Source organism: Paenibacillus paridis, assembly GCF_006345825.1.
GTDB classification, from domain to species: Bacteria; Bacillota; Bacilli; order Paenibacillales; family Paenibacillaceae; genus Pristimantibacillus; species Pristimantibacillus paridis.
Window position 1 is genome coordinate 115,343 of the sequence record NZ_VCIX01000080.1, and the last position, 56,320, is coordinate 171,662.

The following is a 56,320-nucleotide window of genomic DNA, read 5'->3' on the forward strand; positions in this document are numbered from 1 at the left end:
AGCGTATCCGGCAGATTTATGATTGTCGCACCTTCCGCAATGACAGCCTCAACCAGCTGAATGACAAAATCCCTGCCCGAGCGTGTTGAGTCCATCGCGGAAAATTCAATTTCATCCACAAACTGCTTGCCGTAAGCGACCATCTCGCGGGCAATCTGTACGACCTCATCCCGCGACTTTCTCAGCTGATGATTCAGATGGATGTCCGAGGAGGATATAAAAAGGTGAAGCCGTCTGCGGGCCGCATCCTGCGTAGCCCTAACAGCCGCATCAATATCCACTTTCACGGCACGGGCAAAGCCGGCAATCTCCACATGCTGAAGCTCACGGGAAATTTGCTGCACCGCGGCGAATTCGCCAGGGCTCGAGACGGGAAAGCCCGGCTCAATGACGTCGATGCCAAGCTTGCCCAGCTGGCGGGCAATAATGATTTTGCGTTCAGGATCAATGGAAGCACCTGGCGACTGCTCGCCGTCCCGCAGCGTCGTATCAAAAATCTGTATTTTTTTCATTTCGTTTGTCATTGTCATTTCCTCCTAGTGTTAGATGGTCGTTTATACATTTCGAATATTAACCGTATGAGTAGCCTGCTGCTTCTCGATTCCTTTGCGCCGAGGTGAAACGGCTGTTGCCGTCCTTTAGACGCTGAGGTAGCTTTAACAGTGAAATATAAGCCTTTTATAAGCTAACAAACTTATAAATTCTTATATTAAAAAAAAGCACGTCGTCTCCTTGTAAGAGACGACGTGCTTTCGCTGCCGTGGTACCACTCTAATTGACCGGAACCTAGGTGCAGATGCATTAACCGTATGGCCTGTGTATTAGACAGTCACGGAGCTGCATGCTGCGGGGTCCGAGCCCGCTTAAATGCCTGATGACGGCGGCTAGCCGTTACGGTGTAGGCAGCTGCCCGAAAGCATTCCGCGTTCCACCGTTCCGCTCCCAGGCGAGATTCAAACCTCAGCTTCGACTGCGTCACACCATCCCGCAGCTCTCTTGTGCAAATTCGCCAATCCCGCTCGTTGGATCCGGGATATCCTCGATTTCGCTTTGCCAGCCTACTGTTCTACTGCTCCTGTTCATCGCGTTTAACTCTATGTTGGATTTTCCATATTTACCTTAAAGGTCAGCTACTTCACTTCCCAAACAACAAGAAAAGCCTGTCGTCTCTATGAATCAAGAGACGACAGGCTATAAAAGACCCGCGCGGTACCACCCTTGTTGACACCCTACACTCGCAAACGAGCAGGGAAGCCCAACTTAAGCATATGGCCAGCTCCGGATGCTGACTCACACGCACCTGATCACGGTGGTTAACCGTAACAATGTACCTGCATGGCCCATGAGCATTCCATCATGACGCCATCGTTTCCATCGTTCCGCTCCCAGGTGAGCTTCAAGCATCCTTCGTCTGCGTTGCACCATCCCGCAGCTCTCTGTATTCCAGCATCGGCGTTGAATGATGGTCATTCACCGTTTAGCTGACAACGTTCCCGGACTCGCTTTACTGTTCCTGTTCTTTGCGTTTGTTTCGTATAGGGTTGAAGTTTGAAGTATTGTTGCTTATTATATGCTCTTGAAAATAGTCTGTCAATTCGGTTTTCGTATTTAGTTGAAATTTTTTTCCGTCGTTACTCTGCGATGCTTTCGCTAGCAGCAGCTACCGACCAGCTTTCCAAGGAAAAACCGGGATCTGCTTTCATGTCAAGCTCGGTAAACTCCGAGCGCTTTAGCTTCAAGTGGGCAGCCGCCCCAATCATCGCCGCATTATCGGTACATAAAGCGTTTGGCGGAATAAGCAAGGGAAGCTTTTCTTTCTCGCAGCGAGCGGTCAATGCGGCCCGCAAGCCGCGATTCGCCGCAACTCCTCCGCAAAGAAGCAGCTGCTTCGCTCCATATGCCCGTACCGCGCGAAGCGCCTTCGTGACGAGCACCTCCGTCACCGACTCCTGAAATCCGCGTGCCAGAGCCGCCTCATCCAAGACCAGACCCTTCATTTTTGTTTGGTTAATAACGGCGAGTACAGCAGATTTTAATCCGCTGAAGCTGAAATCATAGCTATCTGCCTCCAGCCAAGCGCGCGGCAGCACAATGGATTCCGCGGCTTCCACCGCAAGCTTGTCAATATGAGGCCCTCCCGGATAGGGAAGCCGCAGCGCACGGGCTACCTTGTCGTAAGCCTCACCGACAGCATCGTCTCTCGTGCGGCCCACGACGCGGAAGCGTCCCTCGCTCTCCATCAGCACAAGCTCCGTGTGGCCTCCGGATACGACAAGCGCCATGCTCGGGTATACGATGTCGTGGACAAGCTCATTCGCATAAATATGCCCTGCAATATGATGCGTGCCAATTAACGGAATATCAAGCGCCATAGACAAACTTTTGGCAGCCACGATGCCCACAAGCAGCGCGCCTACAAGGCCCGGCCCCTGCGTGACAGCGATGGCCGACATATCTCTGAGCGTATAACCCGATTCCTTGACGGCTTGCTCGATAATAAGCGTAATGGATTCGACATGCTTGCGTGAAGCAATCTCCGGCACTACGCCGCCAAAGCGTTCATGGATCTCAATTTGACTGGATACTACGTTAGACAATATATGTTTCCCGCCGCGAATAACGGCTGCGGATGTTTCATCGCAACTGGTTTCAATCGCCAAAATAAGTGCATTGTTACCTGCAGCATCTGCTGCCTTTTCTGACTGACTCACGTTCATTGCTCCCCTGCTTTCAAACGCTCATGGTCAAGCTCCGCCCACATAATGAGCGCATCTTCATTGTTATCCGAATAGTAGCGCGGGCGTATGCCCGCCGGCTCGAACCCATATTTGCGGTACAGCTGCTGCGCGATTTCGTTGGAAGGACGTACTTCCAGCGTCATTTTGACTGCGCCAAAAAAAACCGCCGTACGCTGCAGCTCAAAGAGCAAGCAGCTTCCGAGCCCATGTCCGCGATAATCCTCCCTTACAGCAATGTTCGTCACATGTGCCTCATCCATAATGACCCACATGCCGCCATAGCCTATAATTTCGCCTTCGTATTCCATAATCATATACCGGGCAAAAAGATTGTTCATGAGCTCGTTCGCAAATGCCTCCGTGGTCCATGGGCTTGAGAACGCTTCCTGCTCAATCGCCACGATCGCAGGAATATCAGCCATCGTCATCGCGCGGTAGATCAGCTTCGTTACGTCTGCTTTCATACCTTGGCTTCACCCTCCTGCTTCGCTTTCCATACGACCTCCGCCTCGGTAAGCTGCGTATAATTCGGAATTAACGTATGCGGGTCTTCAGTCAGACCGGCTTCAAGTCTTGCGAGGCCCAGCCTGGCAATCCATTTGCCTTCCTGTACAAAAGGAACAAAATGAATGGCAACGCCTGTGTCTGCTCCAATCTGTTGCAGCTGCTCTGCCCCTGCCTCATGAAGCGACAAATCCCCGACCAGCGACACGCTCCGCACGCAGCCTGCCGGCTGTATTGCCAAGCGCTGCCTTACCTGCTCAGCAAAATCCTTCATAAGCCGAACGCCGTCTTCGGACCAGCGTGTCCAACTCCCCTGAGCAGACATTGCAAAGCCAGCCGAGTAAACTTGCCCTCGCCTTGCATCCATAATCGGCAGCACCCAATGCTCCCCGCCTTGCTGCTTCGACTCCTCTGCTTGCTCCTTCAAAGCTTGATGCCAAGCGCCGTAGGCAATCGCCTCGAGACTGGAAACCGCGACGAGCGGCTTATCCCATACCCATGCGAGCGTTTTGGCCACAGAAACAGCGATACGCATCCCCGTGTAGGAGCCCGGACCATTGCCCACCGCAATAGCATCGATGCTTTTCTCGCCAAGCCCGCTGCTGGCCAGCATCTCCTTGATATGGCTCACAACATGGACGGAATGGTTTCTTTCGGCCATCGTTTGAATCTCGGCCCGCACCGTATCCCCGCTAATAATGGCAGCAGCCATGGCTGCTGTCGATGTATCCAGCGCCAAAATCGTATTCGTTAATTCCTTCTGCTCACTTCTCATTTTCCTGCTCCTATCTCGTTAACGGCTTCACACCAGCTTGCATACCTTTCGCCGTAGCCGGTCAAATGGATACGCCGCGACTCATCGCCCAAATGCTCGATGTACAGCTCCAAACGCTGCTCGGGCAACAGCTCTTTGATCAAGCTTGCCCATTCCACAACCGTTGCGCCCTCGCCAAAAAAATAATCATCCAGTCCCAGCTCGTCCGCTTCCTCCAGTGAAAGGCGGTATACGTCCATATGATAAAAGGGAAGTTCTTTCCCTTCGTATTCCTTAATAATCGTAAAGGTTGGGCTATTCACAATGCCCGCAACTCCAATCGCAGCGGCAAAGGCTTGCGAAAATCTGGTTTTGCCCGCGCCGAGGTCACCATCCAGCGCAAGCAGCGTGCCCGGTTGAACCCATTTAGCCAGCATCCCGGCTAATGTCACCGTATCTTGTTCCGTTTGTGCCAGCCATATGGCTTGGCCGATCTTTTGTTCCATGCAATCCACCCGTTCATGACAAAAAATGATTGTATCCGCGCTTTTTAAGCTTGATGCGCTCTTCCTTCGCAGTGCCATGGCGCACGAGCTCTACTTCCGGCTCGCCTGCCTCGGTTTCCCCAATAATAAAAAAAGGAATGCCTTCCTGATGAAAAGCAGCCTTTATCGCTTCGGCATCCTCGGCAGCGCTCGTCCCAAGCAGGACATAATCCTCTCCGCCGTATAGCATCCACTCCATCGGATCTATGCCAACGCTGGACGCATAAGCCGCCATGCTGCCGCTCTTAGGCAGATGTTTCTCCCTAAGCACAAGGCGCAGCCCGGAGGCCTCCGCGATTTCCCAAGCTTCGCTCGCCAATCCATCGCTCACATCATTAAGAGAGCTGCAGCTTCCCTGCTCAAGCAGCAGCCTGCCGGCCCGAACAGACGGGCCCGGCCGCTGATGCGCCCGCACCAGCGGCGCAAGCGCCCGAAGAGCCTCACCTGCGCCAGCCTCTTCGCAGTCCGGTGCACCCCCGCGCGCCTCTTCGGCCAGCAGCGCGTGCAGCCCCGCCGCCGACATGCCCACGGCGCCGGTGACAAACACGGCATCGCCCGGCTTCGCCCCTGAGCGAAGCCGCTCCCGCCCCGCCTCCACGGTTCCCGTCAACGTGACGGCGACCACCAAATGCTGCGGCGACGACGTCGTATCGCCGCCAACAATGGCAACCCCGTAGCGCTCGGCGCATTCGTACAGCCCATCATACAGCCTCCGCATCCGCTCCGGCGTATAGGCGGGCGGCACGCTGACCGAGACGAGCGCATGCAAGGGCACGCCCCCCATCGCGGCGATATCGCTAATGTTGGCCGCAAGCGCCTTATAGCCGACATCCTCGTCCCGCATCGTCGCCGGCTTGAAATGGACGGTCTCCACCATCGTGTCGACCGCCAGCAGCAGCCGCTTCGGCGCGGCTACGCCATCTGCCGCCGACGCAGGATCAACGACGGCCGTATCATCGCCGATGCCGATAACGACGCCGCGCTCCCGCTGCCACTGATCCGCTTGCCGTCCGGCCGTCCAGTGATGAATACTCGCAAACTCATCCAAGTGCCAATTCTCCCTCTTACCATCATTAGTGAATATCGCGTTTCTTAAACCGTCCGCCCTTCACATCGTGAATATTGCCTACAGCGAGGAAGGCCACCGGGTCCAGCTCATGAACGATCGACTTCATCTTGGCTTCCTCCAGCCGCGTAATCACGCAAAAAATAACGCGTTTGCTCCCGCCTGTAAAGCCGCCTTCGCCATGCAAATAAGTCACGCCGCGCCCCAGCCTGCTCATAATCGCAGCACCGATTTCCTTAGCCTCATCACTGATGATCCAGACGGCCTTCGATTCGTCGAAGCCCTCGATCGTAATATCAATCAGCTTAAATGCAATGTAGTACGCAATAAGGGAATACATCGCGCGGTCCCAACCGAACACGAATCCCGCGCTGCCAAGAATAAACAAATTAAAGAACATGACCGTCTCGCCTACCGAGAAAGGAAGGCGTTTATTAAATAAAATAGCGACAATTTCCGTACCGTCCAGCGAGCCGCCGAATCGAATCACCATGCCGACGCCAACACCCAAAATGACGCCGCCGAAAATGGCAGCCAAAAAAGGCTCTACCGTCAGCGGGGGTACCGGATGAAGCAAAAAAGTGCCGATAGACATCACCGTGACACCGTACAATGTCGAAATGGCAAAGGTTTTGCCGATTTGCTTGTAACCCAAAAACAAGAAAGGAAGATTCAAAAGAAATAGAAAAAGACCGAGCGGCAAGGAAGACAAATGGGAAACCATAATCGATATACCGACAATACCGCCATCGATAATGTGGTTAGGGACAAGAAAAATTTCCAAACCAACCGAAACCAGCGCCGCTCCGAGCGTAATAAACAACACCCTTCGCAGAACTTCGAGCTTCGATAGTCTGTGATGCTGTAATGTTCCCATATAAATGCACATCTCCTACTAGCTCTATTTCTCATTATTTTACCTTAAACGCATGCAGATATAAAGCTAGACTGCCATTATAGCAAAAAGAAACCTTCCCGCTTGCCAGCAATCAATGCCGCTGCTTGGAAGGTTTCCGATGTCGTCTTTCTATCCGATGACCGAGAAGGCTTCTACGCCAGCCGGAATCGGTTTGGTCCGATATACTCTGGCCAAGCTATCGTAGACCTGAATCGTATAGTCAACCGTCGTCAAGGTAGGCACTGAGCTAAAAAACACAACGCCAAACCGGTCGAAGGCTGCTGTCTGTACCAGCGTCGTGCCTCTGTAAATCGCCGCGAAAAATCCTGTCGTAATAAAGGGAACGCCGTTATTATCCACCCAAAGCACCGTCAGTCGATTGAATGTCGGTCCGGTTTGCCTTTTAACGGCTTTCGTTTTTTTCAATAGCGCCTTTTTGGTAACCATCGGTCCCAATAATGGCGGTTTAACCCGAATAGCCATACTGTCCCTCCTTCCCGCATCTTCGTTACCATATGCGAGAGGGTAAGGGTTGGTATGGTCATGCTCCTAGCGAGAAGAACGAAATATATCGCCTATAGCTCTTTGATAATCGTAATGTGCAGCTCATCCTTCAGCTCGATTTCATAAGGCGAAGCGGGAGGCATGCCACCTGCCTCCATAATGATGCGTACGCGGGGACGGTGAACGGCAAGCTCGTTATTTTCCGATACGACGCCGACCTGACCCGTACTCAGCAGTAGCGAGGTCGAAATCGGATAAATCGAAATATGCTTGCAAAAGAGCTTGATGAGTTCCAAATCAAAGAAGGTGCCTCCAGCAGCAAACAAAAACTCGATGGCTTCGCTGGCTGTATAACGCTTGCGGTACGGCCGCGGCGAAGTTAAAGCATCGAACGTATCCGCAAGGCCAACGATTTGGGCATACATATGAATTTCGTTTTCTTTAAGCCCGCGCGGGTAACCCGACCCGTTAAATCGCTCATGATGCTGCAGCGCGCAGTGAGCGGACACGATAGAAATATCATGGTATTTGCGCAGTATGTCAAAGCCATCCTTGGCATGGCTATGAAGAAGTGTACGTTCTTCTGCAGATAAACTGCCTTTGTTAGCCAGCAACTTTGGGGGCATCTTGGTCATCCCGATATCGAAGAGCAATGCGCCAATGCCAAGCTCCTCCAATTGGTTTCGGTTAAATCCCTTCGCAATGCCCATAATGCCTGCAAGCACCGCCACGTTAAACGAGTGTTGAAACAAATAGGCGTCCATGGCATGGATGCTCGTGAGATTGACAAGCATATTTGGTCTGGATGACAGATCCTGCATGATCTGTCCGAATACAGCCCGAAAATTACGCCCCATGTCAGGAGCGATGGTACGGCCCTTTGTAACCGTTTGGTCCTTGAAGGAATTCATCGTTTTATAAATCGTATCGACGGCCTGCTTGCGCGTCTCTTCTCGAATCGTATCCTCCGGTATCAAATCCGCTGTCAATCCGTCTTCGATGAATAGAAAGTCAATGCCTAGGTTGAACAAGCGGTCAATATACCGATCATTCAGCTCAACGCCTTCTCCCAGAAGCACGTTTCCGTTTTCTTGAAAAATGGGCTTTGCCACCTTGTCACCAGGCTTGACCATTCCAATTTGCACTTTTCTCATTAGATTAGTTCCCGCCTTTGATAGTTATAGCGCTTGTAACCGGATAGCCTCTATTTTATCAGATGATTGTCCGACTGACTATGGAAAGAGCCTCAAGCGTAAACGGCTGGATATCAAAAAAAGGCCTGACCGCTTTCCGTTCAGGCACTCAGGCTAGCTTTCGTTTGACAATTCGGTTCCGTCCATTGTACTTGGCCTCATATAAAGCAGCGTCTGCTTGGGCAAGCAGCTCGCGCAAAAAAGCTTTGGGATCTGCAAGATCGGAAGGCTCAAAATGCTCAATGGAAATAACGCCCATGCTTATCGTAACCGATATCGGCTGATCCCCGTTACCCGTAATGACTTGATTATGTTCAACCGCTTCCATGAGCTGTTCTGCGATAAGATCCGCTTGCTCACGGTTCGTATGCGGCAAATATACCGTAAATTCTTCGCCGCCATACCTTGCCAATATATCCGTAAACCGCAGAGTGTTCCTGACCGCAGCGACCGTGCTGCAAAGCACTTCATCCCCTACCAAATGGCCGTATTGATCGTTAATCGACTTAAAATGGTCCAGATCGAACAAAAAGATAGAGAAGGGAATGCCGTAACGAATATTGCTGACGACCTCCTGCTCCAGCTGATGCAGCAAATAACGGCGGTTAAAGCAGCCGGTCAGCCCGTCGGTAATTGCCATATGCTCCAGTTTCTTGTTCGCTTGAAACAGCTCGTCCTGCATAATAAGCAGGTCGCGGTTTCGATCCTGCAGCTGTTCGTTTTGCGTGTTGGTTTCCTGCACGAGCAATCTCAGCTCTGTGACATCCTGGAAGGTGAGCACTCTTCCAACCAACGTCTTCTTGTTATTCAGTATAGGTGCGGATTGAACGATCACATGCCTATACTTGTCAAAATGAACGGCAATCTCAATCTCGCCCCGATCCAAAGGCTGCTTGCGCTGCGCTTCAAAAAAAATCGCAAACTCTTTCAAGGCCTCCTTCTTGAAAGGCGGGCCTAGAAGAGCGGGATTGAATTGGTCTCCGATTCGAAGGCGAATGATCGATTTGATCACTTTATTGACTTCAATAATCGTATCGTTCTCATCCAGCACGATTACGCCCATGGACATCGTATTCATGACATCCCGCTGAACCGTTTGAATGATATCCAGCACCTTATTGCGCTTGATGGCGTGTACAAGGTATGAAGCTGCTAATGCCATTCCTATTGAAATCAAAGGAATGTAGCGCTCAAACTTCTCAATAATGAGCACATTGACAAGCAGATCCGAAACCGCAAACAGAACAAGCACAAACATGCCGTTGATTGCCGTCTTGATCAGCGTGCGCTGACGCTCCGAGTTCTCTCCCCGGATCTTGTGGAACATAATAATAAAGGATACCGTCACATAAAGGATTAGCTGAATGATCATGATCCAATACAAGGGGCCGTGCTGCAGCTGCTTAAGGGGCGAGAGCTCCTCGTTGATCTGCAGAAACATGCCGCCCGGATTGAGAATAACAACAGCAACGGAAATAAGGGCTGGAAGCGCAATAATGAACAACCGGCTCTTCCGTATCACGTACGACTGACCGGTAAGAAAAACAATAAATATAAACCAGCCGATCCCAAGCAGCGAAAGGCCCGTATAAGAAATCGATAGATAGAATATTCGATATAAGGTGGAAGTGGTCGTCTGTGAGACAAATTGAAACAGTGTCCATACCATAAATACGGTATGCAAAAATAAATAGATACGGTGCAATACCGTAACTGTGCCTGAGGCAAACACGTAGAAAAACAAGCCGAACAGCACTAGAAACATACTAAAGTCTAGCCAGATCATCCATCCCAATACGGTTCACCCATTCGTTTGATAGCCATCTTCTTCCATTGTATCAAATGTTAATTGTATCGACAATTACTTAAATTCATAATTAATAGCTTTCTGTTCTTCAGTCTTGCTCCATGCGCGATTCATGGCGAACGGGCCACCTGTCGGCCAGCATATGTTCGAGTGAAGGAGAGATGCTTAAAAACTGGCGGAACTGTTCATATTGCTCCCACTTTTTCGCAGAAACGCCCTGCTGCTCGGTGCGTACGGCACGAATTAGCAAATTTTTCGGAGTATGCTCCGGGTCCACGAATTCCAGCATTTGCACTTTATAACCAAGCACCTCAAGCAGCGTGCCACGGGCGGCATCGGTTGCCAGCGCCGCAAATCGCTCCTTCAGCAATCCCTGCGACAGGATCGGTGACAGTGCATCGTTGGTCACCTGCTTGAACAGCTCATGCTGGCAGCAGGGCACGGACATGATGACTGAAGCTCCCCAGTTCACGGCTTTGGCGAGTGCGGCGTCCGTTGCTGTATCACAGGCATGCAGCGTAACGACCATATCCGCAGACTGAAGCTCTTCATATTCGGCAATATCGCCAACGAGAAATTTCAACTTGTCATAGCCGAGCTTCTCTGCCAGCTCTGAGCAAAAAGCGATCACATCCGCTTTTAAGTCCAATCCGATAATATTAATCTCCCGCTGCTGCTCCACGGCCAGAAGATGATAAAGCGCGAAGGTCAAATAAGATTTGCCGCAGCCAAAATCAACGATGGTCAGCTCCCGGTCCTTTGGCAAATAAGCCAGCACGTCCGTCACCATTTCCAGGAAACGATTGATCTGCCTGTATTTATCCTGTTTCTTGGCATGGACAAGCCCCTCGGCTGTCATGATGCCAAGCTCAACAAGGAACGGAGCAGCCTTCCCTTCTGCCAAAACCCGCTGTTTCTGCCTGTTGTGCTGCAGGCTTGTGGGACGAGCCCCTCCAGTTGGCGGCTTCCTCAGAATCGCGGCTTTCCCTTTCTTGCTGAAGAGCAGCTGCACATCAGCTTCAGTCGTTTTCACCAGCGCTTGGCGATAGCTTTCCTGAAGCTGGCTAATCACCTGCGCAGCTGCTTGATCTACCGCTATATTTTCATGTGTTACCTTCGTAGGGTAATGGTACTCAAACTGGTAATGCAAACCATTCTTTAGCTCGATTGGACGGATAACCGTCTTGGGCGAGGCTGTACCGTCCTTGCGCCTCGGTTGGCTGAGGGTAGCCTGCAGCAGCTCTCCGCTATCGATCCAATTCGTGATGTCTTGCTGCCATTGTTCCGTCATGCCCGACCACTCGCTTCCCATAAAAAGTTTTTAAAGCTGCGCTTGCTCCTTAAGCAGGGATGTAAGCCCCTCCTCAATTTCCTCGCGCGGCAAACCGCCAGCCTCAAGCCGTTCATTCGCTTGCAGCAGCATCCGCCTATAGATGGCCTCTGCTTCGTGAACGGTTATCGCATCGTCTCCAAGCAGCTCATGCATCATATTTTCCGCCAAGTCGTAGTGCCCTTCCGCTTCCTGCCATTCCAGCAGCAGCCGCTTCGTAGGCAATGGCAGCTCATAAGGGAGGAGCTTCTCTAGCAGCTCGGCTATTTGCTCCCTAGGTTCCGCAATGGTCGGCTCCGCATCAGCCAGCGACAAGCGTATGAAGAGATGCAGTGACTTTACATAGGCAACAAAGCTATCGTCCTCGCGGCCTAAATCGCCATTCAGCTCAGCTTCCTGCCGCATTAATACGGCAATCGCTTGCAGATGATCGCTTTCCAGTATTCCGTTGGTTGTCATGACCTTCATGAGGTCCTCATCGGATAATGATCGGATCAGCTTGCTGCTAAGCCGAAACCGCTTGTCGAGAAGCTCGTCAATAAACAGCAGTGCATCCTCATGCTTCTTCTCCCGCCGCAGATTCAGGATTTGGCCAACCGCCTCCGTCATCTGTTCAATCATTCTCATAAAATAATCCCGCTGGAACATCGGACTCCTCCTCTCCCGGCAATCTAAGGTTTAGTCTTAATGAAATCCAGGATCGCCGACGCCAGTTCCTTCGGCTCTTCTGCCATGCTCATATGACCCGCGCTCTTCAGCTCGACCTTTACAGTTGCCGCATTGGCAGCGGCGAAAACATTTTCCACGGGAATTACTTTGTCGTTAGCCCCGGCTACCAGCAAGACAGGAAGGTCCGATTGCTCAATAACAGATTTGCGATCAATGCGTGCCTTCATGCCTTTTGCGGTACCGATAGCCCCTTGCAGCGCTGTGCCATAACCGATTTGCTTGCCCCGTTCTACCTCTTCAGCCAAGCTTTCGACATGATTGGGAGCAAACAGCTTAGGAAGCAATCCGTCCACAAATGGCTTAATCCCGTTTTCCTCCAAGGCAGCGACTGCTTTGTCGCGATTCTCTTTCGCCGCCTCGCTGTCTGCCAGCGGAGTTGAATGAATCAGACCGAAGCCGGAAAGCTTCTTGGCATATTTCTCCGCGAACGCAAGGGTAATATATCCGCCCAATGAATGGCCAAGCATGACTGCATTATGAATCTGCAGGCCGATTAACAATTCGGCAACGTCATCTGCATACTTCTCCATCGTATAAATGTCATCTTCAGGCGCTGAGCTTCTTCCATGCCCACGGCCGTCCGGCGCAATCACGCGAACGTAAGGCTCCAAATCATCTACGATTTTCTCCCAGTAAGCCGAGCTCCCGCAATAGCCATGAAGCAGAACAATGGTTTCCGTGAGCCCGTCCGCAGCGCCTCCGTCCTCGGGATGGGAATCATAATAAGCAAGCTGTACTCCATTATTCAAAAATAGTTTGCGCTGCGCAATCGAGTATACTTCTGTGGACATCTGTCGCACGCTCCTTTATATTATTGGAATTTGGGATTCTTGCCTTTGCTTTGCCGCTGGTGTTCCTGTCGCTTTCTTCCACGCAGAGTCAATGGCGTTAACCGCTTCTTTAGCCATTCTCAGCACCTGATACAGAGATGTCGTTTGCAGCATCCAATAAGCCTTTGGACCATTCATATTAACAACCCCTGCCACGCTATAATGCCCAATGGCAGGCAATCGACGACCGATGGCCTTACCTGGCTGGAGCGGCCCCTCGGCAACGATGAACCGTCCTACTGAGACTGGCCTGCCAAGGCAAGCGTCAATGGCAATAACAATCGAGGCTGCTTCCAGCGATTGCAGCTCCCGCTCAACCGCATGCGCATCGCAGGGCTTCTCCAAAGTGCCGATAACATTCGGCCAGCCGCTCTCCTTCAACATCGTGCCTGTCAGCGGCCCGAAGGAGTCGCCGGTGGAACGGTCACTTCCGATGCAAACAAATACAATGCGGCTGACATCGCTATGCCGGGCGGCAATATTCTCAAAAAATTGCTCGATCTCACTTCTCGTCGGCTGTTCCGTTTTCTTGCACCTGCCCTGTCATGATTTGCTGATCATTTCTGCTTTCAATTGTATCCAATTTTAAGTTCCTGTTCAATTTATGGTCTTTCCCTTTTGAATCATGTTACAATTACTGCAAAGCAAGATGTGCGGATAAGCCCGTGCTTTGAGAGCCGATGACGGCCAGCAAACCAAATTCAGGAGGCAAACCATGACCAATTTAGAATTACAAACCCAAGAAAATGTAGCATTCATGATTGAAGTTATAAAAACAAAGCTGAAAATGGCTTCTGCTGCAGCAATGCAGGCTTCTAACTTTGACCTGAATAAATACGAGGATATTAAAGATCTCTATGAAGTGGTCGCGTCCAAGGAGAAATTCAGCATCAGCGAAGTTGAAGCACTCGTGTCAGAGCTCGGTAAGCTGCGTATACAATAAAGTTCTATTTACAAGCAAATTATTCCAGTATCAGACATTTCTTTTCATTTTTCTACATTAAAAGAACCGAGCCTGGCAACGCCGCCAAGCTCGGTTCTTCTCATTATTTGGCTATAATCTATTCCTGCTCTTCCGTTTCCTGCTGGACGCCTTCAATGGACAGCTTAATCGAGATATCCTTGTGCTCGCCCTTGAGGAAATGGGCAATACGCTCCAACTTGTCAGCCAGCTCAGGGCCGCTTAGCGTCGTATTCAGATGGTAATCGAAGTTATCCGAGGGCAGCTTACGATCCGAATACGCATTCGATCCGCTCCAGCCACGGTCTCCGCCGGCACTTGCTCTAGCTGCAAGCTGCTCTTGAACCGGATAGAACTTATCTGACTTATTGACTACTCTCTCATAAATACGCAGCTTCTTCAGCAGCATATAATATTGCGCAGAATGCTTGAAATTCCAAGCTTCGCGAATGTCTTTGAGCGTATAATCCATTTTCCAGCGCTTTAGCTTTTCCACTTGCTCATCCGTGCTCAGTTGCAAAAAGTCGTCCAACGGCAGCATTTTTTCGGACATGTTGACCCCTCCGATAAATAGTTAATAACATTATGAAATAATAATTTATAATGCTTTGTTTATCATATAAAAAATACCATAAATTTTGGCTGTTTACAAATTAATATAATTTCACAATGCATGATAATCAAACATCCTATAAAAACACCCCATGAACAAAACCTCCATTCAGTCGCCAGACGATCGGCGCAAATGGAGGTTCAGCTCATTTATGATTTTTGAAGCCCAATTGTTGCAAGAAAACGCTCAAATGCTGCGATGCCTTCGTCCGTGCGTTTGTACACGCCTGCATCCTTCAGCACTTCCAAAAACTTGCCGCCTGTCTCTGATTCCACAATCGTTTTGGCCCGCTCCGTGCTGTTAGACGTGCCAAAGCGCTCAACAAGATTGAGAATCCAGTCAGCGTGCTTGTGAAGCGGGTGGTCGCCTGAACGAAGCTCTGCTGCCTCTGCTGCTGCTGAACCTGTCAGGTAAGCTGCAATCAGCTCCAGCTCCTCCTTGAGACGACCAGGCAGTACCGCAAGCCCCATGACTTCAATTAAGCCGATGTTCTCTTTCTTCACATGATGCAAGTGCTGATGGGGATGGAAAATCCCATCCGGGTGCTCATCGCTCGTACGGTTGTTCCGAAGCACCAAATCAACTTCATACTCACCGTTATCACGCAGCCGTGCAATCGGCGTAATCGTGTTATGAGGGGTACGCGTGCCGTCTGCTTCTTCACTAAAAGCAAGAACCTCCGAGGATGCGTCGCTGTAAGCACGCCACTCGTCCAAAATGCGGCAGGCTGCGCTATGCACATCGGCCTTCGACGTCCCATTAACCCGTACAACAGACATGGGCCAGTTCACGATGCCAAAGCGTACGCCGGGAACCTTAGGGTCGACAAACAGCGTATCAGTGGACGCCGCTTCCATCGGGAACACATGGCGGCCGCCTTGAAAATGATCATGGCTTAGAATCGAGCCGCCAACGATCGGCAAGTCGGCGTTGGAGCCAATAAAATAATGAGGGAATTGCTCAACAAAATCAAGCAGCCTCGCGAAGGACGAATGCGAAATGACCATCGGCTCGTGCGCGCCCTTGAAAATAATGCTGTGCTCGTTGTAATACACATACGGCGAGTATTGGAAATACCACTGCTCCGCTTGCAGCGTGAGCGGCAATACGCGCAGGTTCTGACGTGCCGGATGATCGGGACGTCCGGCATATCCGACATTTTCAACACATAGCAAACATTTCGGATACTTCGCCTGAGGCATTGTTTTGAGAAGCGCGATCTCTTTCGGGTCCTTCTCCGGCTTCGAAAGATTGATCGTAATCTCAAGGCTTCCGAATTCCGTCTCATGAAGCCAATACAGGTTCTTGCGGATACGGTCCATTCGGATGTAATTGGAATCAATGCTTAGGTTATAGAAGGCATCCGTTGCTGCCTTTAGCCCATCTTCCTTGATCTGGCGTTCGAATGCCGCGACGGCCTCGGATGGGCGCGGCAGCAGGAAGCCCATAATGCGGGCATCGAGCAAATCGCGGTAGGTTGTCGTATTGTCAGGAAACAGTCCAATTTCATAAGCATAATCAAGCAAAGGCTCCAATAGCTCCACGGCGCTGTCCAAAGCTTCCTCTTGAATTGTACCCTCGTGAGGCTCCGTAAAGCGGAATAAATCAAGCAGCTCGTTTCTTGCCGCGTGCACATCCAGCCGATCGTTCAGCAGCTTGCGCTGCACGGCGAATTGAAGCAGTCTTTCTATAAGAATCAGCGCATCGCTTGCTGATGTCGCTTGTTGTTCATTTGCCACGTGATGCAGCTCCCTTCGGTTCAGCAGCAATAATTAGTCGTTATAGCCCTCTGGATTAGCTTCGTGCCAGCTCCAAGCGCTCTTAATAATATCCTCCAGCTTGTCGCGTTTCGGATTCCAGCCGAGCTCCTTGCGAGCGCGGTCGGACGAAGCCACAAGAATGGCAGGGTCTCCGGCACGGCGTTCTTCAAACACGGCAGGAATTTCCTTGCCGGTTACGCTGCGTGCGATATCGATGACCTGCTTCACAGAGAAGCCGGTTCCGTTACCAAGGTTGTACACGGCGCTGTCTGCTCCGCTGCGAAGGCGATCAACCGCGAGCACATGCGCGTCAGCCAAATCGCTCACATGGATATAGTCGCGGATACAAGTGCCATCCGGAGTTTCATAATCCTCTCCAAATACAGAGATATGCGGACGTTGTCCAAGCGCTGCTTGCAAGACGATCGGAATCAAATGCGTTTCTGGGCTGTGGTCCTCGCCGATTTTGCCGCTTTCATGCGCGCCTGCCGCATTGAAATAACGAAGCGAAACGAACTTGATTTGGTGGGCAACGTCGAACCATTTCATCATTTTTTCCATCGCGAGCTTAGTTTCACCGTAAGCATTCGTAGGAAGAGTGCGGTCATATTCATCAATCGGCACGTTCTCCGGCTCGCCGTAAGTAGCCGCCGTCGATGAGAATACGATTTTGCGTACGTTGTATTCGTTCATTTTCTCCAGCAGGCAAAGCGTGCCGAACACATTGTTATGATAATATTTTCCAGGATCCTTCATGCTCTCGCCTACCAGCGAGTTCGCTGCGAAGTGGATAACCGCGTCGATTTCGTTTTCCTTGAAAACCGTATCCATAAAAGCCGCGTCGCGCAGGTCACCAACGTACAGCTTGCCTCCAAGCAACGCCTTGCGGTGCCCTTGCTGCAAATTATCAACGATTACGATTTCCTCGCCGCGCTCCTGCAATGCCGCCACAGCATGCGAACCGATATAACCGGCCCCACCCGTTACTAATACTGCCATTGTTCATTTCCCCTCTCCGAGCTGTTTATGGTTTAAACGAGGCGCTCTACGCCATTTCCAATCGTACAGACATAGAAGTCAGCCGTAAGCCCGGTTGCTTCATTGTATTTGCGTCCCACCTCTTCCTTGAAAGCCTCGACGCTGTCTTCATGCACAAGCGATACTGTACAGCCGCCAAAACCTGCGCCGGTCATACGGGAACCAAGCACGCCCGGTACTTGACGGGCTGCTGCTACCATTGCGTCAAGCTCTGCGCCGGTCACTTCATAAAGATCACGAAGCGAATCATGAGAGCCGTTCATCAATTGGCCGAACTGCTCCAAATCATTCGCTTTCAGCGCTTTCATCGATTGAAGCACGCGATCGATTTCCTCTACAACGTGCTGTGCCCGGTTGCGTACGATATCGTCCTTAATCAAATGCTTATTCGCATTGAACTGCTCCAAATTAATTTGTCCAAGCAGCGTTAGCTCAGGAAATGCGCCTTGTAAATCCTGAACAGCTTGCTCGCACTGTGCACGGCGTTCATTGTAAGCGGAATCCACAAGGCCGCGGCGCTTGTTCGTATTGCCGATTACCAGCTTGTAGCTGCCCGAGTCGAAAGGCACAAGATCATATTCCAGCGTATCGCACATCAAAAGAATCGCATGGTCCTTTTTGCCGTTTGCAACTGCAAACTGATCCATGATGCCGCATTGGACGCCGTTAAATTCATTTTCGGATTTTTGCGCTAGCAAAGCGATTTTCACTTTGTCTGTCTCCAAGCCTTCAAGCGTTTGAAGCGCATAGGCCGTCACAACCTCGATAGATGCTGAGGAAGAAAGACCCGCTCCGTTCGGAATTTCGCCATGGAAAAGCAAGTCATAGCCATTCTTGAACTGCACTCCGCTTTGTTGAAGCTCATAAACGATTCCTTTTGGATAGTTCATCCAATCATCAGCCTCGTCATATACGATCGAATCAATCGCAAAGCTCTTCGATGCCGGGAAGTTTGTCGTTGCAAGCCCAAGCTGCTTATCGGAGCGAACGCGGATGAGAAGCGTCGTTCCAAAGGTTAGAGCTGCCGGAAATACATAACCGCCGTTGTAATCGGTATGCTCGCCAATCAAGTTTACGCGGCCTGGAGCGTGGAATACGGCGATATCGCCCGCTTCCCCGCCGTATTGCTGTATAAATTGCTGTGTTAGCGTATCAATGTTTGCCATTTGCTATCACGTTCCTTTTTTGTTTTTTGTGGTTTGTCTATATGTTCAGTATAAGGTAACCGCTTCAAAAACGAAATGGCGGTAAGTGCTTTTTGTATGGATTAATGTGACTTCCCGCATAGCTTTAGGACATGCTATTATAAGGAAAACCCTACATTTGTTCGCATTCCCAAACAAATATAAAGCAGGTGTAAAGTAAAATGCAGCAGGATATGTATACCGTCGCCTCCAATCCGGTTATCTCTGGCGGGGAGCAGGCTCCGCTTAATGTTTTGTTTGCCGGCGAGAGCCAGACAAAGCCCCTTCACAGGCTCGGTCCCAAGGTTTATGACTTTTACCTGATGCACATTGTTTTAGAGGGAAAAGGCCTCTTTGTGTGTGATGGGGAAAAGCATGAGCTTCGAGCCGGGCATACCTTCCTCATCGAGCCCGAGCAGCTTATTAGCTATGAATCCGATGGCGCTGAGCCATGGCGGTACCGATGGGTTGCTTTCACCGGCCAGCATTCAGCCGCTCTCGTATCCGCGGCCGGCTTCTCCGCCGAACAGAAGATTGTCTTTACTTCTGACAAAAGGCGGGCAGGCATATTGTTCCGGCGGATTTATGAGACTTTTCGGCTTGGCGGCGCGGCTGCGGATATGATGGCTGCCGGTTACTTGCATTTGCTGCTGGCCGAATACAAATCCGTGCTGCAAGCGTTGAGCGGAAGTCCGCTTCGCACCGCGCAAGCGGAAGGCGACCGTTTGCTGCAGCAAGTAGTCCATTATTTAACCACGCAATATGCACACCCTGTTTCTATTGAGCAGATGGCGGAATCGCTTGGTTACAATCGTGCGTATCTCTCGCGCTTGTTCAAGCAAAGAACAGGCGTGTCACCCGTCAGCTTTCTGCTTAAGCTCCGCATCGATAAAGCTCGCCGCATGCTTCGCGAGCGGCCGGAGCTAACCATCGAGCAAATCGCTGCGTCCGTCGGCCTTCAGGACGCTCTTTACTTCTCCAAGCAATTCAGGCGGCTGCATGGCCAGTCCCCGACTGCTTACCGGGATGCTATGAGAAGCTTAGGCAGCCAAGAAAGGTAGATGGGGCCAAGCAAAAACGCCTTCGGCGTCCTATAGACGCTGAAGTAGCTTTGACGGTGAAATATAAGCCCTGTATAAATTAACAAATTTATAAACTCTTATATTTCAAGGTGCAACGTCTGTCGCCATTCTTTCCTATATTTCAATGAAAAAACACAGTGTTATTATCGGCCAGAATCAGCTTCATATTCAGGATTTCGGGTAATACTACTTTAGGGAGTGATGTCCAATGAAGGAGCTATATACCGGTAACCTATACTGGCCGGTAACACTGAAAGACACTAGAGAATACCCACCGCTTCGCCAAAACAAAAAAACAAAGGTTGCCATCATTGGAGGAGGCATGTCAGGCGCGATTTGCAGCTCGATCTTCATGCAAAACGGACTATCGACAATCCTTGTCGAACGGGGTGAAGTGGCAGGCGGCAGCACTTCTGCCAATACGGGACTGCTGCAATTCTCCAATGATATTATGCTTTGCGATTTAATCGAGCAGATTGGTGAGCGGGATGCCCAAATCTTTTACCGAGCTTGCCGGGATGCTGTGCAAATGCTGGAGGAAGCTGCCCGTTCGCTTCGCATCGATGTAGGCTTTATTAGAAGAAACAGCCTCTATTACGCTTCAACCGAGCAGGATCTGCCCAAGCTGCGAAGAGAATACGAAGCGCTAAAAGCCTGCGGGCTGAACGTTGAGTTCTGGACGGCGGATGACATAGCCAAGCACTTTCCGTTCCGTAAACCCGGCGCCATCGTCACGCATGGCGATGCTGAGGTCAACCCTTTCCAATTCGTTAATGGATTAACCGATGCCGCCGTCGATCAAGGGCTTGAAATTCACGAACATACTGATATCGTTGCCCACGAGACGCTTGCGAGCGGCCAACATCGATTGGTAACCTCGGATGGTTATGAAATTGAAGCTGAGCATGTCGTATACGCCGTCGGCTATGAGCCGGAGGAGCTTCGCGGCAAGCTGATCAAGGCCGAAATCAACCGTTCATTCGCTCTCGTAACCGGCATTCAGCCTAATCTCCAAAGCTGGCATAAACGTTTTCTCATATGGGAAACCGCTCGTCCTTATCTCTACATGCGAACGACAGTAGACGGCCGTATTGTCGTTGGCGGCTTGGACGAGGAAATTGAGCAGCCTCTGCATAGCGATAGCGAGCGTACCAAACGAAGCGGGAAGCTCCATCAGCAGCTCAAAGCGCTCTTTCCCGATATGCAAGCTCCGGTCGAATTCGAATGGAGCGCAACGTTTGGGGAATCGCGCGACAGCCTGCCCTTTATCGGAGCAGACCCGGCTTGGAAAAATGTTTATTACTGCTTAGGGTATGGCGGCAACGGAACAGTCTACAGCATGCTGGCAGCCTATTTGATCAGCGACCTCATTCAGGGAAAGGAGCATCCGTTAACGGAAATTGTGAAGTTGGACCGTCAATCCTTGGCTAATGTTTAAAATAAGAAGAAGCCTCGTCCCGGTCCCAGAGGGTACCCTTCCCACTGCGTCCGGAATGAGGCTTCTTATGAATGGGATTTTAGGCGGATGACGCTTATACTCCCGCTGCAATGGACGTTGCGTTACACGCCCGAAACACAGCCTCTGCTGCGCCAAGCCGCGATAGATCCGGACCGCCGTCTTTATCCAGCAGAGATTTGCTCTCATCCGTTTCTACAATTACAGCGATGGAACCGCTTTGCAGCTCTTTGGCGCATATCTCCGCCTCCTCGCCGTCAAGGCCCAGTGCGCGAAGCGCTTCGCTGTGTTCGTCATCACCGAGCAGCATCGCTGCAACGAACGGATAACCTCCTGCATTAAAGGGGGCAGAGCCGTAACCGGCCATCCCATAGACTGCATTTACGCCAGCTCCGGCATAACCGGTGGCAGCCGCCATCCCGAAAATGCCTAAATCATGGCGATCAGGCATGTCCTCGAGTTCCCTAAGCTCATCGACATGAATATCGCTTTCCGATTCAATGCGGCGCGAATGCTCCGAGTCTTTGGCCAGCACTTTAAGCTCGCCTTTAACAAAGCCTGCCTGCTCCAGCTGTTCAATTGCGGTAATGGCTTGCTGCTCCGTATTAAAAAAACCGATTTTTCTAGCCATGTTATTTCCCTCCGGATGTTTTTGCCTATGCAAAAGTTTTTTTTGCCTCGTCTGCTCAAAAAGAATAAAAGCTACTGTTGGTATGCCCTGATTTTGACGAATTAAGTCGTTTTTTGTAGGATCGATCTAGGAATGTTAGAAGGATTTGTCTAATATGGCGATCAGGTTGTGCAACCTCGCCGTTCGCGGTATGATGGTGGAATAGATATTGGAAAATCGGACAAGCAGGAGGCAAAGCGATGATCCATCGGATGCTTCGCTATCCCGCAGGATGGGAATGGCATGTGCTGCAGCAAGCACGAATGCAGGCTGCAAGAAAAGAACCTTTGCCAAGCAGAAAAAATGCCCAGAAAAACGCGGCTTCACGCGAGGAGCAAACTGCTTTTAAAGCAATAACAAAGAAAAGCCAGGAACCGCATCAGCAGCAATTGGAAGAGTTAAAGCAGCTATTTCCAGCATGTGCGAACTGGGTCGATGAATGTGCGGGCAGACGGACCAATAGCATTTCTGTTGGCGAGCTGGCGGACTCAGAGAAGCTCGTTTACGGAACGCTTATGTTTCAGGTTTCAGACGATCAGGCGGATGTTCAGCCCTTTCATTTTTGGCTCGCGGGCCAACGGCTCATTACGATTCACGATGACATGCGTTTGCCGCTGCGGCTGCAATCCATCGAGCATAAACCAAAGTTCGAAGAATGCGGAACTGCTCCGGAAGCTTTTTTCATCATGATTAGCATTATTCTGGAAACCTTCCATAATGGACTTGACGGCTTTGAGAAAAGACTTGGAGAGCTTGAAACGACGATGCGCAAGGAAAATCGGACGGGGCTTATCGATACGATCTTTGAGAGACGTTATGATTTACTGCATTGGAGCCATCTTTTCATTCCTGTGAGAGAAGTCCATAGCGCTGCTCAGGAAGCGTTTATGGAAGAGCTTACGGAGACCGACAGCTTTAAGCGGATCACGCACAAGCTCGAGAGAATTGATGCCCTTCTGAAGCATTACGCACTGGAAATCGATACTTTAATTTCTATGGATGATGCCATCTCCAACTTTCGCGGCAACGATATTATGAAGACACTCACGATTTTCACGGTGCTCTTCCTGCCTGCAACCATTATCGGCGGCATCTGGGGAGTCAACTTTGATAACCTGCCCTTTAAGGATGACAAATGGAGCTTCGCGGCAATGATTGGCGTTATTTGCCTCATCACGCTGTTTATGTACATTTGGCTTTGGAAGAAAGGCTGGACGGGCGATTTGCTTAATGGACGAAGTCCGAAGGAAATCGTTGCGGACGAGGCTTCCACTCGGGCCGGACGGACCCGCAGCACAAAATCCAAAAAAGGACGCTCGGATCTCCCTAAACCCGCTGCATCTGAGCATTCCGGGATGAAATCCCGTTCTACACGAAATCGCAGCTAATTTTTGAATGAAGGTGCTCCCGCACTGCAATGATAGCAAAGTCTTATATTTCACACAAAAAAAACGTCCGCTAGGGTTTCCCCTCGCCGACGTTTTTTTGTGTTCCAGCTTATAACTTGATAGGCAGTCCCGTACGGGCAGACTCATTCGCTGCAATCGTAATTTGATGTGTACGATAGGCATCTTCATAGCTTGAGAGAATACGGGAGGTATCCCCTGTTCTTAGTGCATGTAAGAAAGCATCGTTCTCCAGCTCATAAGGATCCGACTGGTTCGCGTATTCCGTTTTGCGACCGGCTTCGATATCAACCAAGCCGCCATGGCCAAGCTCGAGAACCCCTTTATTCGTATAGATATGCAATCCCGCTTTGTCTCCTGCCGGAATGGCGCAAGTATTGCTAATCGTAGCGACCGTCCCGCCCTCTAATTTCAAAGTAACCGTTCCAACATCAGGAACAGTCACTCCGTCCTCGATGGTGTGCATATAACGATTGCCATAGGCAGCGTATACTTCGCTTACTTCACCAACCGTATAACGAAGCAAATCCACGATATGCGTGGTCTGCTCCACAAACTGGCCAGCGGAACCCTCCATTTTGCGCCACCAGCTTACTCCCGGCATCGATCCCATCCAATAACCGAGTGACATCAGCGCCGTACGCTCGCGAAGAATTTCGCGCGCACGGGCTGTTCCGTCCATATAGCGGAAGTGATATCCGACGGAGGTAATCAGCTTCTTCTCTGTTATTCCCTTCAATATGGCGGTAGGCTGCTCATTATCAAGCGCGATAGGCTTCTCCACCAGGAACGGTATTCCCCGCTCCACGAGCGCAGCTTCAATTTCCCCATGCGCGAATGGAGGCACACATACATATACCGCATCCAGCTTTCGGTCATCCAGCATCGTATGAACCGAATCATACCCTTTAGCCCCTTCGAAGCGCTGCGCAGCGACATCTGCTTTCTGCTGGCTTGTCGCTGTAAAAGCGGTTACCTTAACGCCATCAAGTCTAGCAAGCTTCTCTGCATGCATCATGCCGAACCAGCCTGTCCCAATGATTCCTATTTGAAGTGTCATGAATGAATCCCCTTTCATAATGGGTTGCTTCTAACGATTATACTTGCAGACCCGTCAAGAAGTCCATGTTTTATCCGCAGGTACCCATCCGCAGGCTCTGTCATACAATACAACATCGGTAACGCTAGGGTCGAATGAGCGGAGGGATGTTTATGGGTGCCAACACCAGAAACGCGCAAGCAGCGCAGGAGCTTGATCTTCGAACTGCCCTATTCTTGGCTGCGGTTTGTGGACAAACGTACATGCAATACAATAATAAGGATGGGCTGTTCCTTGTCCCCAGAGGATATAGTCTTGTAAGTGAATTTACCGCAAAAGCATATGATAACAGCGAGGAAAGGTTCGGCTTTGTACTTACATCTGAACGCGCCTCCGTGCTTGCTTTCCGCGGCAGCGGTTCGGCTGTTGATTGGGTCTCCGACTTTATCGCGCAGCAAACCGTCTATCGTCCCGTCAAAAATTCCGGACTAACCCATAAAGGTTTTACCGATATTTATATGTCAGCCCGAGTCCAAATCATTGAGATATTAAAGCAGCTTCCAACTCAGAAGCCGCTGTTCGTGACTGGCCATAGCCTTGGCGGTGCTCTCGCCACGCTTGCGGCACTTGATATCTCAGCCAACACCGCATTTTCCGCACCGATTGTATACACGTTTGGCACGCCAAGAGTCGGTGATCCTAATTTCGCTAGCAGCTATAATGCAAAGATTGCCACGCACTGGCGCTTTCAAAACGAATTTGATATTGTGCCTCATCTTCCTACGCTCGTATATCAACCGCCAAAAACGAATCAAACCTACTACTACATGCATGCAAAGGGAGAGGTTAAACGCTCCTTCCGTATGGGCTCCGTTGCAGGAAATCATATCTTGTCCAGCTACTTCGCCGATCTGGTGAACGAAGATCCTGCCTTTGCCATGTCGATCTGTTCCGATCCGCCCGGCTGGTGCCCGGCAATCGAGCTGTAATCTTATGGAAAACAACCGGATTAAAACAAACAAAAGGACATCCTGCTGGCACGCAGCGGGCTGCATGCCAACAAAGGATGTCCTGTTTTTGTGTTATTTAAGCCGGCAGCACGTACAGCAAAATGGCAAAGAAATGGACGATCGAACCAGCAAGAACGAATAAGTGCCATACCGCATGATGGTAGGGAAAGCTCCTCCACATGTAAAACACGGTACCAAACGTATAAAGCAGGCCTCCGGTTACAAGCAGCTGTACGCCACCGGGTGCAAGATGCGTCGTTAAAGGCTTCCATGCAAACACGATAATCCAACCCATCGCAATATAGATTAACGTGGATGTAAATAGAAAACGGGAAGCAAAAAACGCTTTAAACACAACTCCAGCGAGTGCTGCTCCCCATACAATGCCAAATAGCACCCAACCCAGCTTTCCTTGCACGATATGAAATAAAATCGGAGTATAGGTCCCGGCGATAAATACATAAATAAAGGAATGGTCAAGCGACTCGAATACCCGCTTCGCTTTCCCCTCCGGAAAGCTATGTACGAGCGTCGACGCAAGGTAGAGCAGCAGCATGGCTGTCCCATAGATGGTAAAGCTCACGACATGAAAGGCAGTTCCTTTGGCCGAAGCGAATACGATCAGCAGCACCAGCGCCGCTATGCTCAAGCCTGCCCCGATGCCGTGCGTAACCGCATTGGCGACTTCTTCCTTCTTGGAGTACGTATGGGTGTTAGCCATAAGCGACTCACCTCCTAAGTTGCAAGCAAACGGTCATACGGCTTGGAATCGCCGCTTGCTCTCCCTTAGTTTAAAGGATCACACCCACCCTTTCAACCAACCGCGCATCCGATCGATCGTTTTGTCCAGATTGCAGACGGCTTCCTGATCCGTATAATCCTGCGTATGACGGAAATAATCCGCGTGTCCTCCCACGGTCGGGATGCCCTCCACATAACCTGGAGCGTATTTCATTCGGTTCCACTTCGGCATCGCGTACTTCGACTTGCTCCATCCTCCCCATGTCCCGATGCGGCTAATCGGATCATTAGGCTTGCCCAGACTGTCGATGGAATGGAAATAGCTGACATGCTCTTGCAGCTTAGGCTCGATTGGCGTTCTTGGCGATCCAATCTGCACGATTCGGAAATCCGCGATTTCATCTTGCTCATACAGCATCTTGGCCGCTTGATAAGCAGCCGCGCCGCCTCCGCTATGTCCAATTAAGAGCAAGCGCTCGCCGGAAAGCGTCTGTTTGATTTTGGATAACGCATGCTGACCGCCTATCCGTCCCGCCGTTAATCGGTTGGATAAGTCGCTTTTCACCTCCAGCACCTGCCTGACTAGACTTCGACTGGCATCTCCGTATGGAAATATGACATGAATGGCCGTTTCGTATCCATCGGTTTGAAACAGATTTTCAAGCTTTATTTTGCACTCCGTGAATATACTATTGGATGTTGCGACACCGGCAAGCAAATAAATACTCAATCGTGATGGTTTGTCCGCCGTCATAACGAATCCCTCCGTAATTAAATCATTAACTAATAATCATTATGTGGGAATGCCATTGATTTCATTCGTGTATATATATGTTATTCCCGTGTAGATTTACCTCATATCCAAGCCCCTTAGCTGCTTGCCTCAGCGGCAAAGCGTTTATCTCGCGGTAAATCGGGCTGCCATTTCGTTTGTTCGTTCCTGTCCATATTTTACGCTGTATCCCCTTAACTGGTGCTTGCGCCGCGACAGCTCCGTCTTGATGCTGTAAATTAGCCAAAAAGCTCCCGTCTGTTCTATCGTTGATGCTGACGTTCAATTGAAGGCAAAGCCTGAAAAATTGCTCATCCACATAGGTGACCCCGTTCTCCTCAAACAGACCGCCCCGGAAAGTAAAGCGCTGCTCTACTAGCTGCTTCGAAGCTTCAGGAGCTTGATCAAGACTGCTCAAAAAGTATCCGGACGCCGTTACTCTACGATATGCTTCCAGCAGCTCAAGTTCACTGGTTAAAGAATAATCATTCACCTGTCGTGCTTTATTATAAGCTGTTACATTATTTACATCAAAGTAATAGACCGCCTTCACTCTCGGGTAATCATTTTTCAAATGTCGGTATAACCGCGACATGCGGTTTATAGCAAATTGATTATCCTTTTTGCCGTCCGTCGTATTAAAGTGCGTTACCCCGAATTCGGATAGCTGAATCGGTTTCGTGCGACTAAAACGGTTGTACACATAATTGAGCAAATCATGCGGGTCTTCATGGCTTGCTCGATATTGCCCGTCCCCATTATGATACTTCACATGGTACACATTCACGCCAACCCAATCAACATACCGATCACCTGGATAAAACCGCTCCATCGTCCTCACCGGAAACGCCAGCACCGTCCATACCATAGCTACCTTTGGGGCTTCCTTCTCAAAAATATCATGAACCATTCGCCAAGTCTCCTTATAGCTTGTAGGATTCCCGCTATAATTTGTCCATGTCCCATTCATTTCGGAAGCAAACCGCAAAAATATTGGAATATCCGCCTGCCTCGCCTGCGCCGCAAATTCTCTTATATATGCATTATTTAAAACCTGATCAAGCCCCTTGTTTGGCTCCCAAGCTATATGAGGAAATGCGCCAGCTGCCTTCACCTGCTCCACCCATTCCGTTGGAAAAGGCTGACCATAACCGACGTATTTGAAGAAGCTTGCATGCTGCTTGCCGATCAACTCATTAAAGGATTGCATGCTGCCGCTAATCGCTTCATCCTGTAGGACATAAGCTCCCAAATATGCCCCTTCCTTCGGTTCAGCTTTGCCTAATGGATAGCTTGGCTCGGTAGGGATAAAATGAATCGTCATATCGCTTTGCGATACCGTCATCACGGAACTGTGTTTTGAATGTTCCTTGTCTTTGGCAAAGGCGTGTGCCGTATCTTTCATTACTGGACCTAATAAGCCTGTTAGCAAAGCCAAAAGGAGCATTAGTTTCATCGTTATTCTGAAGCCCCTTCTATCTATGTTATCGATCATGCGTATCACGCTCCCGCTGCACAAAAACTGTTTTCCTCAGCATTTGCTATTGCGGTTACGCTTATTCCAATTGGCAAACAAAAGAGAGCGCCCGGCTGCTGCCAGCCGGCGCTCTCCTTTCTTGCTCTTACTGTGCCGCACTTAAGCAGCTCCAGCAGCTATACACCCATTTTTTTACGCTGATTATTGACCTTCTTCGTGTTTTGGCTTTTCAGTGCCTGCGTCCCCGTAGATAGGTGCGTTTGGCCGGGAGCTCCGCCAGCTTTGTTTTGCTTCTTCTGCGCGAGCAATTGCTTCGCTTTCTCTGCTTGAGTTAGCTTTTTCGGCTGCTCTGCAGATTCGTTTTGATCGATTGTAGACATAGGTTCACCTCGCTTCATGCACTACATAGTCTTATTCTACTACACTTATATATCTGGTAAAAGAGGCTTTACTCAGGGTTATGCTTTTCTTTAAGTCCCAAGAGGCCAACTCCAGCTGCCGCCCGATTGGCTGAGTCGTAACGATGACCGCCCGTTTTGCATATTTCCTTAGGCTCTCGAGCATGAGAAGCTGCTCTGATTCGGGCAGAACGGAGCATAGATTATAAGGCATATCCACGATAGCGGCATCGTAGTTCTCCTTGAGCAGCCTCATATCGCCAAGCCGAACCCGATCAGGATAACCAAAATGAGCAAGATTGACTCTGGCTCCCTTTACCGCGAGCGGATTGAGATCCATCCCTTCGATATCGATGCCCATCGATAGAGCTTCAATCAGAACGGTTCCCATCCCGCAGCAAGGATCAATGAGCCGTTGGGAGCTTATTTCACTGCCTGCCGCTAAATTAACGATCGCCCGGGCGGCTCGGGTGGGCAGCGCTGTCGAATAATTTTGCGGTTTGCTCTGGTGCTTGAGCCATAGTGCGTTGTTATCGGCCGCTTCCCCGAAATACCAGCGCCCATTCAGCTTCATTAATCCAAACAGCCGTTCAGCCCTGCGCATGTCCGCGGTTCCTCTGATCACTGCGCCTGCAGCACGCTCCAGCTGTCTCCGCTCATCGTAATGGAAAGAATCGTCGCCGCTCGTATACAGCACCTTGAACGTCTTTCCATCGAGCTCAATAGAGGGAAGCTTGAGGAGAAGCTCCTCAAAGCTGTCAGCTTGCAGCTCAGCCGCAATACGCCGCTTGATAAAGGGACTTCGGTCCACGGATAGCTTAATAGAGCTGCATACTACTCCACCTTGAGCCAGCTCTCCAAAGAGGATGTGCAGCTCCAGCTGGCACAAAGCAGCTTCCTCCTCATGGCTTGCGTACGTATAAATATACATGATTGGCCTCGCGATCTTGATGTCGATTATTCTGTTTTCGGCATAGCTTCTGCTTCAGTCGGCTCGGTACGCAGCATAGCCTTGGTCAAGCCCAGCCGTTCAGCTTCAACCGTTAATTCAGAAAGCTGCTTCTCCAAAGCTTTGACCGTTCTTTTCAGGCGAATTTGGCGAATCATGCCCAGCAGACCCACGGTCAAGCCACCCAGCAGCGTTGATGCCAGAATGACGAGAATAAGGGGCAGTGTCGTCTTCGTAAAGAGGAAATTCACCTCTACGGAATCGACATTAATAACAGCAAATATCGCGATGAGAAGCGCGAATACTAAGGCGGATATCAATATTCCTTGACTCTTCACGCCGATCCCTCCCTTTTTGCAAAATCATACCACAAACTCGATCAGTTCGCCTATTTTCTGCCTGCCAGACCGGATTTGCGCAGTTGGGTTAAGGTTACTTTAAGTATGATAAACGCAAGCACTGCTAATTGCGGAACCGTGCTCTCCCAAGTCGGGTACACGCCTAGCGCTCCGATGGTCGGCATACCAGCTGCGGTATGCGAGGAAACCCATCCGGAAACCTGCAAAGAGTGGATACTCTCGCCAAGGAACCGGATAACCAGATAATAGATGAGCCCAGATGCCACTAGGAAAAAAGGCCTTACAGGCAGCTTCGCACTGAATTTAATGATGGCAAAACCCAGCGCAATCAGCAATATAAACGTAACGCCAAAACCTAACGCTAGCTGGAGAGGATCAATGAACGGTGCCATCCCCACATAAAAAATGGTCGTCTCCGCTCCCTCACGGAAGATCGCTAGTCCCGACACCGCGAATAATGACCACAGGCTTCCCTTGGCAAGAGCGGTGCCCATCCGCTCATTAATATAGCTGTTCCAGTTGTTCATATTGGACTTGTTGTGCAGCCAGTTGCCGACCGTCAGCATTAAAGCAACGGATAATAAGCCCGCTAGCCCTTCAATCGATTCCCTCGCGCTTCCAGCAGCTACCTGCGCAATCGCATACGTCAGCACTACGGCCATTACACCGCTTAACAGGAGGCCTGCCCACACGCCGGACCAGATCCATTTGCGCTTGTCATTATTCCCCGTTCGCTGCAGATAGGCGAGTAAAGCTGCCAGCACCAATATCGCTTCAAGTCCTTCCCGCAGCAGGATCATGCCCGCGTCCCAAGCCGTATAACGCGTCTCCTGCATCATAGGCTCAAGCTGGCCCAGCATTTCAGCAATGTTCTGCTCTGCCTTGTCCGCTACTGGGGGCGTTGACCGCAAATAGCCGCCGGTTTCCGCCATTCGGATTTCGATACTGCTGTATACGGCAGGCGAGCGCAATTGCACTGTTCCTTCTATCGCGGGCCACTGGGCAATAAAAATCTCCATTTGCCCTGCTGCTTCCGGGTAGTGGCCCAGTTGAATATCCTTAAGGGCTTGATTCAGAATATCAACAGCATCCGCAACGGTAAGTCCCGTTTCCTTGGGAGCGGCTGCGATTTTCCCATCGCGGTAATCCTCAATCAGCTGAATTAATGTCCCGGCTTCCTCTGCTGCTTGCTCGGCACGCGGAGGATCCGCCTGAATGGCAATGCGGAGCATGCTCATGCGGGTCTCCATACCTCCATATACACTGAAATTATCCGCTCTAACCACCGCTTCAATGGAAGGCCAACCCGCGTTCATCTCGCGGTACCCCGCACTCGCTTTTTCCCATTGTCCAGCCTCCACGTTCTTAAGTAGCTCTTGAACGAGCGGCAGCAAGCTTTCTGCCGCTTCTTGTCCGGAAAGCTGCGGTTTTACGTCTTGAACACTTTTTACATATTTATTTAACGCCTTCGCGAGCGCAGACAGTGAATCCTTGGCCGCAGCCGGATCGCTCTCCGATGTCTTTATTGCCCGGATGGCTTCCGCTATCGCCGAATCGACAGCCGCCGACTCTTTCGACGCCGCCGGAGCAAGCTGTTTCCATTTGGCCGCCGCATCCTCGACGTGCGAAGCTGCTTCTTCCCATTTCCCTTGTCCAGCCTCAACAAGCGCGCCGCCTACAAGCGGAAGCAGGCGATCGAGCCCTTCCGCCTGCCCTTCTTCCGCATACGCTTGCCCACCGCCACCGCTTACCATAATTAACAGAAAAAAAACGGAAATAAAACGGAGCAGTTGCCGTTTCATTCCGTTGCCATGTAGTGCGAACATCCTCGTCCGCCCCTTTCGTCGTAGAGCTAGTTTTTAAAACAACGATTCACCAATATATCCGCCTTCACGAACGCCGGGAAAGCATGCAAACAGAGCGCTTCCCGTATGAACGATATATTCATTCAGCAGATCGCTTTGCCCAAGCTTCTGCTGCATTGGAATAAATTGCTTGCGCGAATCCCGGTTAAAGCAAATGAACAAAAGCCCTGCATCAAGCTGGCCCGTTTTATGATCCATTCCGCTTGAATAGGAAAAGGATCTTCTTAAAATTTTAACGGAGCCATCTCCATGGGCTAAGCGGACATGAGCATTCATCGGTATAACGGGCTTGCCCTTCTCATCCTGCTTTGCCAGGTCAATCGCATCAAATTCCTGCGACGAGCCGAGTGGAGCCCCGCTATTCCGATGGCGTCCGAAGGTCGCCTCCTGATCTCCAAGCGTAGAGCGATCCCACACTTCAATACGCATACGTATCCGCCTAACGACCATATAGCTGCCTTGATCCATCCAGGGTGTCCCATCGGATCCGGCGGCCCATACTACCTTTTTCATTTCTGCGGCATCGGTGACGTCCGGGTTGCCTGTACCATCGCGAAACCCCATCAGATTGCGCGGCGTAGCACCGGTAGGATCTGCCCCGCTCGTCCGCTGAAAGCCTTCCTGTGTCCAGCGCAGCACCGCCTTGCCTCTGGCAATGCGGGCAAGATTGCGTATCGCATGGAAGGCAATTTGCATATCATTCGCATTAACTTGTACGCCAATGTCGCCGCCAGACCATTCCATACGAAGCTCATCGCCGCCGAAGGCTGGCAATTCCGAAAGCGCGGCTGGCCTTTTTGCTGACAAGCCGAAGCGGCTGTCGAAGAAGGAGGCGCCAACGCCAAACGTAATCGTCGTGCGAGAAGGCGAAAGCCCTTCGGCTTCCCCTGTGTCTGACGGAGGCAAATTCAAATTATCATTCGCAGTGCCCAGCATTTCTCCGCTTGCCATCGCTGCCGAAGCCTTTGTCCAAGCTTGAAACAGCTTACGGACCTCGTCCAAACTGCCAGCTGTCAAATCAAAAGCTGCAAATACGATAAAATCCTGAGGGGGAGTGACAATGCCTGCCTGATGCTCACCGTAAAAGCTGACGATTTGATCATCGCCAGCCAAAGCCGCCTTGGAAGCCGATTTAGCTTCGCTGCGTTCCTTTGCGGCGAATAATCCTCCGACTCCGGAAGCGCCTAGCAGCAGCCCCGCTCCGCCAACACCGGCCATGCGCAGCAAATCCCTACGGCTTATTTTCTTATCGATCAGCCCGGTCTTGCCTTCTCCATTTACATCCGAATCGCGAGAATCCGACATTTCATTACGCCTCCAAAATGGTACCCATTTGCGAAAGAGGCTCTGCCAGCGCATCGATGAGCTGACTCAGCTTCTTCGTGTCTTCCTCTTTCAAATCCAAATACGAGACATAACCGTCTCCCGATTTATAAGTGGACAATGCTGCCTCCAGATCTGCAAAACCTTTGCCAATCTGTTCATCCAGTGCAGCGTCCTTCTTGTTCAACTCAACTTTAACCAACTGATATATTTTGTCTGCCCCTTCAACGTTAGCCGCAAAATCATAAAGATCCGTATGGGAGTAGCGTTCTTCCTCTCCTGTCACCTTAGATGAAGAAACCTCATTAAGCAGCTCTACCGCTCCTGTGACGAGCAGGCTTGGCTCCACCTCGACCGTCTCCATCAGCGCGCGCAGAAGCTTAACGTCTTCCAGCAGGCGGTCGGCATAATCGCCCATTCCCTCGGTGCTGTTCTTCTCCCAGAGCGATTGCTCAATGCGATGGAACCCGCGCCAGTCCTTCTCTTCCACATCATTCTCACGCGCGTCAATATTAGGGTCTAGATCGCCTAGTGCGTCGGCTATTGGTTCAATCCGCTCAAAATACATGCGAGTCGGCGCATAAAGCTGTTTAGCCGTCTCTACGTCACCGCCTTTGACGGCTGTAACGAACTTCTCCGTCTCTATAATGAAGGTATCGGCTTGCTCAATCGTAAATTGACGATAGCTCTCAAGAATCGGTGCCCAAGTTTCCTCTGAAACTGCCGCTCCCGCTTCTGTATTGGTAGGCGCTTGCGTAGCAGCCGCTTCATTTTTTTCTTCGCCGCTCGCGCTGCATCCCGTAAATACAATCGTACAAGCCAGTAAAAAAGTCGTAAGTTTAAGTCTCATGATAATTGCTCCTCTGCTTCCTGAATTTCGATCAGATTTTATACTAAAATGAAGTATAATCGCAATTGATAATCATTGTCAATTGATTATTTCAGTACTAAAGAATCGGGCTTTCCTGCATGCTCTACGCATTTAGAAAATCCCGATCCCTTTTGCTTACTCCCGCATCACGTACGACTTCAAATTGTTCAGAGATGCCTCTTCCAGCTCCCCTAATCGCCAAATGGCGACCTTGCTGTATCCCGCTTGCTGAGCAGTATCGATCCATTGCTTCAAAGTTTCCTCGTCTGCGTACCAGACCTGATGCTTGGCCCCATCCTTCGCTGTGTAATCAAAGTACACGCTGCCGCTCGCGTCGTCCCGCTTCAATTCGGCATCCGTCTGCTTAAGCAAGAGAGCTGCCTGCTTCTCGGTAAGAGCTTTCACTTTAGCATTTTCATCCCAATCAAATCCCCCGACCGAGAAAGCTATGGCTGGCTTGCCGGGAAGATGCTCCATGCGGTTTGCCAAACCCGCAATAAAAGCATGATCCGCCTTCGGACCCGGACCGCTGTGATAACCATATAGATTATAGGCCATCATCACGTACTCCGGCCCTTCCGGCAGCTTTAGCTCTTCGATCTTCACTCTGGGCTCCAATACGATGCGCAGCACTTTTCCTTTTGCCTGCAATCGCTCGTACAGCTCGGAGTAAAAGAGCAAAACCTTCTCCCAATCCGCCTCGGGGATTTGCTCGTAATCAATCTCCATGCCGCCGAAGCCGAGCCGGTCGACCGCAGCGACTAGCTCTTCCACATGCTTGCTCCGGCTTTCGCTTGTTGCCATCAGCCGAGAAATTAATTCTGGGCTTTTTTGAATCGCTGCACCATTTTCCTGGAATTGATCATTTACGATCGTCAAATACAAGCTTTGGAGCTCCGCTGGAGCATAAAGCTTTAATAGCTCAGGGAGAGCCTCCTCGAACTCTTCGGTAAAATGGAGCTGGTCAGCCGCGCCAAAGTAGGAGGCAAACAGCTGCAAGCTTGTGAGGCCTTCCTTCATTACCTTTAAGTCCGCTAGTCCTGTCTCCCACTCCCAGTCCGCAAGCCAAGCCGAAAGCTGAGGTACAGCGACCGCTTCTGTTGGTTCTGGCTTCTCTTCGGGAGGTTTTATCGGTTCTTCCGCATGCTTCCATGGCTTAAACCATAACAATATAGCCCCCACGATCAAAATAATCAGGCATGTTACGATCAAGCCTCCACGATTTCTCTTCAATCCGGGCACCCCGCTTTATGATGTTGCCTTTCAAGCTAGAAGGTGTCGATCGCCCAGTCAAAGGAAGCATCGATTGCGTTTTTGATTCTGCTGATTACCCCTTCAACGCCGGCATATCCATTCGTGAACAACATTTCTTGCTCACTGCCATCTTCCGTTATCTTCACTATTTTCAAATTATCGAATACCGCATCATAAATATCGTCCTTTGCGTTCTTGCTGCTGGCCTTCGACTCCAGGCCAACCTGTCCGCTCTGAATAGATTCATTAAACTGCTGATCGCTGACGAGCAGTTGATCATCTACGGTTATCGACGCTTTATCGCCCTTTAAGACCACTTGCAGTTTTTTGGAACGCTCAGCTGCCTGTTCCTCTAGCTTAACCGCAAATATCTGCTCTACCTTGCCGCCGGCCGTCTTCTGCTCCAGAAGAACTTCATTATCCAAAATCGATACGCGGACAAAAGCGTCCTTCTTCCGGTCATAACGAAGATACACTGATTGATTCCCTACGGAATGTCCACCAAGCTCTGCGGTAAGCTTAACATCTTGATAAGCATTGCTGTCCTTCAGAAGCAGCAAGCCCTTGCCTCCAGGCAGAGAAGTTAGCGCAATCCGGTTTTCATCAAACTCCGCGGCACCCGTTACCGATTCAAAGTTGGCCGCCCGCTGTTTGTCGCCGGTCACGAAGGTAACCTGCTCTCCGGTGTCCTTGCGGATTTTCATAAGCAGGTGGTTGGTATACCAATACGAAGCGGGCTGCACACGCGTCAAATCGTATAGATCCTTATCGCTGCCGTTAAGCATATTGCCTTCCCGATTGAAATGCATGCCGAATATCGCTTTGATATTCTCGGAATTGACGTTTTCGACGAGCCGATTCATGCCCCCGTACAAATGGTTTGCATGCATGATCATGTATACCGGAGGAACAAAGCCCAGCGCACTGGTGTACAGTTCCTTCATCGATTTGTAATCCGCATTGACGCGGGCTTCCATTTCCTTGCGGTTCTCCAGCGGTACATGGTCCTCATCCCGAATGAAATCCATCAGATAATGGGTATAATAGCTCGTATTTTCCCTATCCTTAAATTCCTTCTCGTCCTTCACGCCGATCAGCTTGCCTGATTTGTCGAAAATATTAATATACGTCAACCGGTAGCCATTGCTGCCAAGCTCCCAGTAGCCGGTTTTCATCATCTTATGCATGTCCTTCGGCTGCAAAAATTTTGATTCCTTGCTGCCGATTTTGTTTGCATAGGACAGAATCGTCGCTTTAAAATTGTATTTCTCCAGCAGGGGCTGGGCAAACAGGCTGGAATCATTTCGCCCATCCTCAAACGAAAGAAACAGCGCTTTTGGCGGCAAAGGCTTGCCTTTCTGATAATAGTCCAAAACATCCTGCTGCGATATGGTCGTGTACCCATGATCATACAACGCCTTCAGCTGCTCATCCAATCTTTTTTTGGCGATTAGCTCTGTGGTCCCTTTGCGCGCCACGCCAAAATAAGACAGCGATATGAATCCATTATCATTGGTCCACTGCGTTTTGTCCGGCTCCGCATAGTGCTTGGCATCAAAAATGGCATGATAAAGCAAATAGCCGAGAACTAACAAAATGATCGCTTGCACGATCGTTTTGGTCATCTTTATTTTGTTTTTCCGTTCAAAGTCAAAGGCCCTACTCTCATCCTTGTTCTTCATAGCGGCCATCCTTCATTTCAGCGATAGGTGCATGCACGCATTATAACGGCACGTCGCTATTCTTATTGTTTTTGTTCTTTCTTGCTGCTTTTTTATTTTTAGCCTCGATATCCTGCGGCGTTTCTCTCGTTCCCCATGTTGATTTCCAGAAAGTAACCCATGCCACGGGCATCTGCCACAACAGGACCAGCTCATAAAACACACAAAAGACGAGACCGAATACCCATAGCTTGCTCTTGCGGAAGATCAGATGGGCAAAGCTCATAAGCAGCGCCATTAGAAGCAGTCCCATCAAGAACGTGCTCGGAAATACTTGGTGTACGATCGGCACATATAACAGGTTGTACAGCACGATGACGGGAGCGGCAATCGGCACGACAAGGCCGATATAAAAGAACAAAGCCATAAACGGCTCTTTCCGCCAAATGAAACCGCCAGCGCGCAGCGACTCCCGCAGCCAGGAGCGCTTCCAGCGCATTTGCTGCTTAAGGAATACATTCATTTCAGAGGGGACGATTGTCGAGCAAATGGCCGTATCCTGATAGCCTGTACGATGCGTTCTCAGTATAAAATTAGTCATACTTCGGTCATCGCCAAACGTCGCTGGCTGCCCAAGAAATTTTTGGTTCAGCCAAGCGTCCTTATGCTTGAGGATCAAGGATTTCCGGTAACAGGACAATGGCCCCGACAAGCAAGTCACGCTGTCAAAATAAGATTCCGCCGCCTTCATAATCCGGAAGGCAATGTAGTAGCGAACGGTTTGCAGCTTCGTAATCGAGTTCGTATATTTGTTCTCCACATCCGTCCGTCCGGCTACGCCACCCATCCGCGGATCTTGGAAAGGCTGCACCAAATGCCGGATCGCGGTCGGCTCCAGAAAGCTGTCCGAATCGACAAAGACAACCAAATTATGCTTTGCCATCTCCACGCCTTTAACGAGCGCAACGCGCTTGCCTCCATTTTCAGCTAGAACGTGAAGCTTCAGGCGGTCCTGCGTGGCGTAACGCTCGGACTCTTTATTAATGAGCGCCATCACCTTCTCGATTTGTTCCACCGACCGATCCTTGGAGCGGTCGTCAACCACAATGACCTCAAGCTTATCAATCGGATAGTCCTGGTTAATACAGCTCAAGATCGTCCGATGAATCCATTCCTCTTCATTAAAGCAAGGGATGATAATCGATACGCCCGGGGTGTAGTGTCGGGTAATCGGAACATCCCGGTGCAGCGCTCCAAAAAAATAACGAGTCAATAGAAATGCCGCAGCTGTAATACTGTATAAATAAAGCAGAAAATTATATTTAAAATAAATAATGCTCTCTACACGCATGAGCATAATAATGCCCACGGCTACAAATAGCAGGCTGCTGGCCATGTAGACGGAATAACCCCATCTTTTCCGCTGCAAATATTCGGACAACGGTTTTTCGAATTGAAAAGCAATCATTTGCTTCGGGCCGTCTTCGCCTTCCCGCATAAAGGTTCTGACGCTGACTGCTTTTATTTTCACCGCTGATTCATAACCCTCCGGCATCGTGCCGGCAGGAATATCGAAGGTTAGCTGATATTTGCCGCCTTCTCTAACCGTATCGCGAATAGCAGCAGGATCCAGCTCAACCAGCATGCCCGTTGCCGAAATATCCGACGCTTTGCCGGTCACCTGCTTTTCCTTGCTTCTTCCGCTACGCAGCACCTTTACGTCAAAGCTTGCTTCGAACCTTAGGGACAGCTCCCGCAGCTTCTTCATATACTGGGTGTCTTCCTTGCGGCTGTCGTCTTTCTGACTGGCAACAGCCCTTCGGTCTGCGTTGAGCCGGATTTTCTCCGGGTCAGGCACATTGGATAACGTGCGCCTGTCCGACTTCGGAACAGACAGCACCTCTACCGTTTTTTTCTTTTCTTTCTTAAACATTGCTGCTGCCCTCCCATCTGGCGCTTACAGACTCCAATAATCATAGCCGTTCCGCTCAAACTCCCGTTTATCGTACATCCCTTTAATATCGATGATCAGCTTTCTTCGGCCCGTGTCGAACAGCTTGTCAAAGTCCTTGACGTCCATCTGTGCAAACTGGCTATGGGGAACGGCAACGACGACCACATTCAACCCTTGAAGATCGTCCAGCTCCGTCAACTCAATGCCATATTCCGCATGCACCTGATGTTTATCTACATTGGGATCAGCTACCAAAGTCGTCATGCCATACTCCTCAAGCTCATGGATAATATCCGTAACCTTCGTGTTGCGGATATCCGTGCTATTCTCCTTATACGACAGGCCGAGGAACCCGATCTTAGCCGTATTGATATTTTCCTTCTGCTTCACGAGCTTCTTTATAATTTGCTGAGCCACATATTTGCCCATGCCGTCATTAATATGGCGTCCGGCCAAAATGATTTTGGAATGATAGCCGGTGTCCTCTGCTTTATAAGTAAGATAATAGGGATCTATGCCGATGCAATGGCCACCTACCAGCCCCGGGGTGAACGGAAGGAAATTCCACTTGGTGCCAGCCGCTTGCAGAACAGCCTTCGTATTAATCCCCATATTATTAAAGAGCATTGATAATTCGTTCATAAATGCAATATTGATGTCACGCTGGGCGTTCTCGATGACCTTGGCGGCTTCAGCCACCTTGATGCTCTCCGCTCGGTATACGCCGGCTTCAATAATAAGACCGTACGTCCTTGCTACGATATCAAGCGTTTCTTCATCCATGCCGGAAACAATCTTCGTGATGTTTTCCAAGCGATGTACCTTATCCCCCGGATTAATCCGCTCAGGCGAATAGCCGATCTTGAAGTCCACCCCGCAGGTCAGACCTGACTCCGCCTCCAAAATAGGAACGCAGATCTCTTCGGTTACGCCCGGATAAACCGTGGACTCAAATACGACAATGGAACCCTTGGCAAGGTTCCTGCCTACCGTTTGGCTCGCGCCTTGCAAATATTTCAAATCAGGAACATTGCCGCCTTGAACAGGCGTCGGCACCGCGACGATGTAGAAGGAAGCTTCGCCGAGCTTACGCTCATCCGATGTGAAGTAGGCTGTAGTCGCCTTTAGCACGTCATTGCCCACATCACCCGTGGCATCGATTCCGCTCCGGTAAGCCTCGATTTTCGATTGGCTAACGTCGAAGCCGATAACCTCTGTTTTTCTAGCAAAGGCTACCGCAATCGGCAACCCAACATATCCTAGTCCAATGACAGCTATTTTCTTCTGCCTGTTAACGATTTCCTCGTATAATGTCATATGCCTATCCCCAGACTGTAAGAAAATGTTATTTAATTTTCATTTGCGACATCGGAACAAACTTGTAACCTTTGCTTTTCAACTTCTCAATGGCAACAGGCAAAGCTTCAATCGTATGAATATCATCAAGCATGTGAAGCAAAATAACGCTGCCGTTAACCGTTTGCTCCATGATCCCGTTGACGATGTGGTCAGCATCATTCGCAGAGTTCCAGTCAAAGACCGTGACATCGTACATCGCTATCGACTTATAGCCAGTAGCCGCAACAATGCGGGCACGCTCATCGTCGATTTCGCCCGTAGGCGGTCTGAAGAGCATCACCGGTTTCTGCTGAATCGCTTCCGTAATGATCTTGTGTGCCTTCACGATCTCATCCTGCAGCTCCTCTGGCGTCACCTTCGTTATGACGGGATGGCTGTACGTATGATTGGCAATATCATGTCCCGCTTCCGCGATGGACTTCGCCAAATTCGGATTTTTCTCCACTCCGTTTGCTCGCAGGAAGAAGGTCGCTTTAACCTTTTCTTTATCCAAAATATCCAAAAGCTTCGTCACGGTATAATCCGTTCCCCAGTCGTCAAACGTCAGCGATACGATCTTTTCGTTATTTTCCCAGTTGTATATGAGCTCATAATCTGAATCTTTATAATTCAAGTTCATTTTGGCCGCATCATAACCCGGAATTTCCTCTAATGGCTTTCGGTCGTGCCCACTGGCAACAAGCTGCTCCAGCGGTACCAGCTTATAGCCCACATCTGCCGCAGCTGCTGCGATCAAAGGAATCGATTCTAGCACATGCGCATCCAATTCCGTATCCAAGGCAATAATCCCGCCTCGGGTAACATATTTTTTCACATAATCGGCCTTTTCCTTCTCCGTTTCGCTTTGCCATTCATGCAAATTAAGGCTGTAAGTGACGACAGCCGAGAGCCCGCTATGAGCGGCCGCTAACCGAACTGTATCATTGTAATCGCCCGATCTCGTTCTCATATACTTAGGCGTTACGCCAACCTCTTGCTTAATCACATCGTTGCTGACATGGATTTCTTTATAGACCTGCTCATAGTTTAAATTGGTCAATTCCAGCCTGTTCAGCGTGTTGTTTTCAATTTCATGCCCTCTATCCAAAATTTCCTTGGCGATATTAGGCTCCTCCGCGACTCTCATCCCCGGCAGAAAAAACGTCGCTTTAATCCCGTATTGATCCAGCTCATCCAGCAGCTTGCCCATCAAGACCTCATCGCCCATCCCGTTAAAGGTAAGTGATAACTCTCGGCTTGTCGTGTATACAAAGGGAATCGCTTTGCTCTTCTCACCCGTGTAAGGGGTTATGGGCTCACTTGTTTCACTGCCGTTGGTCGCGCTTGGATCATTCGAATTGCCGCTGCATCCAGCAAGCATAGAAAAAGAGAGAAGAAGCAAAAGGAGCATCATGATTTTCTTTCTATTGTTTGCAAAGGCTTCGGTTGGCATTTGTGTACTCCTTTATACTCGCATTCCTTCCTACAAAAGAACCGGCTTGTCCATCCGCTGCAAGAAGATGATATCCGTTTCTAGTAGAAATATAAGGCTGCTTTTTCTTGTGAATGACGTCTATCTATTTATATACCCTCAAAATTACATCATACTACAATATTCTATACAATCTCTGAACATTCGACATAAAAATGTAAAAAAAAAGACTCTACTCCTTAAAAAGGAGTAGAGTCTTTTTAATAGCATTATTTTATCACAAGGCTGCTAAAACTCCCTTATGAAATTGGTACCAAATTTGTATGCTAATTGAACCTTTCCTTGTCTTCGCTCCAAGCTTGTTTTTCCGTATGCACCGTTTGTCCTGTTTCAACCGCCGTCCCCATTAACAACGCCAAATAATGATCCTGCGAAGCATCAGCCAAACTGTAGAATGATGAGCCGCTGCCGGATGCGTAATCTCCCATTTTTAGCAAACAAGTGGCAATTGCAATTTCATCATCGCTTAGCCTAGCTGGCGCTGCGGGATTTTGGTAAAGCCATTCTCCCTCTGCCATCACACCGCGATGATAGTAGCCTTCCAGATTTCCATGATGACCGGTGTCGACGCGTCGCAGCTCGGTATGAACGGGTGTCGCATAATCTTTTAAATAGCTGACCTCACAATCCACCAGCTCTCCCTTACTGCCTCTTACGAGCATTCTGCTGCGCCGAATCCATGAGAAATATTGATCGCCTGTAAAGTCATAGACAGCCAGCTTGTCCCCGAAGCGGAATGTAGCGATCCGCTGTACAGACTGAACGATTCTCTCCTCGTGGGGATCCCCTTGCCTGCTTGGCCCTTGCATAATCGTAGATTCAAACTGCTGTCCGCTAATGGCAGCAGGCTCAAAACCTACGCCTAGCAGCTGCCTGATCAGACTAATCCCATGGTAATCATGGGCAGCCGAAACCTGCGCATGCGTCACCTCGCCCAGCTTGCCGGAGCGGGCCATTTGAATCCGGGCTGCATGCATCGGTTGGAACAAATATTGCTCCGCAACCTGCACCTTTGCATCACGCGGCAGCGAAAGATACAGCTCCGTAAGTGCTGCAAGATCAGTAGCCGGAGGTGTCTCAGCAAGAACAGGGATATGCTTCTCTGCTAGTTCTCGAATCATTTGAGGGGCAACCGTGCGAGGCACGGAAACAACGGCAAAGCTGAGGCTGGCAGCCTCTGCCGTAAATTCCTGCATGGTTCGGACCGTGCGAATGCCCCATTTTTTTTCGATCGCCTGTCCCTTGCCTTCATCACGCACCAGCATCGAGTGGATACGAAAACGTTCGGGAAGCGCCTTCGCAATTCGTATGTAAAACTCTGCCCGCCAGCCTCCGCCGACGATACCGAAGTTTATGATTGACATTTAAGTTTCGCCTCCTGTTATTTAGGGTATATAGTACCAAACAAAAAAAGAAAAAGATCCCCCTCAACAGAGATCTTCTTTATGCTGTCCGGAAAGTACCGGTCGCTTTAATTTCCTCTTGGACGCCTGTATAGGCATGAAGCTTGCCGTGGTATACTAACTCAAGCAAAGTGGTATTCTCTAAATCAGCCGGGGTAACAAAGAGCGATGGCTTGTTGACTAAGCTCACGCCGCTTTCCTCGAAGACCGATGCCACAAATTGCGAGCAGAAGTATGCGTATTCCCGCTTCATCTCGATATTTAGCATAATGCCGAGCATGCCCAGCAAATTGTATTTATATTGATCCCTGTTCTTTTCCATGTAATGAATTTGATTTCTAATGTTAATATAAGCGCAGTGGCTGATTGTGCAGCGGTATAAGGCACACGTGGAATGCTCGAAAAACTCGCCGCGCACATCCTCTTTCACAAAACCCGCAAAAAAAGGATTGCTAGGATTTTTCCTGCCAAAGCTATAAACCTCATTCAGATCGCTGTCAAATGCTATAGAAGCATGGTTTAGCATATTCTTCGTATACCATCTGATCGTCTTTGAAAATAATGTCCCCGTATTCGTCAGGAGCACATAAATTTCCATGTCTCTATTCATGCCTTACTACCTCCACATTAAAGAACTTTCATCTAGGTATTAACTTTAATGCAGGAGAACTAAATTCTAAACCTGCTCAGGTAATAGGCTGATCCCCGACCTTAGTCCAGTTTTGCAAGCATAGTCTGACAGAGGACTGTCTATGAAACTTTCCTATTTTCATAACCTGTCTCCATTTTACTGGATTTTCTTATTTTACTCAATAAGTAGTTAGCCCTTTTCTCCCTCATGCTTAAAAAAATGTTAACATTTTCTTGTTTCTATAATGATATAGTAGGGAAAGATGGACACCTTTCCTAACCTATTTATATGCATGGAATCGCATTTTAGTATTGGTAAAGCCATCATTTCTAACGGCAGCGGAGGGAAAGACAATGGAATGGTATACCCGTTATACAGAAGCGCTGGAGCAAGTATACAGGCAGGCAGAGGCCCGCATCACCTTATTTCCGGAACCGCTCAACCGTATCGGCCTAGCTTTTGCAGACAAATTCAATCCGGTCAAGCATGAAAGCGGCAAAGATTATATTTGCAGCCTGCTCCCCTTCTGGGTGAAGGAGCCAAGCGGAATTAGCGAATCTGAGTGCGAGCAGCTTACACTCGCTAATGTATATGGAATGCTATATTTTTTTATTCAGGATGACCTGATGGATCATGCTCCTGCTTCCCATTGGAAAGAGCAGCTCGCGCTTGGCAATCTGCTTATGCTTGAGATGTTTCGCGTATTTCGCGGACTGTTTCCCTCGGATTCGCCTTTTTGGACCTATTACCATCAGTATGTCACGACATGGTCCGACAGCGTAACTAACGAGGATCGCCAGGATTACTTCATAAACTCACCAATTCGTACAGCCGGCAAAGCCGGCCCTGTTAAAATCGCCAGCACAGGCGCTCTCCTACTGACGGGACGCGTGGATCTGATTGAAAAGCTGGAGAATGCCATCGACATTGTCTTAATGACGCTTCAGATGTCCGACGACTACGCAGACTGGAAAGAAGATTTGGCGGAGGGCAGCTATAACGGCTTACTGGCTATGATTGCGGCTGAACGGCCTGCAGGCACAGCGTTGACCGAAAAAGATGCGGAAAACGCCATTTTCATTCGAGGCTGCATGAACGGCTATGTCCAGCTCGCCATCGATAATCATAAGAAACTGATCGCTCTGGAAGCTGGGGCTAGTGAATTAATAGACTTTCATGGTTATATATTGAATCATTTGAACCATGTGAGTGAGACGATAGATACAAATAAACAATTGCTTTTAAAAGGAGGATTTAACTACTTTTTATCTAAACAGTCTATTTAAAAGGGACATAAGAATCTATTTTTTGTCGAAATATAGAAAATCGATATAGAAATTGTCGATCGGACATGCTACACTGGGTATGGTAAACATATACATATTCGGAAGGAATGATCACTGTGTCCGCAGCTCAAACATTAAAGGATCAAATTATTCAAAAAGCCTGGGAAGATGCAGAATTCAAAAAGCAGCTTCTAGCTAATCCGAAAGCAGCCGTTAAAGAGGCTTTTGGCGTTGACGTACCTGACAACATCGAAGTAGAAGTGGTAGAAGAGTCTGCTAATAAATTTTATTTGGTACTTCCGCAAAATCCGGCTGAAGTTAAAGACGGAGACGGCGTAGAAGTTCCAATGTGGTAATCAAATTAAAATCATTCACAGCGTTTATGCCTTTGTAATATGAGACATAAACGCTATTTTTGTGCCACCGAAGGTAAATAAATAACAACCTCTGTGCCGATATCTTTCTTGCTTTTAAAAACAATCTTACCTTGCATTACTTCTATTATCCGGAAAGTGACCATTAGCCCTAGACCTGTACCCTTACTTTTCTTTGAGTAATATGGCTCTCCTAATCTTTTCAAGTCTTCTTCGTGCATCCCTTCACCATTGTCTCTAATAGAAACAAGAATCTGACCTTCATCTGGATCCTCATACGCTTTAATATCAATTACTCCGTCTTCTCCTAAAGCCTCAATACTATTTTTAATAATATTAATAAGAGCTTGCTTTAATTTAGTAGAATTACCGCGAACATATAAATCTTTACTCATCTCAACATTCAATATGCCTCCTTGCATCGTAGCCAGAGGTACAAGTATGCCTTCAATTTGATGTAATTCTTCCTTTATGTTTAATACTGTAGTAGTCTCAGGCTGCGGCTTAGCAAAAGTCAGAAAGTCAGTTATAATTTCAGATGCACGGTCAAGCTCATCAATCGCAAGTACCATATAGCTTTTGTCTTTACTGTTATTTGTTTTCGCTCCAAGTAATTGTAAGAACCCACGTGTAACCTGAAGTGGATTCCTAACCTCGTGAGCAACAGATGCAGCAAGTTGGCTAATCACTTCCATCTTCTCAGAGCGCTGAAGATCATTATTGAAAACTTCTAACTGTTTTGAATATTCAACAACCTGCTCATAATTGCGAGAAATGCGTCTAGCTAAGATTACGACCAGAGAAATTAGAAATCCAAGGATCCCAAATTTCCAATAAAACATAATGTGCAATGTCCCACTCGCATAAAACCAAATTAATTCCGCCCCACCGATTCCAGCAAAAATCGATAGGCCTGCTGACATGATAATGGCATCTTTATTTCCTTTTTGACAAAAAACAATTAAAGAACATATAAATAACAGATTCCCGATAATAACCGAACCTGCAAATGAAAACACAGCAGCATAAGAATACATCTCATATACACTATCCCATTTGAAACTGAGAATTAGCCAAAAAATACTTATTATCGCTATTACTACCTGAATTTTTCTAAAACGAGTGATTAAGCTATATGGCCCTCTCCCAAATATTTTCTCAATAAAAAAGAATAAAGATGGCATTAGGAGTGTAGAAGCAACATCAAATAAATAGTAACTTACTCGTCCGTATTGGCTATAATTTGTATGTAAAAAAGGTGAATAAGTCAATATCATTAAACCAACCGACATAATAACAGTGCCTAGCGAACTCCATCCTTGTATGAAAGTCCGATTTAAAAACAACATACTAACTAACATTGAAATGGATATAAAAAACAATGCTGCTCCTAAAATAAGATCAAATAAGTCTTTTTTCATATACTCTTTTGCAATGACTTGGTATTCTCCGATAATAATTTTATCTTGTAAGCCAATCCTCTCCGTAGAGGTTTCTAACTTTATATAAACTGTTTGTCCAGAAGCACTCCGATCCAAAGGGAGTAAAAATTGATTTTTATCATAGGAGTAATCTCTATTCGACTCAAAAACGTTTTGTTGATTAATATATATCTTCACCTTCGATGCATACAGCTTATTAATAGATAGAACAGGAACAGACCAGGTTAGCTCTGGCAAGTCAAATTTGATCCAAACGGTATGAACACCTGAAGGATGTACTGGATATTTATCTACGTAATTAATTTCAATCCATTCGTTTTCACTAGTCGGAACATCCTGAACTGTAAGATCCCCAACTTGATCCCACATAATTTCCCAATTTGTTATTTCAACAGAAGAAGACCCTGACAACGCTGCGGAAGAGTCTATATAAAACAAATTATAGAGAAAAACAATAAAAAAAATACTTATTACAGTTTTATGTAAAACCTTCATTTGGACACCTCTTATTGTAAAAAATGCAAACGGTTATATGGTACTATATTTCGACAATCTTCGATTTAGCTCCTTCTTCATAATCACTAATTCCAAAAAAAATTGTAAACAATATAATTCCCAACAAATTTATGAGTAAATCTTCTAATCAGCGACTTTAGATATATATACCTCCTAATAAATAACAGGGTATTTAAAACTAGTTTTATTCTATTCACTTTTTTTAAAAGGTACAATAGTAACTATTTTTTGTCGAAATATTGTTTTAAATATAGATTTTGTCGAACGCACGTGCTACACTTGAAATGGCAATCTTATACATATTTGAAAGGGTGATCGCGTTGTCTACTTATGAGATATTACAGGAGCAAATCATTCAAAAAGCTTGGGAAGATTCAACATTCAAAAAACAGCTTATTGAGCATCCAAAAGCCGCTTTAAAAGAAGCCTTTGGCATTGAAATCCCTGATTCTATTGAATTAGAGGCCTTAGAAGAAACGGCAGGTCACTATTATCTCGTTATCCCACAAAATCCAAAATCTGCTCAAACCATAACTACAGCAGAAGGAGCCGCATGGCAATAAAAAAAAAGGCGCATGACTGCTTATGATAAGCAGCCCGCGCTATTTTTTTGCCGATGGAATTTGAATGACGGCCTCTGTCCCTATTCCCTTTGTACTAAAAAACTCAACCCTGCCCTGCATGACTTCAATGATACGGAATGTCACCATTAGTCCTAGGCCCGTTCCTTTTGTTTTTTTCGAATAATACGGCTCCCCCAGCCTTTTCAAATCGTATTCATCCATCCCTTCGCCATTATCCCTGATGTTGATAATGACATGATTGGAGTCATCTAAATACGCACGAATTGAAATTGACCCGCCAGTATCGATAGCTTCGATGCTATTTTTAATGATATTAATAAGAGCTTGCGTTAACTTGGAAGAATTTCCATGCACATATAGATCCGCAGCCGTATCTACTTTTAGGACCCCGCCCTGCATATTGGCTAACGGGATTAACATGCCTTCAATTTTCCTTAATTCCTCACTCACATTTAAGATCGTCGTTTGCTCAATCTGAGGTTTGGCAAACGTTAAAAAATCAGTAATAATATCCGATGCTCGGTCTAGCTCATCAATGGCCAGCACCATAAATCCTTTTTCCTTATTATTTATTGAAGTTTCGCGAAGGAGTTGAAGAAATCCTCTGGTCACTTGCAACGGGTTTCGCACTTCATGAGCAACGGAAGCGGCAAGCTGACTGATTATTTCCATTTTCTCCGAGCGTTGCAGCTCGTTATTAAATACTTCTAGCTGTTTCGAGTAGCTCACTACTTGCTCGTAATTTTGCAATATTCTTCGAGCTAAAATAATAACTAGCGCTGCAATAAAGCTGAAAATGCCAAATTTCCAAAAAAACAAGTCATAGTTCATATTTTTAATAAAATACCAAACGATTTCTAATACCCCGATTAACGCAAAAAAACCAAATCCCGTAGTGATAATGATAGCTTCTTTATTTTTTTGCAGACAAAATCTAATTAAACAAACAAATAGCAGTATATTGCCAATAACGACAGTTCCGCCAAAGGAGATTGTTGTCACTAATATATAAGAGCTCTTAATTTCACTTGAAATAAACGATGCAAATAACCATAAAATAGATACAGCAGACACGACCACTTGAAGCTTTCTAAAACGCGTAATCAGTCCATAAGGGCCTCTACCGAATATTTTTTCAAAAAATATAAATAATGAAGGCATTAATAAATTTGAGCCTATATCAAACATATAGTAAATCACTTGCCCATAATCTCTGTATGCCGTATGCAAATAGGTTGAAAGCGAAAGAATCATTAATGCAATACAAAAAATAACAGCACCTAGCGAACTCAATCCCGCCAAATAGGATCTGTTCAGAAACATAAAACATAAAAACATGCCGAGAGAGATGAGCAGCAATGTTCCCCCAATAACAACATCCAGCATATCTTTTTTCATAAACATTTTGCTTAAAGCTTGATCTTCACCTAAAATAATAGGTTTTTTCAAACCCAACCAATCCGAGTCCGTATGTAAAAGAATATATACCATCTGATTAGCTTCATTTTCGCTTACAGAAAGCAAAATTTCATTTTTATTGTAAGGATAGTTTCGTTCCGACTTGTATATGAGCTTATTATTAATAAAAATAGAAACATCTTTAGCCGTAAGCTTGCTGATCATCAAAGATGGCCTAGCAAAATCATAATCAGGAAGTTGAAACCGCAGCCAAGCTGATTGAATATTTGTTGGCTTCTCAGGCAATGAATCTTCGAAGGAAAAAGATTGCCACTGGGCTGCGTCTACGGACGGGGCTCCATTTTGGGCAGCTTGGTAAGGATCCTCTTCCCAAATCATTTCCCACTCTGTAATGGCCGTGGTTGCTGCAGCTGATAACGCATAGGATTGCGCAACAAAATTAGGAGTAACCGAAATCAACAAAAATATGAATACGATTACAATTTTTTGAAGAAAATTCATTCTGCACCTCAGAGTGTCAAATATACAAATCTTTCTTTTCTACTATATTTCGACAATCTTCGATAAAGCTCCTTCTAAGCCCCCTCTGTTTCCGAAAAAAAATCCAATTATATATTATTACCTAAAATAATGAAAAAGACCGCCCCCAACGATCGTCGCGATCCTCAGAGGCAGCCTTGCATTTTACAAGCTAAAATGTTTTTTTCTTAATCGCTACGCGCCGCAGCATCATATAGTTCATAAGGATGATTAGCCCCAATATAAGCAAGGCTAGCAAGACGAGAGCAGCAAGTGGAGTTCGCTGAACTTCTAATACCGACTGCATCAAACTGCCCATCCAGTCCGAGGATAATAGGACCTCCATAGCGAATGACGGCAGCAATGCAACAAGCGTAATCAGTACGCCGATTCGCCAATCGAAGCGGTAAAACCCAGTGCCAATGAGCCAGCCGCTGCCGAAATAAGTAAAGAATAAGCAGAAGTATTCAAAAAAGATCCAGCCTACCTGAGAGGTTGATGTAAATAAATGCGGATTGCGCAGCTCAAGCGGCCAATTGTTTTGTTCATAAATCAGCTGTTCAACCGGATAGCCTGCAGTCATAATGACACCGAATATGGCGGAGAAGGCTGCGATGCTTACGCTAACACCAAGGACAAAATGTCGCCTTGTTATCCCATTGGATACAAAGCTGGCAAGTGACATCGGGGTCATTAAAATGCCAATGACTAACAGAAAGATTTTCGGAGAAACAGATGCCCCTTCCCAAACGCCAACTTTATCGATGTCTTCATCCATAATCATGTTGGAATTAAGCAATATTCCAATACCGATATAGATCATGAGGAAAACAATCCAATAACCGATAATCGTCCAGCGGTAACTGTACATTACATGGTCGGTTACGTTTAACACCGGGTGCTTTCTTTTGCCGCTCATTGCCCATCCCCCCGTTTCTTCGTCATGTGCACGAACAGATCCTGCAGCGATACCGGCCCAAGCTCCAGCCCTTCCGCTTGTGCTCGCTTACGCATCTCATCGGTTAGCTCTCCATATACGGTAACAGATTTTGTTTTGCCGAGCTTCTGCTCCCCAAGCACCGTCAAGCCTTCGACAAAACGGTCCACGCTTTCGCTTGATCCCGTAATAGCGGCTCCGCGGGCACGAAGCGTCTCCGTTTCCTCATGGAGAATGAGCCTCCCTTGGTCCAAGATAAGCACTTCCTCGAATAATGTGCCTACCTCCTCAATCAAATGGGTGGATAAAAGGAAGGTTCGAGGAGTTTCCATATAATCATTGAGAAGCTCTTCATAGAACGAGTAACGGGAAGGAGCATCCATACCCAGATAAGCCTCGTCGAAGATCGTAATGGGAGCCCTGCTTGCAAGCCCTAGCGTTACGCCAAGCGCAGACTTCATTCCGCGGGATAAGGAGGTTACCTTTTTTTTCAGCGGCAGCTCATAGTGCTTAATGAGTCGTGAAGCATAGTCGGCATCCCAATTTGGCCAGCAGCTTGCCGCGAGCTTCAGCACATCTTTTACTCGTGAAGCATCGTTCATATAGCCGCTTTCCTGTATAAAGCAAACCTGCTCCATAATGCCCGCATTCTCAAAAGGCGCCTCACCGCCAATCGCTACGCTGCCTTTGGATTGCTCGCGGTATGACGCCAATATGGACAGCAGGCTTGTTTTTCCCGACCCGTTTCTCCCGAGCAGTCCATAAATTTTGCCTCCTTCTAATTGAAAGCTAACATCATGAAGTGCGGTAAAGGAGCCATACTTCAGCTGCAATTGCTTTACCTCAATGCTAAGCGTCATTCCCCATCCCTCCTTTTTCCTTGTTCAATATGGCCAATGATATCCGTTACCGGCACGCCGATTTTCACAGCTTCCTCCAGCATCTGATCCACTACCTCTTCGAAAAAACGATCCCTCCGCTGCGCAAGCAACGTTTGCCTTGCTTCACCGCTCACAAACATGCCGATTCCCCTTTTCTTATACAAAATGCCTTCCTCGGTCAATAAATGAAAACCTTTGGCTGCAGTAGCCGGGTTTATTCGGTAAAACGCAGCATATTGATTCGTCGACATGACCTGCTCATCTTCTTGCAAAACACCGCTTACGATATCGTCTTTAATTTTGTCAGCAATTTGCTGGTATATGGGACTTCGGTCATCAAACACTTGCTCACCACCTTGTTCGGTTCATTACTTATGTAACTAACCATACAACCGCAACTAATTCTTGTCAAGCCTATTTGCTCAAGAGCTGTCCGAGTGCATACTTCTGTTCTTAGCCTGCACAGCAAAAAAGCCGCCTCTGGTCATGGACCTTTTGAGGCAGCTTCTAACAATTTGAACTATATTAAATTTATTGGAACGTTTGAGGTTATTGTTCGGCTTGAAGTTTTTTCATCCATGTAAGCAAATCCTTACTCACCTGATCCAGCTGCTCCTGCGGCTTGATACTGGCCTGCTGGTCGCCCTTTTGTGGGCCGTAAGAGCCAAACTGCCCATGATTTCCGCCTTCGATCGTGACATACTCTGTCTCGGCTGGCATAAACTTTTTCCCATTTTCCCATGCTTCGCTATTTAAAACCCCATCCATAGACGCTGTCAATTGAAGTGCAGCAAGGTTCGTATTCACCAGGCTGCCGGCCTCATCCGCGTAAGCCGCTAAGAAGAAAACGCCGCTAAGCTGCTCGGCATGCTCCGCTGCATATCGGGAAGCGAATACTCCGCCAAGAGAATGACCACCGATAATGTAGCTTTGTTCCGGGTGCTCAGTGATAAAGTCGTCCGCTTTGTTTTGCCCCATGAAAGCAAGGTTAAGCGGCATGCTTGCCACATAAACGCGGTGGCCTTCCTCTGCAAGCTTGCGCGCAAACGGAGCATAGCTCTTCGGATCAACCAACCCGCCAGGGTAGAAAATAACATTAGGCTCCTCGGTTTCGCCGACCGGCTCGAAGCGGTAACCTGCCTGTCCGATGCTTACTGACACCTTATCGTCGCTTTTCATTGCTGCCTTAGCTTCAGGTGATGGCGCATAAACCATAACCTGATAGATGATGATCAGGCTCAATACTAGAGCGAGGAAAATGCCCAAACACAATATCCATACTTTTTTGGCGCGCCCTCGTTTCGGCTTTGCCAAAGACTTTGACTGCTGACTCATTTCATGCACTCCTTTTATTCCAACATGCTCATTAGCAACTGCTGTGATTTTAGCGCTTCCCCTGCATCAACGATAGGCTTCTTATCCTGCAAAATACATTGCATAAAATGCTGCACCGCATCCTCGAAGCCCCGCTGCTTCAAAATAGTCTGCCAGGCGGGGGGTACAACCGTTGACAAAACATCCTTTTCTTCAAGCTCCAGCACATTCATGTTTTTGACACGAAGCACTTGGCCACTCCCTACGATTTCAAGCTGCTCCAAGCTTGTTCCAGCCTGGCGGTGCATAGCAGAGGAAAGCATGAAACCCGTTCCGCTGTCATAGTGATGCTGAGCATACAGCATCTCCAGCTGTTCATTTACTTGGACAGTCCCATGCACAACGGCTGCCGATCCTTCGGACAACCAGCGAACCGTATCGACCACATGCAAATAATCGTCAAGCATCGTAGCCCTTACAGTCTCCGGGCCGATAGCATTCGAACGATGCTTCTCCATCCGAATCCAAGCTGGGTGTTCGATCCGCTGTTTCGCCTCTACATAGAGTGGACAAAAACGGCGATTAAAGCCGACCATGAGCTTTCTCCCCAGTCTCGTACTGAGCTCTGCCAGCTGTTCTGCCTGCTCCAAAGTTTCGGCAAGCGGCTTGTCCACGTATACATCCTTCCCTAGCTGAAGCAGCTCTGATACTACCTCGTAATGGCTCGCTGTCGTGCTATGGACGAATACGGCATCGCATCGCGCTGCGAGCTCAGTCAGGCTGCTAATCGGATCTATTCGGTACGTCTCGCAAATACGTTCACGTTTCTGAGCATTCGGGGAATAAGCTCCAACGAGCTTCCATTCCGAAGCTTGCGACAACAGAGGCAAGTATGCCTTTTGTGCAATGCCTCCTAACCCGACTACCCCAATCTGCGGTTTGTTCATTTGCTACACCTCTTTTTAGCTTCAAGTAAGCCTATAGCCTGTCGAATAAATTTTGCGGCACTAACATTTCCATTTTCTTACTCACAAGCCCGCTTCTTCTGTTAAAATGATTTTATACTAAATCGTCCGTAGACAGAAAGAGGATCTTCATGACGCTCCAAGGCATACATGCCAGTAGTAGAAAAAGACTGATCACGCTGCTATCTGTCATCCTTTTATTAGCCTTACTTACTTCCATACCTCTGCCATATTATATTTACCAGCCGGGTACTATCGAAAATCTGAATGCCCTAGTTCAGGTTCAAGGCGGCCAGCCTTCGAGGCAGGGCAGCTTTAATCTTACGACTGTTTTGAGCTCAAAGGCAAATAATGCGCTTATTCTTCTGTACGGACTGCTCGCAAAGGACTCCGAGATTAAACACGCCGAGAAAGTGCGCGGCACATTAACCGATGAACAATACGGGGCTTTGCTTAACCACATGATGACTACATCGCAAAACAACGCTGTCGCTGCTGCCCTCGCCGCAACTGGCAAGCCTGTAGCGCTTACCTATACTGGCGTATTCGTACAAGCGCTATATCCAGAATCCAAGGCTATAGGCGTACTTTTCCCAGGTGATGTCATCATTGAGGCAGAAGGAATGCCTGTTACAAATATAAATGAGCTGGCCAGCGTCCTAGTGGAAAACAAAAAAGCTGGCGATCCGTTCGAACTGGTCGTTCTGCGCAATAAGGAAGAAATCAATTTGCAAGTAGAACTCTACGAGGCAGCCGTAACCGCTTCCGATTCGAAAGCTGGCAGTATCGCCCGTATCGGCATCGTAAGCGAAGACCAGTATACGCTTGATACGCCCGTAACGATACAATACGCGGATTCGGCTATCGGCGGGCCTTCGGCTGGTTTAATGTTTTCGCTTGAAATCATTGATCAGTTGACCGACGGTGAGCTCACACACGGAAAATTCATCGCTGGCACCGGTACGATAGACACGCAAGGCAATATTGGACAGATCGGCGGCATCGAGGACAAAATCATTGCGGCTGCGCGCGCAGGAGTTGATATTTTCTTTTGCCCCGCAGATGTAAAAAATAGTGACACCAACGAAAAAGCAGTGAAGGAAGAAGCGCGTCAAAGGGGCTTTAACGACGTTACGATTGTGCCTGTCCGCACTCTCGATGAGGCGTTAAGCTACTTGAAGCAGTTAGACGAGTAAGCAGCTTCATAGTTATGAGCGGGTACTTTGGTGGTGACAGCGGCTAAGACTACGATTACAATGGCAGTAGGTGAAGCACACCGTCCATTCGAACTAGGGTTCGAAATGGGACGGTGTGCTTTTTTTAAGCTATTTGAAGCAGTTAGATGAGTAAGGAGCTTATAGCTATACAAGAGTATCTCTACCTCGGTAGTGACAGCAATTAAATCAACGATTACAATGGCAATAGGTGAAGCACACCGTCCATTCGAACTAGGGTTCGAAATGGGACGGTGTGCTTTTTTTATTTTTATTAGATGGGAGAGGACAAAGCGTATGGAAAATAAACAAGTTTCCAAATCTTTCGAAAGCAAAGTGGATGTCCGCAACGAAGCTGCGGAAACAGCCTATACCCAGTGGATTTCCAAGCACACGGAGCTTCGCGCCTCTGACAGCGAGCGCAGAAGGCGGTTAATTGAGAGGGATGACCATAGTGAGAAACAGTTCGCTATCCGCGTGTGGTGGCCTGTGCTTGGTAGCTTTGAGCATCTGCATCCGGAGTATGAAGTCGATGATTATCGAGATGGAAGCCGCTTTCTAGACTTTACGTATGTTCGCCCTCCGCACCGGATTTCCATTGAAATCGATGGCTACGGTCCGCATCACAAGCATGCTTCACGACGCAAATTTTCCGATGACCGCTTTCGCCAAAATCAGTTAATCCTTGATGGTTGGATTGTGGTACGCTTCTCCTACGATGACCTGCAAGATCGCCCTAAACAGTGCCAACAATTTATTCAGCAGTTGCTTGGAAAGCTCTATGGTATTGGGCGTGAGGATGCTTACGATGTGCAGTTGCCTACCAAAATGCTGGAGCTTTTACGCTGGGCAAGCCGCCGCAACAACGAGACTTCCTTCCGTCCGAAAGATGTAGAGCAGCAGCTTCGTTTCAGCCGATGCTCCACTCTCCAATACTTAAAGGCGCTGGTTGAGCACGGCCTGCTCCGCAAAGCCTCGGGAGAACAACGAATTCGTACCTACCAGCTAACTCCCAAAGCCTCGCGGCTGCACCTATAAACTAACTTTTTTTTCTGCCTGCTTGTATCCCCTGCCATGTGCGTGTGCGTGTGCGTGTGCGTGTGCGTGTGCGTGTGCCGCAAAGTATAAGCTCTTTAACTAATTAGATCTACTTTTTAGATCTATTTATGCAATTTCTCTTAAGCCCCCTAATTGGATTGGAGTCATCAATATGCAATAAGGTACAATATTGATGAGGGGGAATGAAGCGTATGAAAAGCAATAT

At 48.4% G+C, this 56,320-nt stretch carries 53 protein-coding genes (1 of these 53 only partly in view); 10 read left to right on the forward strand and 43 right to left on the reverse strand.

Going from position 1 to position 56,320, the window contains the following annotated elements; genetic code table 11:
- The 14 genes from FJQ58_RS09725 to yyaC all read right to left on the reverse strand — a co-directional run.
- On the reverse strand, window positions 1–512 hold the 5' end (the start) of the coding sequence (locus tag FJQ58_RS09725) for a 2-isopropylmalate synthase (RefSeq protein WP_420799823.1). It extends 1,042 nt beyond the left edge of the window; 512 of the gene's 1,554 nt are visible here — the first part of the coding sequence; its start codon is at window positions 510–512; its stop codon lies off the left edge, out of view.
- A gap of 1,119 nt (window positions 513–1,631) precedes the next feature.
- Complete coding sequence (gene tsaD, locus FJQ58_RS09730) at window positions 1,632–2,711, reverse strand: tRNA (adenosine(37)-N6)-threonylcarbamoyltransferase complex transferase subunit TsaD (RefSeq protein ID WP_238403934.1); 1,080 nt, start codon at window positions 2,709–2,711, stop codon at window positions 1,632–1,634.
- Window positions 2,712–2,713: 2 nt separating this feature from the next.
- Entirely contained in the window at window positions 2,714–3,202 is a 489-nt protein-coding gene (gene rimI / locus FJQ58_RS09735) for a ribosomal protein S18-alanine N-acetyltransferase (protein ID WP_139992773.1), read from the reverse strand.
- Window positions 3,199–4,017: a tRNA (adenosine(37)-N6)-threonylcarbamoyltransferase complex dimerization subunit type 1 TsaB gene (gene tsaB / locus FJQ58_RS09740; protein WP_139992775.1), complete on the reverse strand. Its 819-nt coding sequence runs from the start codon at window positions 4,015–4,017 to the stop codon at window positions 3,199–3,201. Before tsaB ends, rimI begins: the two co-directional genes overlap by 4 nt.
- Window positions 4,014–4,502 carry a tRNA (adenosine(37)-N6)-threonylcarbamoyltransferase complex ATPase subunit type 1 TsaE gene (gene tsaE, locus FJQ58_RS09745; RefSeq protein WP_139992777.1) on the reverse strand — a complete coding sequence of 163 codons (489 nt, stop codon included), beginning with the start codon at window positions 4,500–4,502 and terminating at the stop codon, window positions 4,014–4,016. Before tsaE ends, tsaB begins: the two co-directional genes overlap by 4 nt.
- 13 nt (window positions 4,503–4,515) lie before the next feature.
- A complete protein-coding gene (gene thiL / locus FJQ58_RS09750; RefSeq protein WP_139992779.1) occupies window positions 4,516–5,589 on the reverse strand; it encodes a thiamine-phosphate kinase in 1,074 nt (357 codons plus the stop codon).
- 25 nt (window positions 5,590–5,614) lie between these two features.
- Window positions 5,615–6,484 (reverse strand): YitT family protein, encoded by an 870-nt coding sequence (locus FJQ58_RS09755; RefSeq protein WP_139992781.1) that lies wholly within the window; start codon window positions 6,482–6,484, stop codon window positions 5,615–5,617.
- 150 nt (window positions 6,485–6,634) lie between these two features.
- Window positions 6,635–6,988 carry a hypothetical protein gene (locus FJQ58_RS09760; protein ID WP_202915242.1) on the reverse strand — a complete coding sequence of 118 codons (354 nt, stop codon included), beginning with the start codon at window positions 6,986–6,988 and terminating at the stop codon, window positions 6,635–6,637.
- Between the two features lie 92 nt (window positions 6,989–7,080).
- The gene (locus FJQ58_RS09765) at window positions 7,081–8,163 is read right to left on the reverse strand and encodes an HD-GYP domain-containing protein (protein WP_139992783.1); all 1,083 of its coding nucleotides are present in this window, start codon (window positions 8,161–8,163) and stop codon (window positions 7,081–7,083) included.
- A gap of 148 nt (window positions 8,164–8,311) precedes the next feature.
- Complete coding sequence (locus FJQ58_RS09770; protein ID WP_238403946.1) at window positions 8,312–9,988, reverse strand: histidine kinase N-terminal 7TM domain-containing diguanylate cyclase; 1,677 nt, start codon at window positions 9,986–9,988, stop codon at window positions 8,312–8,314.
- A 109-nt stretch (window positions 9,989–10,097) separates the two neighbouring features.
- A complete protein-coding gene (locus tag FJQ58_RS09775; RefSeq protein ID WP_139992785.1) occupies window positions 10,098–11,300 on the reverse strand; it encodes a class I SAM-dependent methyltransferase in 1,203 nt (400 codons plus the stop codon).
- Window positions 11,301–11,330: 30 nt separating this feature from the next.
- Window positions 11,331–11,987 carry a DUF6483 family protein gene (locus tag FJQ58_RS09780; protein ID WP_139992786.1) on the reverse strand — a complete coding sequence of 219 codons (657 nt, stop codon included), beginning with the start codon at window positions 11,985–11,987 and terminating at the stop codon, window positions 11,331–11,333.
- Between the two features lie 23 nt (window positions 11,988–12,010).
- Window positions 12,011–12,859 (reverse strand): alpha/beta fold hydrolase, encoded by an 849-nt coding sequence (locus FJQ58_RS09785; RefSeq protein WP_139992788.1) that lies wholly within the window; start codon window positions 12,857–12,859, stop codon window positions 12,011–12,013.
- 15 nt (window positions 12,860–12,874) lie between these two features.
- Window positions 12,875–13,399 carry a spore protease YyaC gene (yyaC, locus tag FJQ58_RS09790; protein ID WP_139992791.1) on the reverse strand — a complete coding sequence of 175 codons (525 nt, stop codon included), beginning with the start codon at window positions 13,397–13,399 and terminating at the stop codon, window positions 12,875–12,877.
- A 214-nt stretch (window positions 13,400–13,613) separates the two neighbouring features.
- On the opposite strand from yyaC, the gene FJQ58_RS09795 reads away from it, so the two are divergent.
- Window positions 13,614–13,841, forward strand: a complete 228-nt coding sequence (locus FJQ58_RS09795) for a DUF1128 domain-containing protein (protein WP_139992793.1) — start codon at window positions 13,614–13,616, stop codon at window positions 13,839–13,841.
- 118 nt (window positions 13,842–13,959) lie between these two features.
- On the opposite strand, the gene FJQ58_RS09800 is transcribed toward FJQ58_RS09795, so the two are convergent.
- From FJQ58_RS09800 to FJQ58_RS09815, 4 genes are all read right to left on the reverse strand, one after another.
- A complete protein-coding gene (locus tag FJQ58_RS09800) occupies window positions 13,960–14,412 on the reverse strand; it encodes a hypothetical protein (RefSeq protein WP_139992795.1) in 453 nt (150 codons plus the stop codon).
- Window positions 14,413–14,621: 209 nt separating this feature from the next.
- Window positions 14,622–16,211 (reverse strand): UDP-glucose--hexose-1-phosphate uridylyltransferase, encoded by a 1,590-nt coding sequence (locus FJQ58_RS09805; RefSeq protein ID WP_202915243.1) that lies wholly within the window; start codon window positions 16,209–16,211, stop codon window positions 14,622–14,624.
- A gap of 33 nt (window positions 16,212–16,244) precedes the next feature.
- Entirely contained in the window at window positions 16,245–17,231 is a 987-nt protein-coding gene (gene galE, locus FJQ58_RS09810) for a UDP-glucose 4-epimerase GalE (RefSeq protein WP_139992797.1), read from the reverse strand.
- A 32-nt stretch (window positions 17,232–17,263) separates the two neighbouring features.
- Window positions 17,264–18,436: a galactokinase gene (locus FJQ58_RS09815; protein ID WP_139992799.1), complete on the reverse strand. Its 1,173-nt coding sequence runs from the start codon at window positions 18,434–18,436 to the stop codon at window positions 17,264–17,266.
- 200 nt (window positions 18,437–18,636) lie between these two features.
- Here FJQ58_RS09815 and FJQ58_RS09820 point away from each other — a divergent pair, with 200 nt between their 5' ends.
- Together FJQ58_RS09820 and FJQ58_RS09825 are read left to right on the forward strand one after the other, a co-directional pair.
- On the forward strand, window positions 18,637–19,515 hold the full coding sequence (locus FJQ58_RS09820; RefSeq protein WP_139992800.1) for an AraC family transcriptional regulator: 879 nt from the start codon (window positions 18,637–18,639) through the stop codon (window positions 19,513–19,515).
- Between the two features lie 229 nt (window positions 19,516–19,744).
- Complete coding sequence (locus FJQ58_RS09825) at window positions 19,745–20,974, forward strand: NAD(P)/FAD-dependent oxidoreductase (RefSeq protein ID WP_139992802.1); 1,230 nt, start codon at window positions 19,745–19,747, stop codon at window positions 20,972–20,974.
- Window positions 20,975–21,068: 94 nt separating this feature from the next.
- On the opposite strand, the gene FJQ58_RS09830 is transcribed toward FJQ58_RS09825, so the two are convergent.
- On the reverse strand, window positions 21,069–21,623 hold the full coding sequence (locus tag FJQ58_RS09830) for a general stress protein (protein WP_139992804.1): 555 nt from the start codon (window positions 21,621–21,623) through the stop codon (window positions 21,069–21,071).
- Window positions 21,624–21,862: 239 nt separating this feature from the next.
- Here FJQ58_RS09830 and FJQ58_RS09835 point away from each other — a divergent pair, with 239 nt between their 5' ends.
- Entirely contained in the window at window positions 21,863–23,050 is a 1,188-nt protein-coding gene (locus tag FJQ58_RS09835; RefSeq protein WP_139992807.1) for a magnesium transporter CorA family protein, read from the forward strand.
- Between the two features lie 109 nt (window positions 23,051–23,159).
- On the opposite strand, the gene FJQ58_RS09840 is transcribed toward FJQ58_RS09835, so the two are convergent.
- Window positions 23,160–24,128 (reverse strand): Gfo/Idh/MocA family protein, encoded by a 969-nt coding sequence (locus tag FJQ58_RS09840; protein ID WP_139992809.1) that lies wholly within the window; start codon window positions 24,126–24,128, stop codon window positions 23,160–23,162.
- Window positions 24,129–24,280: 152 nt separating this feature from the next.
- Between FJQ58_RS09840 and FJQ58_RS09845 the strand changes: the two genes are divergently transcribed.
- Window positions 24,281–25,096: a lipase family protein gene (locus tag FJQ58_RS09845; RefSeq protein WP_139992811.1), complete on the forward strand. Its 816-nt coding sequence runs from the start codon at window positions 24,281–24,283 to the stop codon at window positions 25,094–25,096.
- A gap of 97 nt (window positions 25,097–25,193) precedes the next feature.
- Here the strand turns inward: FJQ58_RS09845 and trhA are convergent, their stop codons facing one another.
- From trhA to FJQ58_RS09925, 16 genes are all read right to left on the reverse strand, one after another.
- Entirely contained in the window at window positions 25,194–25,838 is a 645-nt protein-coding gene (gene trhA, locus FJQ58_RS09850; RefSeq protein ID WP_139992813.1) for a PAQR family membrane homeostasis protein TrhA, read from the reverse strand.
- 78 nt (window positions 25,839–25,916) lie between these two features.
- Window positions 25,917–26,612, reverse strand: coding sequence for a hypothetical protein (locus FJQ58_RS09855; RefSeq protein ID WP_139992815.1), 696 nt, complete (start codon window positions 26,610–26,612; stop codon window positions 25,917–25,919).
- 61 nt (window positions 26,613–26,673) lie between these two features.
- On the reverse strand, window positions 26,674–28,125 hold the full coding sequence (locus FJQ58_RS09860; protein ID WP_139992817.1) for a glycoside hydrolase family 26 protein: 1,452 nt from the start codon (window positions 28,123–28,125) through the stop codon (window positions 26,674–26,676).
- Between the two features lie 158 nt (window positions 28,126–28,283).
- Window positions 28,284–28,487 (reverse strand): hypothetical protein, encoded by a 204-nt coding sequence (locus tag FJQ58_RS09865; RefSeq protein WP_202915244.1) that lies wholly within the window; start codon window positions 28,485–28,487, stop codon window positions 28,284–28,286.
- A 31-nt stretch (window positions 28,488–28,518) separates the two neighbouring features.
- Entirely contained in the window at window positions 28,519–29,436 is a 918-nt protein-coding gene (locus tag FJQ58_RS09870) for a TRM11 family SAM-dependent methyltransferase (protein WP_139992821.1), read from the reverse strand.
- Between the two features lie 26 nt (window positions 29,437–29,462).
- A complete protein-coding gene (locus FJQ58_RS09875; RefSeq protein ID WP_238403936.1) occupies window positions 29,463–29,792 on the reverse strand; it encodes a LapA family protein in 330 nt (109 codons plus the stop codon).
- A gap of 50 nt (window positions 29,793–29,842) precedes the next feature.
- Window positions 29,843–31,639 (reverse strand): FTR1 family iron permease, encoded by a 1,797-nt coding sequence (locus FJQ58_RS09880; RefSeq protein ID WP_139992825.1) that lies wholly within the window; start codon window positions 31,637–31,639, stop codon window positions 29,843–29,845.
- Window positions 31,640–31,672: 33 nt separating this feature from the next.
- The gene (gene efeB, locus FJQ58_RS09885; protein WP_139992827.1) at window positions 31,673–32,983 is read right to left on the reverse strand and encodes an iron uptake transporter deferrochelatase/peroxidase subunit; all 1,311 of its coding nucleotides are present in this window, start codon (window positions 32,981–32,983) and stop codon (window positions 31,673–31,675) included.
- A 4-nt stretch (window positions 32,984–32,987) separates the two neighbouring features.
- Window positions 32,988–33,857, reverse strand: coding sequence for an iron uptake system protein EfeO (gene efeO / locus FJQ58_RS09890; protein WP_420799824.1), 870 nt, complete (start codon window positions 33,855–33,857; stop codon window positions 32,988–32,990).
- A gap of 150 nt (window positions 33,858–34,007) precedes the next feature.
- Window positions 34,008–35,105, reverse strand: a complete 1,098-nt coding sequence (locus FJQ58_RS09895) for a glycosyl hydrolase family 18 protein (protein WP_238403937.1) — start codon at window positions 35,103–35,105, stop codon at window positions 34,008–34,010.
- 35 nt (window positions 35,106–35,140) lie between these two features.
- Window positions 35,141–36,808, reverse strand: coding sequence for a polysaccharide deacetylase family protein (locus FJQ58_RS09900; protein WP_139992831.1), 1,668 nt, complete (start codon window positions 36,806–36,808; stop codon window positions 35,141–35,143).
- 40 nt (window positions 36,809–36,848) lie between these two features.
- A complete protein-coding gene (locus FJQ58_RS09905) occupies window positions 36,849–38,720 on the reverse strand; it encodes a glycosyltransferase family 2 protein (protein WP_139992833.1) in 1,872 nt (623 codons plus the stop codon).
- 24 nt (window positions 38,721–38,744) lie between these two features.
- Entirely contained in the window at window positions 38,745–40,058 is a 1,314-nt protein-coding gene (locus FJQ58_RS09910; protein WP_139992835.1) for a nucleotide sugar dehydrogenase, read from the reverse strand.
- A 28-nt stretch (window positions 40,059–40,086) separates the two neighbouring features.
- Window positions 40,087–41,532, reverse strand: coding sequence for a polysaccharide deacetylase family protein (locus FJQ58_RS09915; RefSeq protein WP_139992837.1), 1,446 nt, complete (start codon window positions 41,530–41,532; stop codon window positions 40,087–40,089).
- 305 nt (window positions 41,533–41,837) lie between these two features.
- Entirely contained in the window at window positions 41,838–42,935 is a 1,098-nt protein-coding gene (locus FJQ58_RS09920; RefSeq protein WP_139992839.1) for a Gfo/Idh/MocA family protein, read from the reverse strand.
- A 79-nt stretch (window positions 42,936–43,014) separates the two neighbouring features.
- The gene (locus tag FJQ58_RS09925; protein ID WP_139992841.1) at window positions 43,015–43,584 is read right to left on the reverse strand and encodes a C40 family peptidase; all 570 of its coding nucleotides are present in this window, start codon (window positions 43,582–43,584) and stop codon (window positions 43,015–43,017) included.
- Window positions 43,585–43,958: 374 nt separating this feature from the next.
- On the opposite strand from FJQ58_RS09925, the gene FJQ58_RS09930 reads away from it, so the two are divergent.
- A complete protein-coding gene (locus tag FJQ58_RS09930) occupies window positions 43,959–44,891 on the forward strand; it encodes a hypothetical protein (RefSeq protein ID WP_139992843.1) in 933 nt (310 codons plus the stop codon).
- Between the two features lie 107 nt (window positions 44,892–44,998).
- Window positions 44,999–45,247: an NHLP leader peptide family RiPP precursor gene (locus FJQ58_RS09935; RefSeq protein WP_139992845.1), complete on the forward strand. Its 249-nt coding sequence runs from the start codon at window positions 44,999–45,001 to the stop codon at window positions 45,245–45,247.
- A 53-nt stretch (window positions 45,248–45,300) separates the two neighbouring features.
- Here the strand turns inward: FJQ58_RS09935 and FJQ58_RS09940 are convergent, their stop codons facing one another.
- Window positions 45,301–47,202: an ATP-binding protein gene (locus tag FJQ58_RS09940; RefSeq protein ID WP_139992847.1), complete on the reverse strand. Its 1,902-nt coding sequence runs from the start codon at window positions 47,200–47,202 to the stop codon at window positions 45,301–45,303.
- Between the two features lie 332 nt (window positions 47,203–47,534).
- On the opposite strand from FJQ58_RS09940, the gene FJQ58_RS09945 reads away from it, so the two are divergent.
- Window positions 47,535–47,786 (forward strand): NHLP leader peptide family RiPP precursor, encoded by a 252-nt coding sequence (locus tag FJQ58_RS09945; protein WP_420799825.1) that lies wholly within the window; start codon window positions 47,535–47,537, stop codon window positions 47,784–47,786.
- Between the two features lie 39 nt (window positions 47,787–47,825).
- On the opposite strand, the gene FJQ58_RS09950 is transcribed toward FJQ58_RS09945, so the two are convergent.
- The 6 genes from FJQ58_RS09950 to FJQ58_RS09975 form a co-directional block, all read right to left on the reverse strand.
- Window positions 47,826–49,727: a sensor histidine kinase gene (locus FJQ58_RS09950; RefSeq protein ID WP_139992851.1), complete on the reverse strand. Its 1,902-nt coding sequence runs from the start codon at window positions 49,725–49,727 to the stop codon at window positions 47,826–47,828.
- 190 nt (window positions 49,728–49,917) lie between these two features.
- On the reverse strand, window positions 49,918–50,664 hold the full coding sequence (locus FJQ58_RS09955) for a hypothetical protein (RefSeq protein WP_139992853.1): 747 nt from the start codon (window positions 50,662–50,664) through the stop codon (window positions 49,918–49,920).
- The gene (locus tag FJQ58_RS09960) at window positions 50,661–51,542 is read right to left on the reverse strand and encodes an ATP-binding cassette domain-containing protein (protein WP_139992855.1); all 882 of its coding nucleotides are present in this window, start codon (window positions 51,540–51,542) and stop codon (window positions 50,661–50,663) included. Before FJQ58_RS09960 ends, FJQ58_RS09955 begins: the two co-directional genes overlap by 4 nt.
- Window positions 51,539–51,907: a GntR family transcriptional regulator gene (locus tag FJQ58_RS09965; protein WP_139992857.1), complete on the reverse strand. Its 369-nt coding sequence runs from the start codon at window positions 51,905–51,907 to the stop codon at window positions 51,539–51,541. The genes FJQ58_RS09960 and FJQ58_RS09965 overlap by 4 nt, the downstream gene beginning before the upstream one ends.
- Window positions 51,908–52,112: 205 nt before the next feature.
- Window positions 52,113–52,898, reverse strand: a complete 786-nt coding sequence (locus FJQ58_RS09970; protein ID WP_238403939.1) for an alpha/beta hydrolase — start codon at window positions 52,896–52,898, stop codon at window positions 52,113–52,115.
- 14 nt (window positions 52,899–52,912) lie between these two features.
- On the reverse strand, window positions 52,913–53,824 hold the full coding sequence (locus FJQ58_RS09975) for a Gfo/Idh/MocA family protein (RefSeq protein ID WP_139992859.1): 912 nt from the start codon (window positions 53,822–53,824) through the stop codon (window positions 52,913–52,915).
- Between the two features lie 149 nt (window positions 53,825–53,973).
- On the opposite strand from FJQ58_RS09975, the gene FJQ58_RS09980 reads away from it, so the two are divergent.
- On the forward strand, window positions 53,974–55,038 hold the full coding sequence (locus FJQ58_RS09980; RefSeq protein ID WP_139992861.1) for a SepM family pheromone-processing serine protease: 1,065 nt from the start codon (window positions 53,974–53,976) through the stop codon (window positions 55,036–55,038).
- 315 nt (window positions 55,039–55,353) lie between these two features.
- Window positions 55,354–56,094, forward strand: coding sequence for a DNA-binding response regulator (locus FJQ58_RS09985; protein ID WP_139992863.1), 741 nt, complete (start codon window positions 55,354–55,356; stop codon window positions 56,092–56,094).
- Window positions 56,095–56,320: the final 226 nt, after the last annotated feature.

Bases quoted from the DNA above. Each gene is read 5' to 3' on its own strand.
- tsaB (WP_139992775.1), bottom strand. From the start codon at position 4,017: ATGAGAAGTGAGCAGAAGGAATTAACGAATACGATTTTGGCGCTGGAT.
- FJQ58_RS09960 (WP_139992855.1), bottom strand. From the start codon at position 51,542: ATGACGCTTAGCATTGAGGTAAAGCAATTGCAGCTGAAGTATGGCTCC.
- FJQ58_RS09840 (WP_139992809.1), bottom strand. From the start codon at position 24,128: ATGACACTTCAAATAGGAATCATTGGGACAGGCTGGTTCGGCATGATG.
- FJQ58_RS09765 (WP_139992783.1), bottom strand. From the start codon at position 8,163: ATGAGAAAAGTGCAAATTGGAATGGTCAAGCCTGGTGACAAGGTGGCA.
- FJQ58_RS09775 (WP_139992785.1), bottom strand. From the start codon at position 11,300: ATGACGGAACAATGGCAGCAAGACATCACGAATTGGATCGATAGCGGA.
- FJQ58_RS09845 (WP_139992811.1), top strand. From the start codon at position 24,281: ATGGGTGCCAACACCAGAAACGCGCAAGCAGCGCAGGAGCTTGATCTT.
- tsaE (WP_139992777.1), bottom strand. From the start codon at position 4,502: ATGGAACAAAAGATCGGCCAAGCCATATGGCTGGCACAAACGGAACAA.
- FJQ58_RS09870 (WP_139992821.1), bottom strand. From the start codon at position 29,436: ATGTATATTTATACGTACGCAAGCCATGAGGAGGAAGCTGCTTTGTGC.
- FJQ58_RS09920 (WP_139992839.1), bottom strand. From the start codon at position 42,935: ATGTCAATCATAAACTTCGGTATCGTCGGCGGAGGCTGGCGGGCAGAG.
- FJQ58_RS09985 (WP_139992863.1), top strand. From the start codon at position 55,354: ATGGAAAATAAACAAGTTTCCAAATCTTTCGAAAGCAAAGTGGATGTC.
- FJQ58_RS09835 (WP_139992807.1), top strand. From the start codon at position 21,863: ATGATCCATCGGATGCTTCGCTATCCCGCAGGATGGGAATGGCATGTG.
- rimI (WP_139992773.1), bottom strand. From the start codon at position 3,202: ATGAAAGCAGACGTAACGAAGCTGATCTACCGCGCGATGACGATGGCT.
- FJQ58_RS09820 (WP_139992800.1), top strand. From the start codon at position 18,637: ATGCAGCAGGATATGTATACCGTCGCCTCCAATCCGGTTATCTCTGGC.
- FJQ58_RS09880 (WP_139992825.1), bottom strand. From the start codon at position 31,639: ATGTTCGCACTACATGGCAACGGAATGAAACGGCAACTGCTCCGTTTT.
- FJQ58_RS09770 (WP_238403946.1), bottom strand. From the start codon at position 9,988: ATGATCTGGCTAGACTTTAGTATGTTTCTAGTGCTGTTCGGCTTGTTT.
- FJQ58_RS09760 (WP_202915242.1), bottom strand. From the start codon at position 6,988: ATGGCTATTCGGGTTAAACCGCCATTATTGGGACCGATGGTTACCAAA.
- FJQ58_RS09905 (WP_139992833.1), bottom strand. From the start codon at position 38,720: ATGTTTAAGAAAGAAAAGAAAAAAACGGTAGAGGTGCTGTCTGTTCCG.
- FJQ58_RS09975 (WP_139992859.1), bottom strand. From the start codon at position 53,824: ATGAACAAACCGCAGATTGGGGTAGTCGGGTTAGGAGGCATTGCACAA.
- efeB (WP_139992827.1), bottom strand. From the start codon at position 32,983: ATGTCGGATTCTCGCGATTCGGATGTAAATGGAGAAGGCAAGACCGGG.
- FJQ58_RS09925 (WP_139992841.1), bottom strand. From the start codon at position 43,584: ATGAATAGAGACATGGAAATTTATGTGCTCCTGACGAATACGGGGACA.
- FJQ58_RS09860 (WP_139992817.1), bottom strand. From the start codon at position 28,125: ATGATCGATAACATAGATAGAAGGGGCTTCAGAATAACGATGAAACTA.
- FJQ58_RS09915 (WP_139992837.1), bottom strand. From the start codon at position 41,532: ATGCCAACCGAAGCCTTTGCAAACAATAGAAAGAAAATCATGATGCTC.
- FJQ58_RS09815 (WP_139992799.1), bottom strand. From the start codon at position 18,436: ATGGCAAACATTGATACGCTAACACAGCAATTTATACAGCAATACGGC.
- FJQ58_RS09800 (WP_139992795.1), bottom strand. From the start codon at position 14,412: ATGTCCGAAAAAATGCTGCCGTTGGACGACTTTTTGCAACTGAGCACG.
- FJQ58_RS09855 (WP_139992815.1), bottom strand. From the start codon at position 26,612: ATGACGGCGGACAAACCATCACGATTGAGTATTTATTTGCTTGCCGGT.
- FJQ58_RS09970 (WP_238403939.1), bottom strand. From the start codon at position 52,898: ATGAGTCAGCAGTCAAAGTCTTTGGCAAAGCCGAAACGAGGGCGCGCC.
- FJQ58_RS09795 (WP_139992793.1), top strand. From the start codon at position 13,614: ATGACCAATTTAGAATTACAAACCCAAGAAAATGTAGCATTCATGATT.
- FJQ58_RS09940 (WP_139992847.1), bottom strand. From the start codon at position 47,202: ATGAAGGTTTTACATAAAACTGTAATAAGTATTTTTTTTATTGTTTTT.
- FJQ58_RS09780 (WP_139992786.1), bottom strand. From the start codon at position 11,987: ATGTTCCAGCGGGATTATTTTATGAGAATGATTGAACAGATGACGGAG.
- FJQ58_RS09755 (WP_139992781.1), bottom strand. From the start codon at position 6,484: ATGGGAACATTACAGCATCACAGACTATCGAAGCTCGAAGTTCTGCGA.
- FJQ58_RS09785 (WP_139992788.1), bottom strand. From the start codon at position 12,859: ATGTCCACAGAAGTATACTCGATTGCGCAGCGCAAACTATTTTTGAAT.
- FJQ58_RS09950 (WP_139992851.1), bottom strand. From the start codon at position 49,727: ATGAATTTTCTTCAAAAAATTGTAATCGTATTCATATTTTTGTTGATT.
- FJQ58_RS09865 (WP_202915244.1), bottom strand. From the start codon at position 28,487: ATGTCTACAATCGATCAAAACGAATCTGCAGAGCAGCCGAAAAAGCTA.
- FJQ58_RS09980 (WP_139992861.1), top strand. From the start codon at position 53,974: ATGACGCTCCAAGGCATACATGCCAGTAGTAGAAAAAGACTGATCACG.
- galE (WP_139992797.1), bottom strand. From the start codon at position 17,231: ATGGCAGTATTAGTAACGGGTGGGGCCGGTTATATCGGTTCGCATGCT.
- FJQ58_RS09900 (WP_139992831.1), bottom strand. From the start codon at position 36,808: ATGAAGAACAAGGATGAGAGTAGGGCCTTTGACTTTGAACGGAAAAAC.
- FJQ58_RS09935 (WP_139992845.1), top strand. From the start codon at position 44,999: ATGATCACTGTGTCCGCAGCTCAAACATTAAAGGATCAAATTATTCAA.
- trhA (WP_139992813.1), bottom strand. From the start codon at position 25,838: ATGGCTAACACCCATACGTACTCCAAGAAGGAAGAAGTCGCCAATGCG.
- FJQ58_RS09955 (WP_139992853.1), bottom strand. From the start codon at position 50,664: ATGAGCGGCAAAAGAAAGCACCCGGTGTTAAACGTAACCGACCATGTA.
- FJQ58_RS09830 (WP_139992804.1), bottom strand. From the start codon at position 21,623: ATGGCTAGAAAAATCGGTTTTTTTAATACGGAGCAGCAAGCCATTACC.
- FJQ58_RS09910 (WP_139992835.1), bottom strand. From the start codon at position 40,058: ATGACATTATACGAGGAAATCGTTAACAGGCAGAAGAAAATAGCTGTC.
- FJQ58_RS09825 (WP_139992802.1), top strand. From the start codon at position 19,745: ATGAAGGAGCTATATACCGGTAACCTATACTGGCCGGTAACACTGAAA.
- FJQ58_RS09930 (WP_139992843.1), top strand. From the start codon at position 43,959: ATGGAATGGTATACCCGTTATACAGAAGCGCTGGAGCAAGTATACAGG.